Origin of the sequence: Shewanella sp. AC91-MNA-CIBAN-0169, from assembly GCF_040310165.1 — a bacterium.
Classification (GTDB): Bacteria; Pseudomonadota; Gammaproteobacteria; order Enterobacterales; family Shewanellaceae; genus Shewanella.
This window is the reverse complement of sequence record NZ_JBEOPM010000024.1, coordinates 1-57,671: the sequence shown is the minus strand read 5'-3', so window position 1 is coordinate 57,671 and position 57,671 is coordinate 1. Positions and strand designations below refer to the sequence as shown.

Annotated in this window: 41 protein-coding genes and 1 tRNA gene (1 of these 42 running past the window's edge); 26 read left to right on the top strand and 16 right to left on the bottom strand. The window is 41.1% G+C overall.

The annotated features are described in order from the left end of the window. The 4 genes from glgX to AAEY98_RS17760 all read left to right on the top strand — a co-directional run. A protein-coding gene (glgX, locus tag AAEY98_RS17775) for a glycogen debranching protein GlgX (protein ID WP_351018544.1) crosses the window boundary here: on the top strand, positions 1-1,135 show its 3' portion. 965 nt of this gene lie to the left of the window's left edge; only the last 1,135 of its 2,100 coding nucleotides appear in the window; its start codon lies off the left edge, out of view; the stop codon is at positions 1,133-1,135. After that, a complete protein-coding gene (locus tag AAEY98_RS17770; protein WP_351018541.1) occupies positions 1,135-3,693 on the top strand; it encodes a glycogen/starch/alpha-glucan phosphorylase in 2,559 nt (852 codons plus the stop codon). Before glgX ends, AAEY98_RS17770 begins: the two co-directional genes overlap by 1 nt. 99 nt (positions 3,694-3,792) lie before the next feature. Further along, the gene (gene glgC / locus AAEY98_RS17765; protein ID WP_101087050.1) at positions 3,793-5,055 is read left to right on the top strand and encodes a glucose-1-phosphate adenylyltransferase; all 1,263 of its coding nucleotides are present in this window, start codon (positions 3,793-3,795) and stop codon (positions 5,053-5,055) included. A 9-nt stretch (positions 5,056-5,064) separates the two neighbouring features. Beyond that, the gene (locus tag AAEY98_RS17760; protein ID WP_351018538.1) at positions 5,065-6,792 is read left to right on the top strand and encodes a glycogen synthase; all 1,728 of its coding nucleotides are present in this window, start codon (positions 5,065-5,067) and stop codon (positions 6,790-6,792) included. Positions 6,793-6,972: 180 nt separating this feature from the next. Here AAEY98_RS17760 and AAEY98_RS17755 read toward each other — a convergent pair whose 3' ends face one another. From AAEY98_RS17755 to pabB, 4 genes are all read right to left on the bottom strand, one after another. Next, positions 6,973-9,366: a TonB-dependent receptor plug domain-containing protein gene (locus tag AAEY98_RS17755; RefSeq protein ID WP_335692010.1), complete on the bottom strand. Its 2,394-nt coding sequence runs from the start codon at positions 9,364-9,366 to the stop codon at positions 6,973-6,975. A gap of 267 nt (positions 9,367-9,633) precedes the next feature. Next, positions 9,634-11,355, bottom strand: a complete 1,722-nt coding sequence (locus tag AAEY98_RS17750; RefSeq protein WP_351018535.1) for a phospho-sugar mutase — start codon at positions 11,353-11,355, stop codon at positions 9,634-9,636. A 388-nt stretch (positions 11,356-11,743) separates the two neighbouring features. Next, the gene (locus tag AAEY98_RS17745) at positions 11,744-12,418 is read right to left on the bottom strand and encodes a glutathione S-transferase family protein (protein ID WP_335692008.1); all 675 of its coding nucleotides are present in this window, start codon (positions 12,416-12,418) and stop codon (positions 11,744-11,746) included. Positions 12,419-12,897: 479 nt separating this feature from the next. Next, positions 12,898-14,343, bottom strand: a complete 1,446-nt coding sequence (gene pabB, locus AAEY98_RS17740) for an aminodeoxychorismate synthase component I (protein WP_351018531.1) — start codon at positions 14,341-14,343, stop codon at positions 12,898-12,900. Positions 14,344-14,481: 138 nt separating this feature from the next. Here pabB and AAEY98_RS17735 point away from each other — a divergent pair, with 138 nt between their 5' ends. From AAEY98_RS17735 to AAEY98_RS17715, 5 genes are all read left to right on the top strand, one after another. After that, on the top strand, positions 14,482-16,059 hold the full coding sequence (locus AAEY98_RS17735) for a fumarate hydratase (protein ID WP_101087056.1): 1,578 nt from the start codon (positions 14,482-14,484) through the stop codon (positions 16,057-16,059). Between the two features lie 197 nt (positions 16,060-16,256). Further along, entirely contained in the window at positions 16,257-18,317 is a 2,061-nt protein-coding gene (locus tag AAEY98_RS17730; protein ID WP_502959653.1) for a dipeptidyl-peptidase 5, read from the top strand. An 860-nt stretch (positions 18,318-19,177) separates the two neighbouring features. Then, positions 19,178-19,801 (top strand): YchE family NAAT transporter, encoded by a 624-nt coding sequence (locus AAEY98_RS17725; protein ID WP_194956085.1) that lies wholly within the window; start codon positions 19,178-19,180, stop codon positions 19,799-19,801. 231 nt (positions 19,802-20,032) lie between these two features. Beyond that, positions 20,033-20,122, top strand: a tRNA-Ser gene (locus tag AAEY98_RS17720). A gap of 183 nt (positions 20,123-20,305) precedes the next feature. Continuing rightward, entirely contained in the window at positions 20,306-21,625 is a 1,320-nt protein-coding gene (locus tag AAEY98_RS17715) for a DEAD/DEAH box helicase (protein ID WP_335692005.1), read from the top strand. Positions 21,626-21,678: 53 nt separating this feature from the next. On the opposite strand, the gene yegS is transcribed toward AAEY98_RS17715, so the two are convergent. Beyond that, on the bottom strand, positions 21,679-22,608 hold the full coding sequence (yegS, locus tag AAEY98_RS17710; RefSeq protein ID WP_351018524.1) for a lipid kinase YegS: 930 nt from the start codon (positions 22,606-22,608) through the stop codon (positions 21,679-21,681). 351 nt (positions 22,609-22,959) lie between these two features. On the opposite strand from yegS, the gene AAEY98_RS17705 reads away from it, so the two are divergent. The 5 genes from AAEY98_RS17705 (at position 22,960) to AAEY98_RS17685 (ending at position 27,453) form a co-directional block, all read left to right on the top strand. Beyond that, positions 22,960-24,750: a DUF885 domain-containing protein gene (locus tag AAEY98_RS17705; RefSeq protein WP_192115001.1), complete on the top strand. Its 1,791-nt coding sequence runs from the start codon at positions 22,960-22,962 to the stop codon at positions 24,748-24,750. Positions 24,751-24,907: 157 nt separating this feature from the next. Continuing rightward, on the top strand, positions 24,908-25,570 hold the full coding sequence (locus tag AAEY98_RS17700; protein ID WP_162023232.1) for a response regulator transcription factor: 663 nt from the start codon (positions 24,908-24,910) through the stop codon (positions 25,568-25,570). Between the two features lie 106 nt (positions 25,571-25,676). After that, positions 25,677-26,801 carry a M14 family metallopeptidase gene (locus AAEY98_RS17695; RefSeq protein WP_162023231.1) on the top strand — a complete coding sequence of 375 codons (1,125 nt, stop codon included), beginning with the start codon at positions 25,677-25,679 and terminating at the stop codon, positions 26,799-26,801. A 56-nt stretch (positions 26,802-26,857) separates the two neighbouring features. After that, complete coding sequence (locus AAEY98_RS17690) at positions 26,858-27,175, top strand: zinc ribbon domain-containing protein (protein ID WP_101087064.1); 318 nt, start codon at positions 26,858-26,860, stop codon at positions 27,173-27,175. Further along, complete coding sequence (locus AAEY98_RS17685; RefSeq protein WP_101087065.1) at positions 27,172-27,453, top strand: YeaC family protein; 282 nt, start codon at positions 27,172-27,174, stop codon at positions 27,451-27,453. Before AAEY98_RS17690 ends, AAEY98_RS17685 begins: the two co-directional genes overlap by 4 nt. A gap of 136 nt (positions 27,454-27,589) precedes the next feature. On the opposite strand, the gene ansA is transcribed toward AAEY98_RS17685, so the two are convergent. Then, positions 27,590-28,603 carry an asparaginase gene (gene ansA, locus AAEY98_RS17680; RefSeq protein WP_101087066.1) on the bottom strand — a complete coding sequence of 338 codons (1,014 nt, stop codon included), beginning with the start codon at positions 28,601-28,603 and terminating at the stop codon, positions 27,590-27,592. A gap of 131 nt (positions 28,604-28,734) precedes the next feature. Beyond that, positions 28,735-30,579, bottom strand: coding sequence for a signal peptide peptidase SppA (sppA, locus tag AAEY98_RS17675; RefSeq protein ID WP_101087067.1), 1,845 nt, complete (start codon positions 30,577-30,579; stop codon positions 28,735-28,737). A gap of 163 nt (positions 30,580-30,742) precedes the next feature. Between sppA and AAEY98_RS17670 the strand changes: the two genes are divergently transcribed. Next, the gene (locus AAEY98_RS17670) at positions 30,743-32,758 is read left to right on the top strand and encodes an oxidoreductase (RefSeq protein WP_101087068.1); all 2,016 of its coding nucleotides are present in this window, start codon (positions 30,743-30,745) and stop codon (positions 32,756-32,758) included. Positions 32,759-32,912: 154 nt separating this feature from the next. Here AAEY98_RS17670 and yghU read toward each other — a convergent pair whose 3' ends face one another. Together yghU and AAEY98_RS17660 are read right to left on the bottom strand one after the other, a co-directional pair. Further along, a complete protein-coding gene (yghU, locus tag AAEY98_RS17665; protein ID WP_101087069.1) occupies positions 32,913-33,782 on the bottom strand; it encodes a glutathione-dependent disulfide-bond oxidoreductase in 870 nt (289 codons plus the stop codon). A 152-nt stretch (positions 33,783-33,934) separates the two neighbouring features. Continuing rightward, positions 33,935-34,609 (bottom strand): haloacid dehalogenase type II, encoded by a 675-nt coding sequence (locus tag AAEY98_RS17660; RefSeq protein WP_242445141.1) that lies wholly within the window; start codon positions 34,607-34,609, stop codon positions 33,935-33,937. Between the two features lie 288 nt (positions 34,610-34,897). Between AAEY98_RS17660 and AAEY98_RS17655 the strand changes: the two genes are divergently transcribed. Beyond that, positions 34,898-35,191 carry a hypothetical protein gene (locus tag AAEY98_RS17655; RefSeq protein WP_101087071.1) on the top strand — a complete coding sequence of 98 codons (294 nt, stop codon included), beginning with the start codon at positions 34,898-34,900 and terminating at the stop codon, positions 35,189-35,191. 188 nt (positions 35,192-35,379) lie between these two features. Here the strand turns inward: AAEY98_RS17655 and AAEY98_RS17650 are convergent, their stop codons facing one another. Next, positions 35,380-35,706, bottom strand: coding sequence for an EF-hand domain-containing protein (locus AAEY98_RS17650; RefSeq protein WP_101087072.1), 327 nt, complete (start codon positions 35,704-35,706; stop codon positions 35,380-35,382). Between the two features lie 466 nt (positions 35,707-36,172). After that, positions 36,173-37,036 (bottom strand): PA4780 family RIO1-like protein kinase, encoded by an 864-nt coding sequence (locus AAEY98_RS17645; protein ID WP_101087073.1) that lies wholly within the window; start codon positions 37,034-37,036, stop codon positions 36,173-36,175. Between the two features lie 585 nt (positions 37,037-37,621). Between AAEY98_RS17645 and AAEY98_RS17640 the strand changes: the two genes are divergently transcribed. The 3 genes from AAEY98_RS17640 (at position 37,622) to AAEY98_RS17630 (ending at position 40,372) form a co-directional block, all read left to right on the top strand. After that, the gene (locus tag AAEY98_RS17640; RefSeq protein ID WP_192115000.1) at positions 37,622-38,770 is read left to right on the top strand and encodes a BamA/TamA family outer membrane protein; all 1,149 of its coding nucleotides are present in this window, start codon (positions 37,622-37,624) and stop codon (positions 38,768-38,770) included. Positions 38,771-38,786: 16 nt separating this feature from the next. Next, positions 38,787-39,599, top strand: a complete 813-nt coding sequence (locus tag AAEY98_RS17635; RefSeq protein WP_502959504.1) for a hypothetical protein — start codon at positions 38,787-38,789, stop codon at positions 39,597-39,599. A gap of 476 nt (positions 39,600-40,075) precedes the next feature. After that, entirely contained in the window at positions 40,076-40,372 is a 297-nt protein-coding gene (locus tag AAEY98_RS17630) for a hypothetical protein (protein ID WP_101087075.1), read from the top strand. Positions 40,373-40,395: 23 nt separating this feature from the next. Here AAEY98_RS17630 and yfaE read toward each other — a convergent pair whose 3' ends face one another. The 3 genes from yfaE to AAEY98_RS17615 form a co-directional block, all read right to left on the bottom strand. Next, positions 40,396-40,794, bottom strand: coding sequence for a class I ribonucleotide reductase maintenance protein YfaE (gene yfaE, locus AAEY98_RS17625; RefSeq protein WP_101087076.1), 399 nt, complete (start codon positions 40,792-40,794; stop codon positions 40,396-40,398). Continuing rightward, positions 40,784-41,914, bottom strand: a complete 1,131-nt coding sequence (gene nrdB, locus AAEY98_RS17620; protein ID WP_101087077.1) for a class Ia ribonucleoside-diphosphate reductase subunit beta — start codon at positions 41,912-41,914, stop codon at positions 40,784-40,786. The genes yfaE and nrdB overlap by 11 nt, the downstream gene beginning before the upstream one ends. A gap of 665 nt (positions 41,915-42,579) precedes the next feature. Next, the gene (locus AAEY98_RS17615) at positions 42,580-43,326 is read right to left on the bottom strand and encodes a DUF8608 domain-containing protein (protein ID WP_351018517.1); all 747 of its coding nucleotides are present in this window, start codon (positions 43,324-43,326) and stop codon (positions 42,580-42,582) included. A gap of 494 nt (positions 43,327-43,820) precedes the next feature. On the opposite strand from AAEY98_RS17615, the gene AAEY98_RS17610 reads away from it, so the two are divergent. The 5 genes from AAEY98_RS17610 (at position 43,821) to AAEY98_RS17590 (ending at position 53,696) form a co-directional block, all read left to right on the top strand. Beyond that, positions 43,821-46,037 carry an ATP-dependent nuclease gene (locus tag AAEY98_RS17610; protein ID WP_351018514.1) on the top strand — a complete coding sequence of 739 codons (2,217 nt, stop codon included), beginning with the start codon at positions 43,821-43,823 and terminating at the stop codon, positions 46,035-46,037. Between the two features lie 2 nt (positions 46,038-46,039). Beyond that, positions 46,040-47,836 (top strand): UvrD-helicase domain-containing protein, encoded by a 1,797-nt coding sequence (locus AAEY98_RS17605; RefSeq protein ID WP_351018511.1) that lies wholly within the window; start codon positions 46,040-46,042, stop codon positions 47,834-47,836. Between the two features lie 228 nt (positions 47,837-48,064). Then, positions 48,065-48,340: a transcriptional regulator gene (locus AAEY98_RS17600; protein ID WP_351018551.1), complete on the top strand. Its 276-nt coding sequence runs from the start codon at positions 48,065-48,067 to the stop codon at positions 48,338-48,340. 619 nt (positions 48,341-48,959) lie between these two features. After that, positions 48,960-51,770 (top strand): TrlF family AAA-like ATPase, encoded by a 2,811-nt coding sequence (locus tag AAEY98_RS17595; RefSeq protein ID WP_351018508.1) that lies wholly within the window; start codon positions 48,960-48,962, stop codon positions 51,768-51,770. A gap of 567 nt (positions 51,771-52,337) precedes the next feature. Continuing rightward, entirely contained in the window at positions 52,338-53,696 is a 1,359-nt protein-coding gene (locus AAEY98_RS17590; protein ID WP_351018505.1) for a hypothetical protein, read from the top strand. A gap of 803 nt (positions 53,697-54,499) precedes the next feature. Here AAEY98_RS17590 and AAEY98_RS17585 read toward each other — a convergent pair. Then, positions 54,500-54,751, bottom strand: coding sequence for a hypothetical protein (locus AAEY98_RS17585; protein WP_351018502.1), 252 nt, complete (start codon positions 54,749-54,751; stop codon positions 54,500-54,502). Positions 54,752-55,339: 588 nt separating this feature from the next. Beyond that, the gene (locus AAEY98_RS17580; RefSeq protein ID WP_351018499.1) at positions 55,340-55,606 is read right to left on the bottom strand and encodes a hypothetical protein; all 267 of its coding nucleotides are present in this window, start codon (positions 55,604-55,606) and stop codon (positions 55,340-55,342) included. 186 nt (positions 55,607-55,792) lie between these two features. Between AAEY98_RS17580 and AAEY98_RS17575 the strand changes: the two genes are divergently transcribed. Together AAEY98_RS17575 and AAEY98_RS17570 are read left to right on the top strand one after the other, a co-directional pair. Beyond that, a complete protein-coding gene (locus AAEY98_RS17575; protein ID WP_351018496.1) occupies positions 55,793-56,200 on the top strand; it encodes a LexA family protein in 408 nt (135 codons plus the stop codon). Next, positions 56,201-57,457: a Y-family DNA polymerase gene (locus AAEY98_RS17570; RefSeq protein WP_351018493.1), complete on the top strand. Its 1,257-nt coding sequence runs from the start codon at positions 56,201-56,203 to the stop codon at positions 57,455-57,457. It begins immediately after the preceding gene. The last annotated feature ends 214 nt before the right edge of the window (positions 57,458-57,671 follow it).

The following is a 57,671-nucleotide window of genomic DNA, read 5'->3' as shown; positions in this document are numbered from 1 at the left end:
AGTACTGATGCTGGTAATGGATTCGCTGCGCTATTGGGTTGAAGTGATGGGCGTGGATGGATTTAGATTTGATTTAGCCAGTTGCCTTGGACGAGAAGCCTATGGCTTTGACCCAGGAAGTGGATTTTTTGACGCCATCACTCAAGATCCTGTGCTGTGTAAAGTGAAATTGATTGCTGAGCCATGGGACATTGGACCTGGTGGTTATCAGTTAGGCAATTACCCCGTGGCATTCAGTGAATGGAATGACCGTTACCGTGATGCTATGCGCAAATTCTGGCGCGGTGACAGTGGTTTGTTACCTGAATTTGCTAAACGATTTCATGGTTCGAGTGACTTTTTTGAACATAACGGTCGCGGGCCAGCAGCCAGTATCAATTTTATCACCAGTCATGATGGTTTCAGTTTGCATGATGTAGTCAGTTATGACGATCGTCATAACTTGGCCAACGGTGAAGACAACCGCGATGGACATCAAGAAAACTGTAGCAGTAATTATGGCATAGAAGGCGAGTGCGACGATGTCGCCATCAATGCCATTCGCAACCGACAAAAGCGCAATTTATTAACGTGCTTGTTGCTATCTCAGGGGGTGCCGATGCTATTGGCTGGCGATGAATCTAGCCAAACTCAACAAGGTAATAACAATGCCTACTGCCAAGACAATCCGATTGGTTGGTTCGACTGGCAGCAAATAGATTGGTCGTTGGTGAATTTTACCGCTCAGTTGATCACCTTACGTAAACGCTTTCCGATGTTGTGTCATCAAGCATTTATTCATAAACCAGAAGCATTATTCGATAACGGTTTAGCGTGGTTTAACCGCCAAGGTGAAGCGATGACGAAATCACATTGGTGTGAACATCATACCCGCACCTTAAGCGTTATTTTAACCGGTAATTTAGGTGATGCCGATGTTGGCGCCGTTGCTGAAAGTACTGAAGCCTTATTGTTGATGATCAATGTCGATGAGTCCCCACATACCTTTACATTACCGCAATTGCCTCACTTTCGTTATTGGCATTGTTTATTGCATACCCAAGAAAGTGAGCCAGTGGTGGATGCCAGTCAGCAAGTCAATTTAATCAGCCGTAGTTTAATGTTATTTCATACCGAGTTTACAAGGAGCAATTGATGACCACAGCGAAAACTAACGCCAGTGCGACTAAACCGACTGCCCGTGCCAGTCGAGCTAAAACTAACAGTAAGACCAGTAGTAAAACCAAAGTCGCAACACAAACCGCAGCAGATAATCAGCTCAGTTCCCATGCAGAGCCTTGTGAACCTTGCGACAGTTTAGCAGCCTCGTTAGCCAGACATATTCGTTATGGTTTATGTCGCGATGAACATGAGAAACATGAATTGTTTAATGCCGTGGCGCAAAGTGTTAAAGAGCAAATGCTGGATAACTGGCGTCAAACACGGATAAAAGATAATCAATACCAACAAAAACAAGTGGCTTACTTGTCGTTAGAGTTTTTGATGGGCCGAGCATTAGGTAATGCATTACTGAGTTTAGACATTACCGCCGATGCGCAACAAGTCATGACTGAATACGCGACTAGTTTAGAAGAGCTTGAGCAAGTTGAGCAAGATGCGGGCTTAGGCAATGGCGGGCTTGGACGACTTGCGGCGTGCTTCCTCGACAGTTGTGCCAGTTTAGATTTGTCGGTTACTGGTTACGGTATTCGTTATCAATATGGCATGTTTGTGCAAAAAATTGTCGATGGTTACCAAGTTGAGCGTCCGGACCGTTGGTTACGACACGGTAATCCATGGGAAGTCCGTATTGCCAATCGTATTGTGACCGTTCCCTTTTTTGGCCATACCGAAACCTATGTCGATAAACAAGGGCATCGACACCATGTGTGGGCGGAAACTCAAAATGTACTGGCCGTGCCTTATGACGTGCCGATCCCAGGATTTAAAAATGGCCGAATTAATACGCTGCGCTTGTGGAAGGCAGAAGCCAATGACGAGTTTGATTTAGCAGAGTTTAACGAAGGTGATTATGCTGAAGCCGTCGCGACGAAAAACCTAGCCGAACAAATCACCATGGTGTTGTACCCCAATGATTCGAGTGTTAACGGCAAAGAATTGCGGTTAAGACAACAGTACTTTTTGTCGTCTGCCAGCTTACAAGACTTGCTGGCCCGTTACGTTGGTCAATTTGGTGAAGACTTTAGCCAGTTTAGTACTCATAACGTGTTGCAACTTAATGATACTCACCCGAGCATTGCAGTACCTGAGTTAATGCGGTTGTTACTTGATCAATATGGCTTGAGTTGGGATACCGCTTGGGCGATCACCAGTGAATCTATGGCGTATACCAATCATACTTTATTGCCAGAAGCACTAGAGCGTTGGTCTGTGCCGATGATGAAAAATATGTTGCCGCGAATTGTCGAAATTATTTTCGAAATCAATGCACGTTATCTTGAACAAGTGGCTCATCATTGGCCCGCAGATATTCAAAAATTGGCCAACATGTCGATTATTGAAGAAGGCCCAGAGCAGCAAATACGGATGGCATATTTAGCGATTGTTGCCAGTTTCTCGGTTAATGGTGTGGCGGGGTTACATACTCAGTTGCTTAAAGAAGGGTTATTCAATGACTTCTATCAACTGTGGCCCCACAAATTTAATAACAAAACCAACGGTGTCACCCCTAGGCGTTGGCTCGCGTATTGTAATCCTAAGTTATCTGAGTTGATTTGCCGACGCTTAGGCGATGAGTGGATTAACGATTTATCACGCCTTACCGCGTTAAATGCTTTTACCAGTGACAAAGCATTTGTTAAGGAATGGGCGCAAATAAAACTCGAGAATAAACAAGTGTTAACCACTTTTGTACATCAGCAATGTGGGGTTGAATTTGACCCTCTGATGATGTTCGATGTGCAAGTAAAACGTATCCATGAATACAAGCGCCAATTATTGAATATTTTGCATGTTATTCATTTATATCGTCGAATTTTAAATGGCGATACTCAAGATATGGTCCCCCGTTGCGTATTAATTGGTGGCAAAGCTGCGCCAGGGTATGCCATGGCAAAACAAATCATTAAGTTAGCAAGCAATGTCGCCCATATGGTCAATTCTGATCCACTGGTGACGCCGTATTTACGTATGGCTTTTCTGCCTAACTATAACGTTAGTGCGATGGAAAAAATTTGTCCGGGTACCGACTTATCTGAGCAAATATCAACAGCAGGTAAAGAAGCTTCAGGTACAGGCAACATGAAATTCATGATGAATGGGGCTTTGACTATCGGCACATTAGATGGTGCCAATATTGAAATGCTTGAAGAAGTGGGTGATGAGAACTTTTTCTTATTTGGCTTAGATGCTAATCAAGTAAGCCAAGCCCGAATGAATTATCAACCTCAGCACATCGTTGAACATTCTAAAGCCCTTCATGGGGTGATGGACATGCTCAAAAGCGCTCATTTCAATTTGGTCGAACCGGGTATTTTCGACAACATTATTGCCTCGATTGTCGACCCTAACGACCAATGGATGACCGCTGCCGATTTTGACAGTTATTGCTTGGCACAAGAACAGGTGGCAAAAACCTATCTTGATCAAGATAGTTGGCAAAAAATGAGTATTAGAAACACCGCCGCAAGCGGGCGTTTTTCAAGCGACAACACTATAGCGGGTTACCGCGACGAAATCTGGATGAAAAAGTAATACAGGGATGGCGGTGTTATGCCGCTTAGTTAACAAGTAAGTCGTAGATCAATGCTTATTTATTGATGGCTATCTTTGATAGTCAAATGGAGTCTGCTTATGAGTAATGTTCGTTATATTAGTAATTTAACTCGTGATACCTATGCGCTTATTTTGGCGGGTGGTCGTGGTTCTCGGTTGTACGAATTAACCGACTGGCGCGCTAAACCGGCGTTATATTTTGGTGGTAAATTCAGGATTATTGATTTCCCATTATCGAATTGTATTAACTCTGGAATTCGTCGCGTGGGAGTGGTGACACAATATAAATCACACTCACTTATTCGGCATGTTACTCGTGGTTGGGGCCACTTTAAGAAGGAATTGGGTGAATCGGTTGAGATATTACCGGCGTCGCAACAAACATCAGGTAATTGGTATCAAGGTACCGCAGACGCCGTGTTTCAAAATATCGATATTATTCGCCATGAAATACCTAAATACGTGATGATTCTATCTGGCGATCATGTGTACCGCATGGATTATGCCGGCTTGTTAGCCGCCCATGCAGAATCTGGTGCCGACATGACCGTGTGTTGTTTAGAAACGCCGATAGCCGAAGCTGCGGGGGCATTTGGGGTAATGGAAGTCGATAGCACTAATCGGGTGATTGGCTTTGAAGAAAAACCGGCTGAGCCTAAACCGACACCAAACGATCCGGAAATGTGTTTAGCCTCGATGGGCAATTATGTGTTTAATACCAAGTTTTTGTTCGATCAATTGAAAAAAGATTCGAACAACGAAAACTCAGATCGTGACTTTGGTAAAGACATCATTCCGGCAATCATAGAAAAGCATAATGTGTTCGCGTTTCCTTTTACTAGTGCAGTTCCAGACGAACCTGCTTATTGGCGCGATGTGGGTACCTTAGATTCATTTTTTCAAGCCAATATGGAGCTATTATCACCTACGCCGGCATTGAATTTGTATGATGCCAAATGGCCTATTTGGACCTATCAAGAACAATTACCTCCGGCTAAATTTGTGTTCGATGATGAAGATAGACGCGGTATGGCGGTTGATTCTATTGTGTCCGGTGGTTGTATTATCTCCGGCGCAAAAGTTAAACGTAGCGTGTTGTTTGATGAAGTGCGGGTATGTTCTTATTCGTCGGTAAAAGACTCGGTATTATTACCCGATGTGGTGGTATTAAAGAACTGTAAAATCCAAAATGCCATTTTAGATCGGGGTTGTATCATCCCAGAAGGCATGGTGATTGGTTATAATCAAGATCACGACAGGGCAAGAGGTTTTAGGGTATCCGAAAAAGGTATTACCTTAGTAACTCGTAAAATGTTGGGTTTACCTGTTGGTTACGAATAAGGACCGTAAATGACTCTTGTGAGTGTAAAGCGAGTACTGCTGGTGGCAGCAGAAAACGATGCACTGCACGGCGCTAAAGTAGGTGGCATGGCGGATGTTATCCGCGACTTGCCACCCGCATTAGGCCAATGCAGCGTGATAGCCGATGTCGCTATGCCTAATTATGGTTTTTTATCTCAACAATATTGTGCCGCACATATGGCTGATGTTGAAGTTGATTTTGCGGGTGAGCGTCATGTGGTATCTGTGTATCGGATGCCTAGGCCGCAAAACAAAGACGAAATGGTCGATATTGGTGAGCAAGATAATACTGGCGCCCAAATTTATCTATTCGATCATCCGCTGTTTAACCATCAAGGTCAGGTTTACTGTAATGGTTCAGCCGACAGACCGTTTGCCGAAGATGCGACCAAGTTTGCTTTGTTTTCATTGAGTGTTGCCACATGCCTTGTCAACAGGCTATTACCTTGTTTCGATGTGTTGCATCTGCATGACTGGCACACCGCAATGGTGGCGATGCTTCGCGGCTGCGTGGCGGAGTTCTCGGCATTGCAGGCGATGCCTTGTGTGTTCACTATCCATAATTTGGCTTTGCAGGGGATCCGCCCCTTCAGCGGTGATGATTCATCGTTTGCCCATTGGTTTCCACAGTACATGGATAAATTGAATACAGTTGCAGATGTAAGTTTATTTGATCCACGTTACAACAATTGCATTAATCCAATGCGAATGGGCATAGTACTGAGTGATAAAGTGCACTTGGTGTCGCCCAGTTATGCCCGCGAAGTGTTAATGCCATCGGATTATCATAAAGGCTTTTTTGGCGGTGAAGGATTAGAGCTAGATTTAGCCACTAAAGCGCTGCAAGGTAATGTCGTTGGGATCATTAATGGTTGCGTTTATGATGATAAGCCCCTAAATGATGTTGATCATCAAACAGGATATGCAGGGTTATTGCACCAAGCAGAAAACGCGATTATCAAATGGCAAGCAAAGGCCAATAATGTCAGTGTATTAGACACCATTGCGCTCACGCGAATGAGTCAGTATAAGCATGCTGTATTGGCGGAGCATCTGCGATCGTTAGAGGTAAATAGCCAAACGTTTGATGATGACAAGCAACGGTTTTTACTGACATCAGTAGGTCGGTTAACTGAGCAAAAAGTGTTGATTTTGTTGCAACCGTATAGTGCAACGCAAATAGATAAAAGCCTTTCCTCAGCAAAAACAGTACTAGAAGCGGTACTTGAATCATTAAAGCGACAACAACCCAACGGGGTGTTTATGTTGCTTGGTAGTGGTGATCTGCATATTGCTAAGGTTCTGCAAGCTACAGCTGCGCGTTATGATAACTTTTTATTTTTACACGGTTATGATGAAGCATTGTCTGAGCAACTTTATCAATCGGGCAGTTTATTTTTAATGCCAAGCTCATTTGAGCCATGCGGAATAAGTCAAATGCTGGCAATGCGGGCAGGGCAACCTTGTTTGGTTCATGGCGTGGGTGGACTGAACGACACGATTACAGATAATGTCAGCGGCTGGGTGTTTAATGGTGAAACGCTAGCTGCACAAGGACAAGCCCTGGTTGAACGTGTTAATCAAGTTCTTGCGTTATATGGCAGCGATACTTGGCAACAGGTGAAGCATAATGCCGCCAAACAGCGATTTAGCTGGGACGATGTCGCGAAGCAATATCTAACAAAGCTCTATGTAGCGAATGATAATGATCAGTAAACAACGTCAGTAAATACAGTCAGTAAGCATTAGTCCGTTAGCAAGACAACTTAAACTAATGTTATTAGTCAATCGTTTTATGTTCAGCTTGATGTAATGAAAAATGCCAATCAAATATGATTGGCATTTTTGCGTTTCAGCGTGGTTATCGGCTGAAAATACTCACTAATAACTAATCTTTTAGTAGGTATAACGTAGATCTAAGTAATAGTAACCACCGTTAAATCCAAACGGAGTATTGGTCAGTGGGTATACAAATATGCCGTTAAAATTATTATCCTCTGGGCGTTTCTCTGGATAAGTATCAAATAGGTTTTGTACCCCTAACGTTACTGAAAGGTTATCGGTTGCACGGTAACGAGTACTTAAATCAGTGGTCCATCTCGCACCATATTCTACTTCACTAGATGAATAACCCACGGTATATTCACCGAAATAGCTGAAACGTAAGTTAGTGGTGAAGTCATCATATTGATGAGTAAAACCGATGTTAGCGGTATTTTTCGGATTGGCTTCCGTCATGCGAACGACTTCAATATTATCAAATAGCTCGTCTTCTAATCCATTGAGGATCGAAGGCAAAGAAATTGACTCAATTTCAGTTTCTTTGTATGAGTAAGCAAGGTTTGCTTTTAGATCGCCGTATTCACCAAGGTCAAAACCTTGAGTGATAACTAAGTCTACACCTTGAGTTTTAGTATCAACCGCATTCATAAAGAAACGCGCCGAGTCGGCATTGGTGCCTTCAAGAATGGCTGCAATGGCGGGTGAGCTTTCTTTGTCGATAGAACCTGACAAAATGATTCTGTCATCAACATTGATTTCATAAGCATCTAATGTCACTGCAAAACCATTGTCGCCAGTGTAAACAATACCTGCACTATAAGAGTGTGATACTTCCGCTTTAAGATCGGGAATACCTAGCTCAGCTCTAACCGGTGATAACTGGTTAAAGGTACCTGACTCTCTAGGAATAAATTCACCAGTGACCGGATCAGGGTCAAAGAAAGTGGATACGTTGGTAAAATAAAGCTGTTGTACACTTGGCGCGCGAAAACCTGTATCAGTGGTTAAACGAAGTGCCACTCGGTCTGTTAGCTCATAACGACCAGACAATTTCCAGCTGGTATTGCCACCGAAATCTGAATAGTCTTCATATCGAACCGCTGCCGCCCAATAAAAGTCATCGGTAAGTTGGTTTTCAAGTTCGATGTACAAACCAAGGTTTGTACGGTCTTCATCTACTTCAGATTCTTTAGTGAAACCACCAAAGCCCTGGCTACCACCCGATTTATCTTGGTAATCGCCTTGGATATACGATTCTTCTTGGCCAGCTTCAATTTGATAGCCACTTTCGCGCCATGTGATACCCATTGCCACGAGTAAGTCAGAGTCATTGGCAAAATCGTAGTAGGTTGAAGCATCTAAGTTTAGATTCAGCTCACTGGTTGACAATGTACCAGCATCAAAGCTTGTTGGACTGTTAGGGCCAAGCGAAGCGTTAATGCTGTTTTCAACATTGTATTCAAAGCTGTTGCTACCAAAACCAACTGATGAATCAATTTCCCATTGGCCCAACTCAAACTCATAACCAGTGACTAAAGAGTAATCGATAATCTCTGGGCTTATTTGCGGTAAAAAGCCGTCTGGATACACTTCAATAACGTTACGAGAATCTAACGCACGACGATAAAAAGCGCCTGAAGTTGAGCTGCGTTTGCTAATACCACCAAAGGCATAAAGCTTACCCTTGGTATCTAACCCTTGCTCAGCATTTACAAATAAACCGTAGTTGTCATAATCACTGTCGCCAACATGATGATTTTTACGATCGAATGTGGCTTCACGTGGATCAAGGCTACCATCTGCTAGGGTCGGGTATTGCTGACGTGAATCAAAACCGGCACGATTGGTTGAATTTTTCTGATGTGCTTCTAAAGACACATTCACAAAGCCGTCTTGGCTAAAACTAAAGCCTTGATTAATGCCTAAGCGAACTTGTTCGCCGTCGCCTTCATAGGTTTGGCCAACCTGGGCGGCAATGCTGCCACCTTCGTCGCTGTCTTTCAGCACGACGTTGATGACGCCAGCAATCGCATCAGAGCCGTATAGCGCTGATGCACCGTCGCGTAAAATTTCAATCCGCTTAATTGAAGTCATTGGAATGGCGTTAAGGTCAACGTTTGATGAACCTTTGCCTAACGTGCCGGCTAAGTGAACCAATGCTGAACCGTGGCGACGCTTACCATTTACCAACACTAAAGTGTGATCAGGTGACATGCCTCGTAAGCTTGCAGGGCGAACCGCGTCGCTGCCATCGGTAATTGACGAGAATGGAAAGCTGTAGCTGGGCGCAGCAAACTGCAATGCCTTAGCGGTTTCGGTTATACCTGTTGCTTCAAGTTGTTCTGAAGTAATAATATCGACAGGGGTTGCACTGTCTGTGGCGGTACGAAGGGCAATACGCGATCCAATAACCTGAATGCGCTCTAGGTTTTCACCTTCTTCTGCAGCGATTGCTACTGGGGCTGAAATACTGGCAATAACGGCCAAAGAAACGAGACTTTTATACATTAGCAATCCTGCGATAACGTTATGAGTAATTTTGTAACATTATAGGTCATTTTCGCTGGTACATAGGTCGCTTTAATATAGGCTTAGTTAGTTCAATCAGGCATATCTCATGACACTCTGATCTAGTTAAAGGCGATAATTACTCCATTGTGGTCACAACTACCCACAGCCATAAACAAACGCCTGCTACTAGTAACAGGCGTTTAACATTTATTTTGTTAATGAGGCTTAAGTATTGTTAATGAGACTTAATCGCTTTATGAGCCGCTAGCTGGGTAAGCTCGTTTGGTGAGATGTAATGAAGGTCGCCATGGCATCCTCTGCACGAGTTTGTGCCGATGCCCAGGTGTCCGAGCTTGTCATGGTTTCAACCACTTCGTAATAACATTTAATTTTTGGCTCAGTACCCGACGGGCGAACAATGACTCTAGCGCCACCTTCTAAGGCATAAATCAACACATCGCTACTAGGTAAATCAATGGCTTGTTTGCTGCCATCAGCGGCAGTGCGCTGTAGACTTTTTAAATCGTCGGTCGAGATCACCGCATACTCACCAATTTTCACGGGTGGATGTTCGCGTAAATATGCACCAATATTTGGCGTGTCAGCATTAAGGGCAATACTCACTTGTTTATTAAGGTGAAATCCATGTTGGCGATAAATCTGCTCGAGTTTATCCCAAATGGTTTGTCCATTATCTGCAAGTTCTGCAGTCAGTTGGGCAAAGGCCACTAATGCCGATAATCCATCTTTATCCCACACTAAGTTACCAATGGTGTAGCCGAGCGCTTCTTCATAAGCGAATAAGAACTGATTGTCAGCTTGGTGCTTGGCAATACCGACATTCATTAACCACTTAAAGCCGGTAAGAGTGGTATAGCTTTGGCTACCAAACTCAGTGGCAATTTTAGACAACAGGCTTGAGGACACGATAGTAGTGCCAGTAAGTTGCTGATTTTTAGGTGCATGGCTGAGTAAGTATTGACCAAATAACACTCCAACTTGGTCGCCTGTCAACATTTGGTAGTCGCCATTTTCAGTGCGAGCGGCAACAGCAAAGCGGTCAGCATCAGGGTCGTTGGCACAAGCGAGTGTAGCATGGTGCTTTTTGGCTTCTGCAATCACCAAATCCATTGCGCCTTTTTCTTCAGGATTTGGAAAGTTTACCGTAGGAAAGTCGCCATCAGGTTCACGTTGAGCCGCCACTGAATACACTTGGGTAAAACCAGCATCATTTAATACCGTTTCAGCCATGTCGGCACCAACACCGTGCATTGCGGTGTAAGCTAAACTGACCTTGTCCTGTCCGCTGTGGTATTGCAGCTCTTTAGCTTCACGTATTCCTTGGCGATAGGCTTGATAGAAATCGTCTTGTAACCAAGTAAGCTTATCTTGTGATATTGCGTCATCTAAGGCTAAAAAGGGAATCGCCTGAGTGGCAGCCCGAGTAATTTGGGCGGCTATGCCTGTGTCGTGAGGAGGAATAATTTGTGCGCCATTTTCCCAATAGACTTTATAGCCATTGTATTGTGGTGGGTTATGACTTGCAGTAACCACAATGCCAGCCGCAGCGTTAAGATGTTTTACCCCAAAAGCGACTAACGGCGTGGCGGCAACCTTATAGGTTAAATGCACGTTAATGCCCATAGCGGTTAATACACTTGCGGCATCATGGGCAAAGGTAAAGGAATCATGACGACCATCGTAACCTATCACGACACCACGCTCGGCAGCATTGTCGATTTGCGCGAGTAAGTAAGCCCCCAGACCGGCAGTAGTTTGGCGGATAACCAAACGGTTCATCGCCATAGGGCCAACACCCACTTCGCCTCTTAGCCCTGCAGTGCCAAATGCTAAACGACCCGCAAAGCGTGCCGCTAGTTCTGTTTCATTGCCGTTATCGATTAACGTTTGCAGTTGTGAGCGGGTGTGTGGGTCGGGATCGTTATTGAGCCATTGGTTGATTTGATGTTGAAGATGGGTATTCATGAGTAACCTCATTGATAATCATTTTCAATAACAGTAGGAAAATACCGCCGCAAGAACAAGTAAATTCGTGTCAAAGTGGATAAAAATAACAAATTGTATTCATGATTTATACGCTTAATCTACATGCATAAACGCGATCATTAGCTTATAAACAACCAGTTGCAGCTAAATATCAAACCTAAAAACCGTGTAAATCAACTTTAAAGCTGTATATATAAACTTAAAAACATTGTATAGATAGAAACCTATAGTGTGCACAGTGGCGTTACAGCAAGAGTGGCGTTACAGCAAGATTGGGGCCAAGTAGGCAATACAAAAAAGGCTTATGGATATCATCCACAAGCCTTTTATAACGCGATTAAAATAACGCGATTAAAATCTATTTTGCTTAGATAACATAATTTTGTGGGAAAAACGCACGTTTTGCGTCTTCATCAAATTCTGCTTTAAATTGAATGTCTTTACCCATGTTTCTGGCGCGTTCAACTGCAGGACGGTTGTTGATGCTGTTAAACCAGCGTTGAACATTCGGGTAAGTGGCAAGGGCATCTTGGCCTAATACATAGCCGATTTTATCAACCCAACCCCATGCAGCAATATCGACAATGCTCAATTCATCACCGACGATAAACTCACGGTTATCAAGATGTGCGTCAAGTACTTGGTAATGGCGCTGAGTTTCACGTTGATAACGGTTTGTTGCGTAATCTATTTTCTCTGGTGCATGGTGAGTGAAATGGACACATTGACCAGAATAAGGGCCTAAACCAGTGGCGACGAACATTAACCACGACAGAAGCTCACCACGATTTTCCGGGGTTGCAGCTAATTGACCGGTTTTGTCAGCAAGGTATAAAAGAATGGCATTAGAATCGAATACACGCACGCCGTTATCTTCAATGGCGGGTGTTTTACTGTTTGGGTTAATTGCTTTAAATTCAGCGCTATGTTGCTCACCTTTTAAGGTATCCACTGGCACGAGTTCAAACTCAAGGCCTGTTTCTTCGAGGAACAGGGCAATTTTCATTGGGTTAGGGCCTGGATGGAAATAAAATTTAATCATGTGAACTCCTTAATAAGTAAGAAGTGTATTTAAGCAGGTTTTGAACGAATGCTCAATATGTTTTTGAGCGATCGTTCATGCTTGGAGGTAATTTGAGTGAATATTATAAATAATGGTTTAAAAACACGGATTAAAAAACAGATTCAAGCATAAGGTAATGCTATTAAAATCGATGATGTCTAGAAAATATTAAGGTTGCTGACCTTTGATAACAAAAGATAATCTGAGCCTAGAATTCATTAACTGAAGTTAACAAGCGTACTCAATATGGGCGCTGTGAGTAAGATAAACCTAGCTTGAGTACTTTCATGGCTTATCCACTTAGATAAGCAACTATTCACTTTTAACTCGTCTAAGCGCTTGCACCATTGAATTAATGCTATTACCGCCATTCTGCTGGTGACAATCTTACTAACGACTATTCTTTACACGCAATCATCTACTCGCAATCATCCACTCCAGTGGGAAGCGTCAGTATATTAATGATTGTCGACCGTTGTTTGTTGCTGATTTAGATTCGCCAACAAAGGTAATATTTTACTGACTTTATCAAAGCTTTCTTGATACTCCGCAGCGCCATTGGAGTCGGCAACAATACCACCACCTGCCCAGCAATAAATGTGATTATTTTCAGTGACCAAAGTACGAATAGTAATACTGGTGTCCATGTTTCCATTTTGGCTTATATAGCCGATGCTGCCGCAATAAAGGTTGCGTCTGGACGGTTCTAATTCTTCAATGATTTCCATTGCGCGGATTTTTGGCGCACCGGTAATTGACCCTCCAGGAAAGGCGGCGTTAAGTAAATCGAATGTTGTTTTGTGTGGTGCAAGTGTGGCAGTCACCGTACTGACTAAATGATGCACCGCAGGAAAGCTTTCAATGGCGAATAACGTCGGCACTTTAACCGAGCCTGGGGCGGCGACTTTACCGATATCGTTTCTGAGTAGGTCTACAATCATCACATTTTCGGCACGATCTTTCTCGGAAGTGATTAATGCGCTAGCGGCTTGTTGATCCAAAATGGGATCATGATGGCGCGGCATGGTACCTTTAATGGGTTTAGTTTCGATATATTGATCGTTAAGTTTAATAAAACGTTCTGGTGAGATAGATAACATGCAGTGGTTATCAACTCGCATAAATGCCGAAAAAGGCGCTTGGTTTGCAAGGGATAAAGCACAATAAGCTTGCCATTCATCTCCTTGATATTGAGCTTCAAATCGTTGGGTTAAATTGATTTGATAACAATCACCACTCAATAAATACTGCTGCACTTGAGCAAATTTATGTTGATACTGCTGACTGTCTATCTGATTACTCCAAGCCGTAGTTAATCTGAAAGGCCTTGATATTATCGCGTTACTGGCTGATTTTTGTATTTTAGATTCAATTAAATTCAACTCAACTTTTAACGCTTCAGATCCATCATAATGGTAAGCATACCAAGATTTATCAACGTAACTGTAGACGAATGAAAAATCATAAAAACCAATATTCATATCATCAAGATGAATATCTTTAATGGCAATTTGTGGCAGCTTTTCAATATTTCGGCCCAGGTCATAGCCAAATGCGCCCAGGGCTCCGACACTAAATGGATGTTGGCTGTCTTGCGCTGAAGGATATAACCGCGCTTGCAGTTCAGCTAATGTGTTAAAGGGGTTGGCGTGGCTATCTATTTTAATATTGAGTGCTTTGATGGCCGAGTCTTTGGCACTAAATTGACTGATGCCATCGCTGCTGGTTAACGTTGCAATAGGATTAAAGCCGATGATGTCGAATTTGGCATCTTGGTGCGGAGCATTGGCTGAGTCGAGTAATATCGCCCATGGCTGGTGGCTTACCAGTGAAAATAGTTGCTTTGTGTCTATTTTCCAGTCCAGTTTTTGCATGAAGAGTGCGTTTTTTGCCCGCGCAGACATCGATAACCCTTATCTAAAATGTGATGTAGCCCAAAAAGGATGGAAAGAGTATCATATTGGTCTTAATAGTTAATATTAAATCGATTCTAATAAAAACGATAACCATGTTAGGCCGCAATGGCTGCTGGAGCACCCCATATGTCGACGAATACCACATCTCACTCTACAACTCATTCACCTATATCTAGTCAAGCTGTCGTGATTAAACAAGCTGACTTTATTGAAAGTATTGCTGATTCTCTGCAATACATCTCGTATTACCACCCCAAAGACTTTGTTGATGCAATGACCAAAGCTTACGAGCGTGAAGAAAGCGCTGCAGCGAAAGACGCCATTGCCCAAATTCTGATTAACTCCCGTATGTCAGCCGAAGGCAAACGCCCTTTATGCCAAGACACTGGAATTGTCACCACCTTTGTTAAAATTGGTATGTCTGTTCAGTGGGATAAAACTGACATGACAGTTCAAGAAATGGTCGATGAAGGTGTACGTCGTGCTTATACCAATCCAGATAATCCATTACGTGCATCAATAGTGTCAGACCCTGCCGGTGCGCGTAAAAATACCAAAGACAACACACCATCAGTGGTTCATATTGACATGGTTGCTGGTAATCAAATAGAAGTGATGATTGCCGCTAAAGGTGGTGGGTCGGAAAACAAATCAAAAATGGCCATGCTTAATCCGTCAGACGATATCGCAGCTTGGGTAGAAAAAACATTACCGACAATGGGCGCGGGCTGGTGCCCACCGGGGATGTTAGGCATAGGTATTGGTGGTACTGCTGAGAAAGCGGCCGTTCTGGCCAAAGAATCATTAATGGACCCTGTTGATATTCATGAGTTGATGGCTCGTGGTGCAGAGACCACAGAAGAAAAGCTTCGTTTAGACATTTTTGAACGCGCAAATAATTTAGGCATAGGCGCTCAAGGTTTGGGCGGATTAACCACAGTATTAGACGTTAAAATTAAATCGGTACCGACTCATGCAGCGTCTAAACCGGTAGTGATGATCCCTAACTGTGCGGCTACGCGTCATGTGCATTTCCATCTAGATGGCACCGGCCCAGTCGATTTAGTACCACCATCGTTATCTGATTGGCCTGAAATTACTCGTGAAGCGGGTGAAAACACTCACCGTGTCAATTTAGATACTGTCACCCAAGCTGAAATCGAAACTTGGAAGAGTGGTGATACCTTATTACTCAACGGTAAAATGCTGACCGGCCGTGACGCTGCTCATAAGCGGATTCAAATGTTGCTTGAATCTGGTGAAGGTTTACCAGCAGGTGTCGATTTTACCGGTAAGTTTATTTATTACGTTGGCCCAGTAGACCCAGTCGGTGATGAAGTGGTTGGCCCTGCAGGCCCAACAACGGCAACCCGTATGGATAAGTTCACTGACATGATGTTAGACCAAACAGGCCTAATGGGCATGATTGGTAAGTCTGAGCGTGGTCCTGAAACGGTTGCTTCAATTAAAAAGCACAAAGCAGTGTATTTAATGGCTGTTGGCGGCGCGGCATACCTAGTGTCGAAAGCGATTAAGAAATCACGTGTTGTCGCATTTGAAGATTTAGGCATGGAAGCGATTTACGAATTTGATGTGCAAGACATGCCAGTGACCGTGGCGGTTGATACCAATGGTGTTAATGCGCACGAAACTGGCCCAGCGATTTGGAAAATTAACATCGCTAACAGTAAAGCTAATAAGTAAGCCATCGATAACATTGTGCTTAGACATAAGCGATAAGTGTCAATGTGATTAAACGCTCGGGTTTACAGCTTTTTACAAAAGGCTTGTTGCCTGAGCGTTTTGCTTTGGTTAGTCTGCAATATACATTTTATGATTACGTTTGATATTGGCTGTATTTGTGGCCTAAACGTAATACGTTTTATTTAAACAACTGAGACATGATAACAATGAAAAAGTCTTCTGTATTATTCGCACTGGTTGCTGCTGGCATGGCAACATCAGTGTCTGCGGCAGAGCCCGCAGCTTTTAATGTTCAGCAACTGGTTAACTTAAATAAGTTGCATTCAGCGGCCGTATCAAATGATGGTAAAACCATGGTGTACGGCGTAAAAGTGGTTGATGATAAAGGCGAGGGCAACTCAGATCTTTATCTTCTCGATTTGAACGATAAAAATGCTAAGCCAAAGCAACTTACCTCGGCAGCCGGTACTGAACACGACGTCAGCTTCTCGCCCGATGGAAAATCGATTTATTTTCTCGCCACGCGCACCGGCACCAGTCAATTGTACCAATTGGCCCTTGATGGCGGAGAAGCTATCGCGGTTACTGATTTACCGTTAGATATCAATGGCTACAAATTGTCTAACGATGGTAAGCAAGTTGTTATGACGCTGCGGGTATTTCCAGAGTGTAAAGACTTAGCGTGTTCAAAAGACAAGTTTACTGCCGAAGCTGAACGTAAAAGCACTGGCCGCGAATACAAGCAGTTGATGGTACGCCATTGGGACACGTGGGAAGATCATGCACGTAATCATTTGTTTGTTGCCTCGCTTAATGGCAACAAAATTACCACAGCAACAAACGTTACAGCGGGCCGTGACACTGAAACACCGCCTAAGCCATTTTCTGGTATGGAAGAGGTTACCTTTACTGCAGACGGTAAGTACGTTGTTTATAGCGCGAAAGCGCCGAGCCGTGATCAAGCTTGGACAACTAATTACGATTTATGGCAAGTGCCTGTAGCTGGCGGTGAAACGGTTAACTTAACCCCAGATAACCAAGCATGGGATGCCCAGCCAACTTTCTCTGCCGATGGTCGTTATCTTGCTTATTTAGCCATGACCAAGGCGGGTTACGAAGCTGATCGCTCCCGCATTATGTTACGTGACAATGCTACAGGTCAGGAAAAAGAAGTCGCACCATTGTGGGATCGCAGCGCGAGTTCATTAAATTTTAGTGCCGATGGTCGTACTTTGTATGTGACAGCACAAGATCTTGGGCAAGTGACCATTTTTGAAGTGAACACTCAGTTTGGTGATGTGCGTCCTATTTACAACCAAGGCAGTAACAGCCTGGTGGCTGTGACCAGTAATCGTCTCATTTTCCAGAAGTCATCATTAGTTGAACCTGGCGATTTATTCAGTGTGTCACTAGAAGGTGAACAACTTAAACAGCTAACCAACGTCAACAGTGAAAAATTAGCAGATATTAAGTTTGGTGATTTTGAACAGTTCAACTTTAAAGGTTGGAATGACGAAACCGTTCATGGTTATTGGATCAAACCTGTTAACTATGAAGAAGGTAAAAAATACCCAATAGCTTACCTGGTACACGGCGGCCCACAAGGCTCATTTGGTAACAGTTTCAGCAGCCGCTGGAATGCTCAGTTATGGGCGGGTGCAGGCTATGGCGTAGTGATGGTCGACTTCCATGGTTCTACTGGATATGGTCAAGCGTTTACCGACTCTATTGGCAAGGATTGGGGCGGAAAACCGCTTGAAGATCTTAAAAAAGGCATGGCAGCAGTTACCGCGCAGCAACCTTGGTTAGATGCTAACAATGCATGTGCACTGGGCGGTTCTTACGGTGGCTATATGATGAACTGGTTCCAAGGTAAATGGAACGATGGCTTCAAGTGTTTAGTCGACCATGCTGGTTTGTTTGATATGCGTTCTATGTATTACGTTACAGAAGAATTATGGTTCCCTGAATATGAATTCGGTGGCCCATACGATCAAAACAAAGAGCTATATGAAAAGTTTAACCCAGTAAACTATGTTGAAAACTGGAAAACGCCGATGCTCGTCATCCATGGTGAAAAAGACTACCGTGTACCTTATGGCCAAGGTCTTGCTGCATTTACCTTTATGCAGCGTAAAGGTATTCCTTCAGAGCTATTGGTATTTCCAGATGAGAATCACTGGATCTTAAATCAAGATAACCTACAGCTATGGTACAAGAATGTACTAGGCTGGATGGATCGTTGGACAGCTAAATAACCTGAAATTGGGATAACAAATGTCTCTCAAACAGCTCTTTGCCTTGCTAACGTTGTTGAATTAACTTGCAATAGACCCGCTATTGACGCGTCAATTCGCCTTGTTCGTAAAACAAATGACAAGTTTGAGAGTTGTTAACGTATAAGACTATGATCTTTATAATCATATATTTGTCTCTTATCCCGAGTTCAGGTTAAATAGTGTGTAGTTTCTCTGTAGAGGGTTTACGCAGGTCAGTATTGAAATAATGGCCTAATCTTCACAGCAGAGTTACTTTCAGAGTTAATTAAAAGAGATGTTGCCACTGGCAACATCTCTTTTTTGTGCCTAAGCTATTGTAGCTTCGGATATTGTGGGTCAAGCCAATCGCAGTTTTACCAGAGGTAATGAGTTATTCATTAGTCAAGGTGATGCTGGAATCGATATATACTGTTTACCTAAAAAATACACTTACATACTGTCAAAATAAACTGACCGGCTAAATGTATACTTTTAGGAGAAATAAAAACTCCGCTATCGTTAGTATTTTTCATCATAAGGCTATTCTTATTTTGTTGAATAATATGTAGGTTAACCACAGACAAACAAGATTTTAAGTTATGTTGTAGGTTAAATCATCATATTGATGCTAATTAGAACTGTATAGTGAAATAAAATAACTAAAAGTGCGTGTTTACGTTAACTGTCATTATGATGTAAAAACACAAATAATAGACGTTGCATTAGTTTTTGTATTGTAAAACGGTCTATCAAATATAAAAAATTTCATTTGGGGAATGGCAATGTTTCAGCTACATTAGCGCCCTCAGAATCGAGCTTCAATACAGGTAATATCAAGAGGGTTATACCAAGTGGATTTCATGCTTTATATCAAGTTCTTTCTAGGACTATTAGCCATTATTAACCCAGTAGGGTTATTACCTGTTTTTGTTAGCTTAACCAGCCATCAAACTGAAGTTGAGCGTAGACATACCAACCGGGTGGCAAACTTTGCCGTAGTGGTCATTTTATTGGTGACGGCAATAGCAGGGCATTACATTCTTAGTATGTTCAGTATTTCATTATCGGCTTTTCGTATTGCCGGTGGTAGCTTGATTTGTATTATTGCCATGTCGATGCTGCAAGGTAAAATCAGTGAAGTGAAACGCAACCAAGAAGAAGACCGTGAGTCTTCAGGTATGGAGTCTGTTGCGGTTGTCCCTTTAGCTTTGCCATTAATGGCTGGTCCTGGTGCCATTAGTGCGGTGATTGTGTTTGCGGCGGAGCATCACCAAATAACCAACTACATTGGTATGTTTTTAACCATTATTATCTTAGGTCTTGTTAGTTGGGGTTTATTTCGTATGGCGCCAATGCTGTTTAAACTATTAGGTAAAACTGGCATTAACGTTATTACTCGTCTAATGGGTCTACTGATGTTGTCTTTAGGCATTGAAGTGATCGCCGCGGGTGTTAAAGGACTTTTCCCTACCTTAATAGGTTAGTTAGCTTGCTAGTTGCTGTGCATTTGTGCAAACGCTTGATAGTGGGGATTTTTAGCTTGACCCGCTATCATCATTTGCGTAAAGTACGCCTCGATTAGCACTGCCGCGGTTAGTATTAAGTGGTTTTGTATTGTTGAGAGGTAATTATCCCACTCAATAGAATCAAGTATTAAGTACTGCCTTTTTATCTGATGTCTTTTAATGGTATGGATAAAAAGTCAGTCACAAATTGGTGAGCTGGCTGAGTGGCTGAAGGCGCACGCCTGGAAAGTGTGTTTAGGTTTATCCCTAACGAGAGTTCGAATCTCTCGCTCACCGCCATATTATGAAAAAAGACGTCTTCGGACGTCTTTTTTCATTTGTGTTTTAATACAATACTGACAATTTGGCTGATGCTTCGTCTCGCCGTTGTCTAGTATGACTTTATATTAACGAGGTGTTAGCGCTTGTTATGCGTAGCCTCTATAATGCTTTATTCTTGTTTTACTACTGAGACCCACTTTCATGCCTTTTTCGACACTTGGATTACGCGACACGATTGTCAATGCCCTACATGAAGTGGGATACAGTCAGCCGACACCGATTCAACAACAGACTATTCCGGTTATTTTAAAGGGTAAGAACCTGCTTGCCGCGGCGCAAACGGGCACCGGTAAAACCGCAAGCTTTGTATTACCAATATTAGAACGCTTAGCCGACACTGAAACCCAGCGTGCAAAACGTATTCGAGCGTTGATTTTAACCCCAACTCGCGAACTCGCAGTGCAAGTTCACGCCAACGTAGTTCAGTACGCCAAGCATTTATCGTTAACCTCTATCGCCATTTATGGTGGGGTTGATGAGAAGCCGCAAAAACAAGCCTTAATTGATGGTGTGGATATTTTGGTGGCGACACCAGGACGTTTACTTGACTTATATACCCAACGTGCTGTGCACTTTGATGAAGTTGAAGTGTTGGTGCTTGATGAAGCCGATAGAATGCTCGACATGGGCTTTATCGAAGATATTAATAAAATCATCGATAAATTACCTTCTGAACGTCAGAGTTTATTGTTTTCCGCGACATTATCAAACCAAGTGCGTGCGTTAGCGAAAACGGCCATTAAGCGTCCTGTGGAAATTTCGGTGATTGCTGATCGCGATTCAGCACCGAAAATCGAGCAGTGGTTAACGACGGTTGATAAAGATAAAAAATCAGCTTTATTAAGTCATTTAATTAAAACCGAAGAGTGGAATCAAGCGCTAATCTTTATCGAAACTAAGCAAGGTGCCGCTAAATTAGTCAGTCAGCTTGAAAAGCGTGATATTGCTGCTGAGTGTATTCACAGTGGCCGCAGCCAGCCGGTGCGTGAACAAATTTTAGCTGATTTTAAATCGGGTAACATTAAATACCTAGTAGCTACCGGTATTGCGGCGCGTGGTATTGATATTGACGATTTATCTCGTGTAATCAATTATGACTTGCCTTATCCGGCCGATGACTACATTCATCGTATTGGTCGAACCGGTCGTGCGGGTGCTGCTGGTGTCGCTATTTCTTTTGTGTCCAATGATGACTTTAAAAACCTGTGTATGATTGAAAGTCGTTTGGGGCATTTAATTGAACGCAAAGAAATAGTCGGTTTTGAACCATCTAAGCCTATTCCTATTTCGGTGTTGAATTTTATCCCAAAAAATCGTCAGCATAAATCAACCTCAGCGACAGACCGACCTACGCTGAGTTTAGGCAAATCGAAAACGGCTTCAGCTGACTTTAGAAAAACCAAAACAGCTAAAGCGCCAGCCTCGCCGAAAGGTAATAAACCTAATCCCTGGAATATCTAAACTGATTAGATAAACGATTAACTTAGTTGTTGTATCGGCGATTAAAGCGGAATTTACTTTCCGCTTTTTTGTGTTGATTTCTCAAGGCATGGACAGTCTGGCGGTAACACAAACTGAATGGCTTTTGGGAGTACTTCAAAACGCATTTGCTCTGTTGGATAGGGTTCGCCATCTAAATTAAGCGGTAACTTGATAGGGAAATCAATTTCTAGCCAACGGGTTTGAAAATGATAACAAAACCTGGCTTCATGACTCATGGCTTGTATTTCTTCTATCACCACCGGGATATCAAAGGTTGAAAATGACTTCAGCAGGGTGATATCCATCAAGCCATCATCAATTAACGCATTGGGCGCCAGCATTTGTCCGCCGCCAGCTTGCTTATTATTGCAAATGGCGCCTACCAGAATATCGCCATCGAACGTGCCTTTATCGGTGGTAATACTGCCTTGATAAGGCTTAAAGCCTAATGCTTTTGCCAATCCTATTAAGGTATAAGCCCCGCCACCCAGAAAATCTTTTAACTCTGTTGGGGTTTCTGCAGTCACTTGCGCGCCAAAACCGGCGACTGCCGCATTAATAAAATAATTATTGTTGGCTCGGATGATATCAATAGGGTAGCTGTCACCATGAATCGCCAGTTCCAAAGTGGAATGAATATTATTGCTAATGCCACACGCAGTGGCGAAATCATTTGCCGTGCCTAATGGCAGCACGGCTATTTCGAGCATATGATCCTGTTGTGACAGTTGCATCAGGGCATTAACAGCCTCATTAAGTGAGCCATCACCGCCACCAATAACCACTCTGCCGACATTATCGGCTATTGCTTCCGTCATAAAACGCAACATATCGGCACTTTCCCAAGAGACCCGCACATCAACAGTATGGCCTTTTTCACGTAAAGCGATAACCGATTGTCTGATGTCGACATTGGCGGCTTTTTTACCATTAAGCAGTAGTCGGATATGTGTTGAAGGCATCGTTAAGACCTCTGTTGATTATTATGGACACGGCTATGTAACTAAAAATCGGTTTCTAGGCTACAAGCAGTTGATCGATTCACTATTTTTATGTCACAAAAGGTGTCTGCATGCTGCAAAACCGTGACGAACATGATTAACTAATTATAATTGTCTAAGGATGATTTTTACTCATCACTATGTAGAAAAAGTATACGTTCCAAAAACCGTTAAGTTCCCAAAATAGTTAAGTTCCAAAAATTATTTAAGCACAAAATATATAGGCAGCCAAAATCTATACTCGCGAAAGCGATACCGAGAAAAAATAAGTGTAAACACACTAAAAAATAATAACAATGTAAGGGATAACTCATGAAAAAATCTTTACTTGCTTTGGCGGTTACTTTTGCCATAGTCGGCTGTGGCGATGACTCGGTTAAGCCAAGTCCACAAACCAAGACCGTTACTGCAGAGGCTAGCACAACTACAACCGTGGCAGAATTAACCTTTAACAAATATTCACAACAGTTTATTGATGAGCTGTGGGCATTATCACCAACCTGGGCTCTGTACAGTGGCAAACATGTTAATGATGGCTATTTAGATATCCCTAATCAAGCTAGCCGCGACAAAACGCTGCAATTTGTTAAGCAACAGCAAGCGGCACTAGCCCAATTCGATCCGCAGTCATTATCTGCTAACGAGTTAATTGATTATAAATTACTGAGTAATTTAGTTGAGTCAATGCAATGGGAAATTACACGCTTTAAAGGTTGGCAATGGGATCCATCTAATTACAATGTTGCCGGTGGTTTTGCGCAAATCATCAATGAAGACTTTGCCCCGTTAGATGAGCGCTTAGGCTCTGTTATTGCACGTCTTGAAAATGTGCCCGCTTATTATGAAGCCGCGCGACAAAATATTAGTGAGCCGACACTTGAGCATACCCAATTAGCGATTATGCAAAATCAAGGCGCATTTTCGGTATTGTCTGCCGAGTTAGCCCAGCAAGTCACTGATTCAGGCTTAAGCGCAGAGCAGAAAGCGTTATTTACTCAACGTTTTGATGCAGCAACTGCAGCGATTAAACAGCACATTGAGTGGTTAACCGCGCTTGAAACGAAGCTAACCGAAAATGGAGGCCGTGATTTCCGTATTGGTGAAACCTTATACGAAGAAAAATTCGCCTTCGATATTCAGTCTGGTATGACCGCTAAACAGTTATATGACAAAGCTGTGGCAGATAAAAATCATGTTCAGCAAGAAATGGCTAAGATCACCGATACCATTTGGTCAAAGTATATCGATACCCCAAAACCAGACGATGAGAGACAAGCAATTCGGCAGTTAATTGATGTGTTATCAACCAAACATGTTAAACGAGAAAACTTTGTTGCTGAAGTGCGTAAGCAAATTCCAGAACTGATTAAATTTGTCAATGACAAACAACTGGTGACGCTTGATCCTAACAAACCGTTAATTGTGCGTGAAACCCCTGAATACATGCGCGGTTTTGCGGGTGCTTCTATCAGTGCACCAGGGCCTTATGACAAAGGCGGTAATACTTACTACAACGTTTCGCCCCTCGATGACATGAGTGATGAGTCAGCCGAAAGCTATTTACGTGAATACAATCACTGGATTTTACAGGTACTGAATATTCATGAGGCTATCCCAGGGCATTACACACAATTAGTCTTTTCTAACCAATCTCCTAGTTTAGTGAAAAGCTTATTTGGTAACGGTGCCATGATTGAAGGTTGGGCAGTGTATACCGAGCGTATGATGCTGGAAGAAGGTTATGGTAATTTTGAACCTGAAATGTGGTTGATGTATTACAAATGGAATTTACGGGTCATTTGTAACACTATTTTAGACTACAGCATTCAGGTTAACGGAATGGGTGAGCAAGAGGTGATTGACTTGCTCGAGAATGAAGCATTCCAACAACGCGCTGAAGCTGAAGGAAAGTGGCGTCGAGCGACCTTAAGTCAAGTGCAACTGACTAGTTATTACGCTGGCTATCGTGAGATCTATGATTTCCGCGAACAACTTAAAGCTAAGCAAGGTGAAAACTTTGATTTAAAGCAGTTTCATGAACAGTTTTTAAGTTACGGTAGTGCGCCGGTTAAATTTATTAAACAGTTGATGACAGATAAATAGACCAATGATGTCTCATTCATTATTGTGACAAATGTCTCAAGGCCTGAAGTTTCAGGCCTTTTTGTTAATGAAAAGGGCTACAGGGTCGATTAAATCTGGTTTTGGCTAAATCAGTATGATAATCTTAATGGTAATCGTTATCATTAAGTAGCTGAGCATGAAGAATATCCTATTCATTGAACATACCCTTTCCGATAAAAGTGACGTAACTCGACAGCTAAATGAGCAGGGCTACAGTGTTCATCGGGTTAATAATGCCTTTGATGCGTTGATCCAAATGGAAACTGAGCAGCTTGAAGCCATATTATTAGATTTTTCGGTTCCCAAAATGGAGTCATTTTGGCTGCTCGTTGCACGACAAACCCGAACGCCTATTATTGTATTAGCAGAGAGTAACAGCGAACTGGAGCGCATTAATGCGCTAGAGTTAGGCGCCGACGATTATCTCACTCGACCGATTAATATCCGCGAATTGCAGTTACGTCTTAATGTACTCCATCGACGCACCCAAGCACCAATTAATGACGCGGTTAATGACTATATTGGCTTTGATGATACCTGCTATACCATTAGTTTTGCAGAAAAGTCGCTAGTGTTGACCCAAACGGAATATCGGTTATTTAAATATTTGTTTGATAGACAAGGTGAAGTGGTCACCAAAGAAGAGCTGCAACTACGGGTATTACACAAAGAACTTGGACGTTTTGACCGTAATTTAGACATGCATATCAGTAATACACGCCGTAAATTAGTTAAACGCAATTTACCACGCGAATTGATTAATACCGTTCGCGGTCAAGGTTACAGCTTTAGCTTTTAATGGTTCACACCTATTGCCGCATTTGATAAGCTATGGCGCATAAAATAAGGCTGATACCAATCGTTATTAAGCCCAAAATAAGCGCAAGCACATAAAGGATAATCTAATGCGGATTACAGCAAACTTTGACGGCGGCAATATTGACGTCATTAACCTAGACAAACATGACGATATACAGCTCGCCATTCGTCCCGATTTTGGTGGTGAGTTTTATCAATGGTTTAACTTCCGTTTAGAAGGGGAAGTCGGCCAGACATATACCCTTAACATCCTCAATGCAGGTAGTGCCTCTTATCCAGCTGGCTGGGACGATTATCAAGCAGTGGCCAGTTATGACCGCCAATCGTGGTTCAGATTACCAACTCAGTATGTCGACGGAAAATTAACCATCCAGGCTGAGCTAGATTGTGAAGCCATTCAAATAGCTTATTTTGCACCGTACAGCTACGAACGTCATTTAGATTTGATCAGTGAAGTGCAATTACATCCTGCTGTGAGTCTTGAGCACCTTGGGTTAACCCTTGATGGTCGCGACATGACCTTGCTAAAAATTGGTGATGCTAACCCAGATAAAAAGAATATTTGGATTACTGCGCGTCAACATCCGGGTGAAACGATGGCTGAATGGCTAGTTGAAGGTTTGTTAAATCAATTGCTTGATAGTGATTGTCCAACATCTAAAGCCTTATTAGACAAAGCCAATTTTTATATTGTGCCAAACATGAATCCTGATGGCAGCGCACGCGGCCATTTACGGACTAATGCTGTTGGTACTAACTTAAATCGCGAATGGCAAACACCGAGCTTAGAGAAAAGCCCTGAAGTGTATTATGTCGTTAATAAAATGCATCAAACTGGTGTTGATTTATTTTACGATGTGCACGGCGATGAAGGCCTGCCTTATGTGTTCCTTGCCGGTTGTGAAGGGGTGCCAAGCTACAACGATAAGATGGCTCAATTACAGCAGCAATTTCTCAGTGCATTGACCATTGCCAGTGCGGATTTCCAAACAGAGTTTGGTTACGATAAAGATGAGCCAGGCAAAGCTAATTTAACGGTAGGTTCTAATTGGGTTGCTAATACGTTCAGTTGTTTATCGAACACCTTAGAAATGCCATTTAAAGACAATGCCAATTTAGCCGATCCATTTGTGGGCTGGTCTCCAGAGCGTTGCGTATATTTAGGTGAAGCGTCTTTAGTTGCGATGTTAGCTGTGGTTGATAATTTATAATCGCGACAGTACGCGGTAATTTTTATCTTCAGATAATCAAGCAGGTAGAATGAATTATGGCCTTAGTTGCATGTCCTAAATGTCAAAAGCGAATTTCAAGTTTGGCTAAGCAATGTGAGCATTGTAAAACCGATTTGAGTGGTAATACTGAGTCATTAATGATTATCAGTCACATTGAGCGTTCAAATAGCTTAATGACTCAAAGCTTTATTTTTTTGACATTATTTATCGCAGGAGTTGTGGTGTGGTTTTGGGGAGGAGAGCCTGCACAGGGGTTAACTTCTTATATCGCGATCGCAAGTTTTGTTATTGGTTTTACGGGTTATCTTGTTACCCGAGTCAGAATAGTGTTACATAAACGGAAATCAGTATGAACGATATCAATAAAGTCATTGATGAAATGCCTGAAGAAGTATACCTGCGTTTATTGTCTGCGTCTGAGTTAGGTAAGTGGGATGATGGTACAGTATTAACTCAGCCACAGCGTGAATCGACTTTGCAAGTAGTGATGTTGTATCAAGCACGTAAGCTGCAGCAAACTGAACATTTTACCATCGCAGCCGGTGGTAACATTAATGAGCTGTCTAAATCAGAGCTGAAAAAACAGTTTAAAGGTGAGCCCATCGCCGAGTTTAAAGAAGCTGATTTGTAATTATCTGATAATAAATAATATTTGTTATCAATAATGGATATTATAACATCAAAAAATGCGAGCTCATTAGCTCGCATTTTTATTTAGCTGTTATCTGATTAGTACAATAACCCCGTAACAGTATCAATAACCTAAACTAGTCCGTTGTCAGTTCACCAACAAGGTTTTGCTGCATACGTTGCTTAATTTGCGCCGACGTTAATCCAATAGACAACAAATAATGCAATTTAGCTAACGCCGCTTCAATGGTCATATCAGCACCACTTATTACCCCAGCTTGTGCTAAAGCATTACCTGTAGCATAACCGCGCATATTGACCTTACCCTGGAAACACTGGGTCAAATTAACCAATATAATACCGCGTTCATCGGCTTGTTTAAGTGTATCAAGTAGCTTCTTATCTTGTGGTGCATTCCCCACGCCAAAGGTCAATAAAATCAGTGCTTTTACCGGTTGTTGTAAAATATTATTAAAAATGTCAGTGGAGATCCCTGGATAAAGTGTCACCACACCAACAGGTTGTGGACTAATTGTCACCACTTCTAAAGGCTCACCTGTTGGTTTGGTTATTTTCCCTGCTTTAAGGTTTATTTTAATGCCTGCCTCGAGCAACATAGGAAAATTAGGCGATGCAAACGCATCGAATCCGTCAGCATGGGCTTTGGTTGAGCGGTTACCACGAAACAGTTTGTTATTAAAAAATAAACAGACTTCTGCAACGGGGTAGTTGGCTGCAATATAAAGCGAATTGAGCAAGTTGGTTTGACCGTCTGAACGTAATTGAGCTAACGGAATTTGTGAACCAGTAACAATGACAGGTTTTGATAGACCTTGCAGCATAAATGACAATGCAGATGCGGTATAAGCCATGGTGTCTGTACCATGCAAAATAACGAAACCGTCATACTTTTCATAGTTGGCTTGAATATCATTAGCAATCAATTGCCAATCCGGCGGTGCCATATTGGATGAGTCAATTAATGGGCTGTATTCATGAATAACGAATTCAGGCATTTCTTCATGATAAAACTCAGGCATTGACTGCACACAATCGGTTAAGAACCCAGATACTGGCACAAAACCATTATCGGTCTTTTGCATCCCGATGGTACCGCCAGTATAGGCAACGTAAATGGAACGTTTTGTCATGTATGTAGGCTCTTCTTTAACAGCGATTGCAGATTGTGGAAATTATACGAGTTTATTTGTCGATCCCCAATAAAAAAGCCTGCTAAGCAGGCTTTTTTTGAATAATCTTCATATTGCGGTCATTTGAGTGATTAGTAATTACAGTTTTCGCAATACATATAGACATGATTAGGGTCATCAAACATCGACAATGTTTCAAATGCGCCAGCCCACTGCTTGGCAAAGCGCTCAATGAAACTGGTTTGACGAACACTGTCTGGAACATAAGCGGCAGTCGCACCCATGATTTGCTGCATCAGTTGTTGTTCAGCGCTAAGCTCTTGTTCAATCAATTTAACGTCGAACTTGTCCATTTTCGCTAAATCAGCAGCTTTGGCTAATGCCACATCCATATCACCTAGTTCATCAACTAGGCCTAAGGTGAGTGCGCGTTTACCAGTCCATACTCGGCCTTGAGCAATGTTGTCAACTTGCTCTAGTGTCATATGACGTTCTTTTGCTACCAGAGAAATAAACTCATGATAACCACGTTCAATATGGCGTTGTACAACAGCAGCCACTTGCGGATTTAATTCGCGTGCAGGCGATAATCCGGCCCAATCAGATGTTGCGACACCATCAGAGGTCACACCAAAATGATTCAGTGCTTGCTCAAACGTAGCAAACATACCGAAAATACCGATAGAACCCGTTAGGGTTGTTGGTGTTGCAACAATATAGTCGGCACTGGCTGATATCCAATATCCGCCAGATGCAGCAAGACTACCCATGCTAACAACCACAGGCTTACCTGCTGCTTTTAGGGCTAACACTTCTTGACGAATTTGTTCTGACGCAAATGCACTACCACCAGGGCTATCAACGCGAAGCACGACGGCTTTCACCTTATCGTCAAAGCGTGCTTTCATTAGCAATGCAGAGGTACTTTCACCGCCAATTTGTCCAGCAGGTTGTTTACCGTTAAGAATCGTGCCTTTAGCAACGATAACGGCAACTGCGTCTTTTTCAACAAAGCTAGGCATAGGTGCGGTTAACGCTCGGTAATCATTAAAGCTAATTTGCTTAAAGTTTTTACCTTCTTTATCACTGCCAACACGTTCAATCATCGCGACACGGAACGCATCAGCCGAAACCAGTTCGTCAACCCATTTCATGTTGACAGCCATTTGAGCACTGTCACCTTCAGCTTTATCAAGCTGAGCAAGGAATTCATCTGGAGTTAACACTAATTGATCTGGGGCTATTTGACGGTTACTGGCCACAATAGTTGAATAACTTTGCCAAATATCGTTTAACAATACTTTACTGGCGACTTTATCGGCATCAGACATATCGTCACGAATAAAGGGCTCTACAGCTGATTTAAAGGTTCCCACTCGAAATACGTGAGTGGTAATTTTGAGTTTTTCGAGTGCAGCCTTGTAATATAAGCGATAACGGCTTAAGCCATCAAGCGCTACCATACCTTGGTTGTTAAGGTATATTTTGTCTGCAAAGCTGGCTAAAAAATATTGGTTTTGATCATAACCATTGGCCATAGCGATAACTGACTTATTGGCGGCTTTAAACTGGGTTAATGCTTCACCTATAGCGGTCATTTTACTAATACCGGCATCACGAAGATCCGCTAAGTCCAGTACTATACTGTTAATGCGGGCGTCTTGAGTCGCATTATTAATAGTATAAAGTACATCGGCTAATAGAATTTCACCTTCTGGATCATTCGCTTGCCCTTGGCTAAATGCCATTTCTATTGGGTCTACATAATGTTTTTGGTCCACTATGCTCCCAGACAAGTTCAGCACTAATGCTGATTGATCTTCGACGACAATTTCATCTTCGCTGTTGAGAAGTACTACAGCGATGACAGCCAACAAACCAAAAAATATAACGTTGATGATGAACTTACGGATACCGTTTACTGTATTCCATAACAGTAAAAACATCCTTTTTAAAAACGAGGGTTTAGCGGACATTTGCCACTCCTTTATCAGTCTAATGTAGTCATCCTAACTGAAAATCAATAAAAATGTGAAATTCAATTGTAAAGGTTTTTAACAAACGAGCGTTTAAATGATTGAGCAAACTTTACTGTCGGGGTATGCTGGTTTAAATCACTTGTTTAAAAAGGATGTTTGAATGTCGTTTCCACACTTATTAGAACCTTTAGATCTCGGCTTTACACAGCTGAAAAACCGCGTGTTGATGGGCTCAATGCACACGGGGTTAGAAGAAGAAAAAGGCGGATTTGAGAAACTGGCAGCTTTTTATAAAGAGCGTGCTCAAGGTGGCGTCGGGTTAATCGTTACTGGCGGTATCGCACCTAATTTACGTGGCCGTTTAGCGCCACATGCCTGCCAATTAAGCTTTTCTTGGCAAGTGGGTAAACATAAAATAGTTACCGATGCTGTGCATGAAGCGGGCGGTAAAATCTGTATGCAAATCTTGCATGCGGGTCGTTATAGCTATCATCCTTTTAGCTTAGCGCCGAGCAAAGTAAAATCGCCCATTACCCCGTTCACTCCCTCTGCGATGTCTGCTCGTCAAGTACGCTCGACGATTAAAGACTACGCTACCAGCGCGGCATTGGCGAAAAGAGCTGGTTATGATGGCGTTGAAGTCATGGGCTCTGAAGGCTATTTGATCAATCAATTTATCAGTTCGCGCACCAATAAACGTACCGATGAATGGGGCGGCAGTTATGACAATCGGGTTAAGTTTCCGATTGAAATCGTTAACGCTATTCGTCAGAAAGTAGGCAGTGACTTTATTATTGTGTTCCGTTTGTCGATGCTCGACTTAGTCGACAATGGCTCAACGTGGGATGAAGTGGTTCAGCTGGCAAAATCGCTTGAACAAGCCGGTGTGAGTATTATTAATACCGGTATTGGTTGGCATGAAGCACGTGTACCGACGATTTCGACCAGTGTACCGCGTGGTGCTTTTTCTTGGGTAACAGAAAAGCTCAAAAAAGAAGTCAAGATTCCGTTAATTGCCACCAACCGAATTAATACCCCAGAAATTGGCGAGGCGATTATTGCATCAGGTCAAGCTGATATGGTATCGATGGCCCGGCCATTTTTAGCAGATGCAGAGTTTGTGAATAAAGCGGCAGCTAATACCCCAGAGTTGATTAATACCTGCATTGGTTGTAACCAAGCTTGTTTGGACCATACTTTTGCGATGAAGCGGGCAACCTGTTTGGTTAATCCCCGTGCTTGTTATGAAACCGAAATTAATTTTACCCCAACAACCAGTAAAAAACGTATCGCTGTTATGGGCGCCGGTCCTGCGGGAATGGCGTTCTCGGTATACGCAGCGTCGCGTGGACATGAAGTGGTATTGTTTGAAGCCAAGTCTGAAGTCGGTGGTCAGTTTAATTTAGCGCGTAAAATCCCGGGTAAAGAAGAGTTTAGTGAAACTATTCGATATTTCATTAACCAAATTAAACTGCATAACGTTGAACTGCGTCTAAACACTAAATTGGATGCGGCAGTGCTGGCCAATGAGAAATTTGATGAAGTGGTCATCGCCGCTGGTGTGGTACCACGAGCGTTGGATTTACCGGGTTTTGATAATCCTAAAGTGGTCGATTACCAACAAGTATTAACGGGCCAAGTTGAAATGGGTAAAACGGTAGCATTAATTGGTGCTGGCGGTATTGGTTTTGATATGGCGCATTTCTTATGCGAATTAGAATCGAGCACTTTGCAACCGGATAAATGGTTAAAACAGTGGGGCATTGATAAAACCTATCAGAATGCTGGCGGGTTAACTGAAGAAGCCGAACATATTCCTGGTCGTGAAGTGTATTTATTGCAACGTAAAACTACCAAAATGGGCAAAGGTTTAGGTAAAACTACTGGCTGGATCCATCGCAGCGTGTTGAAGCAACATCAAGTGCATATGAAAACCGGCGTAATCTACGAAAAGTTTGATGAACAAGGCCTTCACATTAAAATAGGTGAACAATCTGAAATTCTTGCTGTAGATAATGTGGTGTTGTGTGCCGGACAAATGTCGAATCGCAGTTTGGTTGATGAAATGAAAGCCACTGGATTACCTGTACATTTAATTGGTGGAGTCGATGTGGCGGCTGAATTAGATGCCAAACGCGCTATTCGCCAAGGTGCAGAACTTGCGATGAGTATTTAATTGTCACAGACGTCTGGCTTGAAATAACGTTCACAATTTGCGTTGTTTCGGCCTCTGATGCGTCAATATAAAAAGCCTTCTGTAATGCAGAAGGCTTTTTAGTATCCCAATAAAATAAGTCAGGATACAATCGCGCCAAACTTTAGCGGCTGACTTATTTTACTGTGCTAGGACGCAGTTTTAGAACCTTATCAATATCTTCAGCGCAATGACGCTCAGGAACTTGTTCCCATTCTTCGCCCCAAGAGCGATTGATGATACGACCACGTTGGACCCCTTCACGAGTTTCAAGCAATTTAGCCCAACGAACAACATTGGTATAAGTCTCTACTTCTAGGAATTCGGCAGCCTCATATAAATTGCCTAATACTAAGTTGCCATACCAAGGCCAAATAGCAATATCTGCAATGCTATATTCTTCACCAGCAATAAAGGTGTTTTTTGCCAGTTGTTTATCTAGCACATCTAACTGGCGTTTAACTTCCATAGCAAAGCGATTAATTGGATATTCCTGCTTTTCATCGGCATAAGCATAGAAGTGACCGAAGCCGCCACCGAGGAATGGCGCTGAACCTTGGGCCCAGAACAACCAGTTAAATGTTTGCGTTCTGGCTTTGCCATCTTTAGGGAGGAATTGGTTAAACTTCTCTGCTAGATGAACCAAAATTGAAGCAGATTCAAACACGTTTTCGTCTTCATTAGCTGATTTATCCAATAAAGCAGGAATTTTTGAGTTTGGATTAACGGCAACGAACCCTGACGAGAATTGATCCTTTTCCCCGATGTTAATCAGATAAGCATCATATTCAGCTTCTTTAATGCCTAAGGCCAGTAGCTCTTCTAACATGATAGTTACTTTTTGCCCGTTTGGTGTGCCAAGAGAGTAGAGTTGCAAAGCATGCTCTCCGACAGGCAGCACTTTATCAAATCTTGCACCTGACTCAGGGCTATTAATGTTCGCCCACTTATTAGCGCCATTGTTATTATTTTGCCACACTTTAGGCGGGGTATATTGGTTAGTCATAAAATATCCTTGTACAACCTGTTAGCAGGTTAAGTAAATTGATAATGCGCTTAGCACAATGTTGTTAGTGTAGCGTGTAAAGCTTTAATGTATTAGCATCAACGCGTATGAGTTATGCTTATATTGTTTAAATACAGCATGTGAGTTATTTATTACAGGGCATCCAGTTGTTCACTTAATTCGATTAAACTACTGGCGGTTATGTCTGGTTCAATGCCCCACGGGTCAAATATTTTTTTACTGTCTCTTTTGATCCAAGCCGTATTCAGTCCGGCGGCTTTTGCACCAATAACATCCCATGGATTACTCGACACCATCCAACAATGATTGAGGTCAGATTGGGTGCGAGTCATTAAATAATGGTAAACGGCGGGGTTAGGTTTAAACGTCTTTAGGTCATCAACACTGATAACGTCATGGAGCTGCGGTAAAACGCCTGAATTTTGCATAAGCGTACGAACCGCAACTTCAGGTCCATTTGAAAAAGCGGCGAGGGTATGACCTTGATTGCGCAGTAACGCTAGCCCAGGAATGACATCATCAAAAGCCGTGAGTTGACTAAATTTCGCCAGTAAATCTTGTTGTTCGCTGTTTGACAGTGTGACGTTGAAAACAGACAAACAATATTGTAAAGCTTGCTGGGTACACACACCAAAATCTTCATATTGCTGCATTAAGCCACGACGAAACGCATATTCGACTTTTTTATCGTGCCATAATTGACCAAATGCTTGTGCCTTGTCGCCAATCAATTGCTGCAGATGCTGGCCCATATCCACTGGATCCACTAATGTGCCGTAAACATCAAATCCAATCATTTTATGCATGTTCATTGTTCCATTTGGGTTATGAGCCAAGTGCTTAAGCTCTTTATCATTTGATATACTTGCCAATAAGTTCTATTTGTAGCGAGTTAGCGTGCTCATAATGTGAGCCATGAGTTACTATAAACTAACTATATCATTCGTTCAATTACTATTTTGAACGAACGTTCCAAATGGTGTGAGTTATTAAATGATATTAGCTTGCTCTGCAATATTGGCTCTCAAGGAAAACTTTGATGTAGAGTTAATTCATTGTATTATATTGATAAAATTTATTGAAGGTAATGTTAAATGGAGTGTCCTCGTTGTAAGGGTATCTTTGCCCGTAAAGCGCTTAAACAAGTCCGTAAAGGTAAACATGGGGTTGAAACACAGTGCCCTAAATGTGATCAATGGTTGATGTTCGAGCCTAAAATGATGATGACCAAAAATATTGGCTTATTCATTTTGTTGGTATTCAGTGTGGCTAACTTCTTCATCGACAACACTGATTATCGCTTAATATGCTCGTTTTTAGGTTTTGCTGGTGCTTGTATTGCTTTTTATGGCGTATTTAAAAGTAAGCTTATTGCAGCGCAGGAGTAATGGGTAATGAGTAATGAGTAATTTTAGCGATGGTGTGGAAAAATAGCGCTATATCTTGCAGGTGTAGATACAACTAAGTCGTTTGCTATGCTATAGCGTATTTAAAAGAGAGGTGATGCTGATTACCTCTCTAAAGCGATGTTGATTATTATCCCGAGCTGAGATTATGTAGATATCCCAAACTGTGATTATTTAGAATTTCTCATCATTTCGTGATGAGATTGAAACTCTTCAGTATCAATAAACTTATTGTGGTCCAAATCGATACGCTCAAACATTTCATCACAATCCGATGCGTTTTTTAATAGTCGCCCTTCAGATTGATGCAATGCTTGCCTGGCTTTTTGAAAGCGTTCAAATTCCTCTTCAGATATCAATTTGTCTTGATTAGTATCAAAATCGGAAAATGCAGGCATCTGAGACATTCTCATCATTCCATTTTCATTTCCAATAACATTAGCTGACATAAAAATAGTCAGACAAACGAGTAATACTGATAGAACATAGCTACTCATAATATTCTCCTTGTTAACTTTCCAATATTATTATACGCCTATTTACCCATGTAAAAAACAAGGTTATATAAAGTGTGCAAATTGATCATATTACTTTTTAGCAAACATAACGATTCACTCATGACTATGTGGGAAAAAGCAATTGATTGAGGTTTAGCCAGTAATGAGACCATTGTGTTTGCTGACAAGAGGGTTAACTATCGCCTCAGAAATGTGCAGCGTTTAGGCAACCAGCGGTTATGGTTAACCCACTTGCTGCTTAATTAAAAAAAGCGGTTTAATTCGGTATTAACTCGGGGGGAATTCGCTGTCAACTTGAGTTAGCTTGGCGTTAATTAAAGGAGAAGGGCTAATTAAATAGGGAGACATTAACCTGACAATTTATTCGATAGCGTATTCGATCACTTATTCGATAATTTGTCGGAATGTCTCCCTAGGTGTTCACATGAGTGAATAAACGATCGATTTAATACTCGTCGCTGTTTGCATCACTCATGCGCTCGCGTCTTTCTTGGGCTTCTTCAAATGCAGCGTTAATTTCTTCTAATACAGAATCGACGTCAGCCGCTGTTGTGTCTTCTTCAAATAAACCGGTCAATTGTGTTTCCGGCGTTAATTCACCTTGTTCATACAAGGCCCACATTTCTTTAGCATATTTTGTTGCGGCTAATTCTGGGGCAAATTGAGAATAATAGTCTGTCATATTATTCACATCACGAAATAACATCGCTTTGGCATTATTGTTTGCTGATGCATCAACAGCTTGGGGCAGGTCAATGATAACCGGCCCATTCTGATCTACGAGCACGTTAAACTCTGATAAATCGCCATGAACAATACCTGCACATAACATTCGTACGACATAACCCATCATAACGTAATGCTGCGTTTGCGCTTGTTCAGCACTCATCTGAGTAACATCATTTAATCGAGGTGCAACATCACCATGAATATTGGTGATCAACTCCATCAATAGCACTCCATCAAAGCAGCCATAAGGCACTGGTACTCTAATTTTAGCGGCGGCGCATTTATATAACGCGTCGACCTCGGCATTCTGCCAAGCTTTTTCTTGTTCTTCACGACCGTATTTAGAACCTTTTTCCATGGCTCTACCACGACGACTGTTTTTGGTTTTTCGACCTTCTTGATATTGTGCTGCTTTTTTAAAACTGCGCTTAGTGGCTTCCTTATACACTTTGGCGCAGCGAATCGCATCGCCACATCTGATCATATAGACCGTAGCTTCTTTGCCACTCATGAGTTGGCTTATCACTTCATCGACGAGACCATCGTCAACCAGTGGTTGTAATCGTATAGGCGTTTTCATAGCGTCGTTATACCTTACTTGCGCGCTGGATGATATATCTAAGGAAATAATTTTTACTTGCTGATGGGCTACTGATTAAATGAGGCTCAATAGTACTGAATTTGTGCTTTGTAGACTCTTGTTTATTGGATAGAAATGCTGTAGCCGTTCAGCTAAATATAGTCGATTTTGATCCTTTTACCGAATGATATCGATGGGGTGAATGTTGAGTTATCACTAAAAAGAGCAGCCAAACGTGTTATATTAGCGGCCGTCATTTAGCGTAATGATATCAGTTACGCCTATAGATAAAAAGATTGCTGATGATACGCCTAAACTAACGTTAGGTATAAAGGCCATCATTTAACGCAGTATAATATCTTGTATTTAATGATGGAGAACTTCAGCAAGGCTTAAGTTCTTCTTCAGCCAGTATTGAGTGATGAGTAGGATAATCTTTTTTGATTTAGTTATTATTTGATTCTTATCTGAATCGGCTATTATTTGAAGCGATTATTGTCGATAACTCATTGAACAGTGATTCCAAAATTTGGCATGGAAGTCATCATGCGCGCCTATTTTTTTTAACATTTTAATAGAGTTTTTATGAAACGGACCTTACTTTTAACACTATTTGTTTTTTCTCACGCCGCAACCGCAGTTGAACCTTTATTTGAAACCCCCAAAGATATGCAACCAACATGGATTGATGACATTTTGTCGGTTTTTGGCGCGGATGGTGAATTCGATGACACTAAAGCTATTGATATGAGTTATTTACCTACGGCTTATTACACCCCAGAGAAAAAGTTTGGTGTGGGTTTACTTATGGTGGGGTTATACAAAACCGATAACGCATCAAGTGAGCAACAGCCTTCATCATTGGTGTTGAATTCATTTGCTTCTGTGAACAATTCTTATGGCGTCACGGTAGAAAATATGACGTTTTTAAATCAAGGTAAACAACGTTTGTTGCTTGACTTAGAACTGCATAATGAAGCTGCTGTTTATTATGGAATAGGGATTGAACAAGGCGACCAAGACCTTAATCATCATGAGTTCAAAGAACAACTGTATAGTTTTAAGCCGCGTTGGATGACCGAAGTCGCCAGTAACTATTTTATTGGTGTGGGTGCTGACTTTATTTATACCACGGCCGACAGCTTAGAATTAGTCGCAACAGAAGCTCCTGTGGATTCAAGTACGCTTCTGCCAGACAACTTTAGCTCAGGTGTTGTAGTAACCAGTATTTATGATTCAAGAGATTACCGTTTAAACGCAACAAAAGGCTGGTTATTTCAGGTTGATGCTGGATTATACCAAAATGACCAGTTCGATTCGTTTTCTACTTATAATATTGAATTAGCGAACTATATTGATTTAGGCTCGACACCGGGGTTAATCGCATGGCAAGTGCAAGGTCATCTAACCAGTGGCGATGTACCTTGGAATCTATTACCTGATCTTGGTGGCTCCGACGCGATGCGAGGTTACATTAGAGGCCGATATCGTGACGAGCAAATGATGATGGGGCAAGTTGAATATCGCTTACCAGTGTTCCAACGATATGGCATGGTATTTTGGGGCGCTGTTGGTAGTGTGGCACCTAAAGTGAGTGAGCTAACCGATACGCTATTAACGGCCTATGGCACAGGATTTCGATTCAAAATTAAAGACAATATTAATTTACGATTTGATGTAGGGGTCGGTGAAAATGAAACTAACTTCTACCTAAATGTGAATGAAGTCTTTTAAGGCGATACTATTGATGATGACAGTAATGTCGCGAGTGAAGCTTATGCTTATGATGACCGGGTGTCGTAACATCCGGATATCTGCGACAGCTTATGCTGTCGACTCGAGAATGATGATCATTGTGTGTTTGGTTAGTGGCTTATTGCAGAGTAATAGTGCCTTGGCCAGTGACATTCCACACAGTTGCCAGCGAAGCTTTAATTACGCTATTTATCTCAGTGGTCTACACACTGGTAAGATGAACCGTACTGAGAACTGGCAGGGTAAATCTGCTGTTATAACCTCAAAGAGTGAAGCCAGTATTTTAGGAATTGGCACTCAATATCAACAACGTACTGAGTTATCGTGGTCAAATAACCGCAATGAATGGCTAACCGATAGTTTTCATCAGCAGGTAACCGGTTTTCGCTCACGAGACATGCAAGCCACTTTTTACAATAATGGCCTTGAGTCACGAGTGGATGTTGATGGCGATATTGAGAATTATACCTCAAGCCAAATACCATTAAGGGATGTAGACACCTTAGCCATTCAAATACGCGAAAACTTGCTCGGTGGCCGACGTCAATTTGCGTTAATTAGGCAAGCTTCAGATGCAATTGAACCTTATCAATTTTATGTAAAGGACGAATTAACCGCTACCATCGCGTCTTTGGGGGAGATACAACTTATTCCGGTGGAGCAAACCGGGGCCGAAGAGGTGACGTACTACTTTGCACCAAGTATGAATTATCAACTGGTGAAAGCCCATTATCATGGGATGATTTTGCAAGGTGTTATTGAGCTAGAACATTATGTTTCATCTTGCGATACCATAACGGAGAGCTAACCTTACCTCGTGATAAGCAGCAAGTTCAGTACCGTTTACTTCATTAGGCTTATTGACGCGTCAATGAGCCTAATTTTCACGGTATTATTGCCATAAATGGACACTATAGAGAATTGATTTACTCGTTATGGGCGGTGGCTGACTCATCACTATTTATGCTAGTTATTTTAGCATTAGCCATTATCTACTCTAGCCATAGCCATTATCTACACTAGCATTAGTCATTATTAGCACGAGTCAATAATGATTAAAGGATTAATCTCGATACCTTAATATTAGCCCCGCAAGATCATCAATAGACTTTTTCGTACAAGCTATCAAGTAACAATATCCCTGCGATAAGCTCGATGGCGTTAGTTGCTGACTAACATGATGAAATCGTGTCGTCTATGTTATATGATTTTGGCTGGTGAATATGACCCAAAATTTTTATCGAATAGGTATAATCTGCTGCTGATGTTCCCATTGGAGATACCATGGCCAAGGTGATCAATAAAGCCATTTTTAGCAGTCGAATATTATCGATAAATCTGGTGACCTACCATACTCATCATCGTGTGATGACACATATCGATCCGGTACAACAAGGCCGCTATTACAAACTCAACTTTGTTCTTGTACAACCTAAAGTGGGCGGGGTGTTTCGTTGTGCCAAATGCATCATGAACTTATGGGGACGAGTATATTTATTTCGTCCAGATAAATATGAACACAGCGTGACTAAGATTGAGACTGGTAAACGTGTGTTGCTAAGTGTTGCTTTGAACATCTAGAAGGGTGTTAACGGGACGATAAGTTAACGTTCGTGGACAAGTTTAGGGTTAGCCTGTAATTGTTGGGTTAACGCAGTTGTTGGCTTATGAGTGTCATTGGTTGAAACATATTGACGTTTAGCCACCACTTGTACACCTTCAGTTGATAGTTTGAGGTTTAAATCACCCTCAGGTACACAACAACAGGGCAGACATTCATCTGATTTCAGTTCTGCTAGTGGCTCGGAGAAGTATTTGACTTCTCCTGATATCACTGTGGTTTTACACGCGCCGCAAAATCCATTACGACACTCTGAAAACACTTTTACTTTTTTCGACTCAAGCGCTTCTAATAAGCTTGAATGTTGGCCGTCAAATAAAATAACCGGCTGTCCTTTCAAGCTCACGATAGGGGCTTTTTTGAAAAAATTTTTATAGGTCAAAATCTAAAAACTCATCGCCATCAACAGAAGAATCAATTTGACCAACAAGATAAGATGACACTTCTACTTCTTGTGGGGCAACCTGTACTGCATCACTTTCTAACCAGTTTTTCATCCACGGTAGTGGGTTTGACTGTTCATCATAAGGTTGAGGTAAGTGAACTGACTTCATCCGTTGGTTAGTAATAAACTCAACGTACTGGCATAAAATCTGTTCATTTAAGCCAATCATCGAACCGTCTTTGAATAAGTACTTGGCCCATTCTTTTTCTTGTTCCGCCGCTTTAACAAATAAGTCATACGCTTCTTGCTTACACTCAGCAGCAATTTCTCCCATTTCTGGGTCGTCTTTACCACCCTGCATCAGGGCTAAAATGTGTTGTGTGCTATTGAGGTGTAATGCTTCATCACGGGCAATTAAGCGAATAATTTTAGCATTACCTTCCATTACACGGCGCTCTGCAAAGGCAAACGAACAGGCAAAACTGACATAGAAGCGAATCGCTTCTAAGGCATTAACTGACATCATGCACAAATATAATGACTTTTTAAGAATACGTGAATTAACGGTGATTTCTTTACCGTTAATAATGTGCGTTCCTTCACCTAACAAGTTATTAATCTGGGTGAGGTTAATTAAGTCATCGTAATAAGCGGCAATATCACCGGCACGCTTTAAGATTTCGTCATTTTGTACAATATCGTCAAATACCACAGACGGGTTATTAACAATATTACGAATAATGTGGGTGTACGAACGCGAGTGAATGGTTTCAGAAAACGACCATGTTTCAATCCACGTTTCTAATTCTGGTAGCGATACCAAAGGCAAAAATGCCACATTCGGTGAACGGCCTTGAATTGAGTCGAGTAATGTTTGGTATTTTAGATTTGATAGGAAAATATGCTGTTCATGTTCAGGTAAATTACCGAAATCAATTTTGTCACGGCTGACATCAACTTCTTCTGGACGCCAGAAAAACGATAATTGCTTTTCAATTAGCTTTTCAAAGACTTCATATTTCTGTTGATCGTAGCGTGCCACATTAACCGATTGACCGAAAAACATAGGTTCTTTGGTAGAATCGTTAGGTGTTTGACAAAATGTTGAGTAAGCCATTATTTAGGTGTCCTGAAAACGCATTTTTCAAAAAGCGGGGAAGGCCCCCGCTAAATATACATAAAGTGATGATTAGATTTTATTATGTCCCGAGATTAAGTGTAACACTGAGTGGGTGGGTCGGTTGAAGTGCCCGCGCTATATAGTGTTTACAATAATTTGGTATTCGACATAACCATCTACAATTTCACACAGGCAAATTGTAACACCTTTCGTAGTGTTTTAAAGTGTTAATAAACACAATATATAGCATTTTATCGTCTAGCTGAAGCATTCAGTTGTTACATATTTATAGTTACTTTTATATTTAGTAAGTCCACAAAATTTTAAGTCTAAGATACTAATAAAGGTGTTCCAGGAATTTTTATTGTGTTTAAGAAAGTTGGCTTTCGTTGCATTGAGTAAGACAATGGTTTGGGTTATAGGTCTTGTCTTCCAGTTGCTCTTTGCGCCCAGGCAACATAAAAGTTGAACATGTCTTCAGATGAGAATTCGTTTGTAGATAATAATCCATCGATACGGTGTGTGAACACCGCTCACTTAAATTGTCTAACTCCCTACCAAGCCGTATAGTCACTAGTACTAAATGTGGAAAAATCTATCCTCGTAACCTTCCTTGAACCAACGCTGGCATATGGGTTACGAAACGTAGCGACTGGTTATACCTAGCGGCCTAAACCTTTTGCTTCATTTATACGAGCAACTAAAGCATCAACGGATGCTCTCTTTTCTGGATATAATTCAATAAGAATATGTTCAAATATCCTATAACCATCAAGCACATCACTTTTACGCACTCGAAAGCCACCTTCATGTGTTCCATCATTTCCAAGCCATCGTATTGCATTAGCTGGTTCAATAATTTTCCGACTAGCTTCCGGTAGTAAATTAATACGTCTTGCAAGAGATAAAAATTTTCCATTAGCATCAACTGATGCAACTTCCATTTCACCAAGAAGTACTTCTAGCGCAGAGCGCAAAGCACTCAGGCTTAAGCTTGGTGATGAAAAGAAAGTCGAGAAAGAGGTTTTTAGAGCTTTTTTCACCCAGTCGGGGGTATCTTTAGGAGGAACAAAAATTTTGAGTGATGGTTCGAAAAATTTAACCTGAAAATTATCGATCCATTCCCAATCTCCAGAACCATCATGGAGGTACTCTTGAGACACATCACCAGTTCCAACGCAAACTACTCGACATCCACATGATGAGTTTGAACACTTTAGGTGCATTGTGAAAATGTATTCAATCCATTCTGGTCCAAACTCGGGATGATCTGTATCTATCGGTTCTTTAAATTGTTTATTGAATTTTTCCTCTTCACAAGAAAGAGATTGAACTCCGCATTTAGGACACGGCCATACTGGAATATTTTCGCTATAAAAATGCGAAGTGAACAAATTATCGTCTAACACTAAAATTTCCTCAATGAAGGGCACAACCGCTTATTGAACGGTTCTCCAAATAAAGTCGGCCGCTTACGTTATTTTTCAATATAATCCTACATTTACTATGGGGCAACCTCTTTCCAACTCTCATGCCATTTGGCTGCAGCGTATTAACCACTAAAGATCGTCCTCTCACGATTTAGATCCCGATTAGTCCATGACCAATCTTAGTTACATTGTTAGGTTCGCTGCTTTATTCAGAGCCCTAGGTTCATCTGGTGATACAGATGGTTCACTCGTTAAGCGGTGAACAGCGCTTCATACGACTTCACGTCGCACGCCCCAAAACAAGTATGCTCATTGAGTGATTGACACTACAGTTGAGTAGAGTGCGATGAGTCTAGTCTATCTCCAAATATCAATTAGTTACTGTTTTGCGCTCTTGCAAATAATTGCCTTTTGAACAGCAGTGGAAGTGGGATAGTATCCCCATATAGGATATTAATTTTAGGGATAAGAAAGTGCACATTACCAAATTAGATCTAGTCAACTACCGTAATTTTAAGAACGTTAAGCTTCATTTTAACAAAGGTATAAACACTGTAATTGGTGAGAATGCATCAGGTAAGACTAACTTATTTCGGGCAATCAGATTGCTGCTTGATAACTCCATGCCTCGTTCGTCGACAAAACTGTATGAGGGTGATTTTTGTAGGTCGTTAGGTCCTTGGCAAGGTCACTGGATTATTATAAGTTGTGAATTTAATGATATTTCTAATGATGAAGCTAGTCAGTCCCTGTTTCTTCATGGTAACGGGAATATCGAGGGTACAGAAGAAGTAGTAACCAAAGCAACTTATAACCTTATATTCAGACCGAAAGCCCATATACGCCAAGCTCTTTCGATACTTCCTGTTGGTGATGGTACAGCACTACAAGAGTATTTAAGCGACGTTTCGATAGAAGACTATGAAACTGTATTGACAGGGAAAAGCACAGCCAACTTTTCTGACCCAGAAGTATACAAAGCTATTGTTGGTGACTTTGATGCTGTCGTTTTTCCAAGTGAATTAAACAACCCAGATGTTGGTGTACGTTTACCATATATCCTCAATATGCCTAATGAAGTTTCATTTACTTTCATTAAAGCATTGAGAGATGTTGTTTCAGACTTCCACAACAATAAAGCCAACCCACTGTTAACACTACTAAAAAATAAGTCAGGAAAAATTTCCCAAGAGGATTTTCAACCGATAGCTGAGTTGATTGGTACTTTAAATGACAATATTGAAGGTTTGTCTGACGTTTGTGATGTTAGAGATGACATCATATCGACAGTAGGAGATACAGTTGGAGATACTTACTCACCAAAATCTATTTCTATTCGTTCAAGCTTAACTGATGATTCTGACCAACTATTCCAATCCTTAAAGCTTTTTGTCGCTGAATCAAATGATGATCATGAAGGTGCTATTCATGAAATGAGCTTAGGTGGTGCGAATCTTTTATACCTCACGTTGAAGCTTTTAGAGTTCAAGTATCAAAAATCCAATCAATCAATCGCAAATTTTTTGTTAATCGAGGAACCAGAAGCTCATATTCATACACATATTCAAAAGTCATTATTCGACAATATCAACTACGAAAACACTCAGATAATATACTCGACTCACTCGTCACACATTTCCGAAGTTAGTAATATCAAAAACATGAACATTATTGGTCTTGTCGACGGGAGTATTGAGGTTTTCCAACCATCTACAGGACTTAGTGATCAACAATGTGGATTTGTTCAACGTTATCTAGATGCAATTCGTAGCAATCTATTATTTGCGCGAAGTGTAATTTTGGTTGAAGGGGATGCAGAAGAAATCCTTATTCCAGTTCTATTCAAAAAGGTAACAGGTCTAAGCTTAGATGAAATGGGAATTAGCCTTGTTAATATAAGAAGTACTGGATTCCAAAATATTGCGTTACTCTTTAGTGATGAACGTATTAATAAGCGTTGCAGTATTATAACTGATCTTGACTCCGCATTTTTTGATACTGAAATCCTAGAAGCAGATAGTGGTACCCAGAAGAATAAAAAGAAAAAAGCTCAAGGCTCTGAAGAGTCGGGAGCAAACCGTAAACTTCTCCTTGATGAGCTGTGTGCGAATAACTCTTGGTTAAGCCCTTTCTATGCAGAGCATACGTTTGAAGTAGATTTTATTAAGTCTGCAAATAGTTTATATCTTAAAAATATTGTTGAAGACGTTTACGTCGATCCTACCACAAGAGTTACAGCTAAAGATGAACTATCTAATGCAAACATCTCTATATCTGGGGTGAGAGCATTAACAATGGCAAATCACCAAGGTAAGGGCTGGTTTGCAATTACTCTTGGAAAGGCTGTTAACTTTAAAGTAGTAATTCCAGAGTACATTTTTGAAGCAATCAAATTTGCGCATGGCGAGTTTAAGCCCGAACTTGTTTTTAAGATAATATCCCATCGATATGAAACAATAGTTGCTCATGTTGCTGAAGGCACCGCGAAGATGAGAGCTGCTGAAGCTACGGGTAATTCAATTCTCAAAACCAAATGTGAAACATATTTAGCTCCTTTTGAAGCGGGAATTTCAGTCTTTGCATCTAAGTGGGAGGCATTTGATTTGTTTACATGTGATATAAATGACATTAAGGCTTCATTTATCGCTGATTTCCCAACATTAGATAATCATTTCTTAACAAGGATTTAGTGATGTTTGTATGGGATAAAGATGATCTTAATGAGGAGCAGGTCGACGCTATTCAACAACTAGGGAATGTATTCCTGGAAGCATGTCCTGGTAGTGGTAAAACGCGTACATTAACGTACAAAATCGCTCTTGAATTATCAGGTTTGACCGATGCGAAAAAATGGATTGTAGCAATTACATATACAAATCGAGCGGCTGATGAAATTCGTGAAAGAATAGAGTTACTAGGTGTTGAAACATCTCAATTATGGATAGGGACAATTCACGCTTTTTGTTTAGAGTGGATTATAAAGCCTTATGGTATATACCATGACAAACTTAAAAATGGCTTCAAGGTAATTAACTCATATGACAGTGAAGAACTGATAACTGATATTTGTACTGGATTACGACCTCAACAAAAGATTACCTACTATCAATGTTCGCATTTCTACACGCCAAGAGGTATCAATATTACGGGAGGCGGTGGTAGTTTAGCTAACAGTGTTTTGAATGCTTACCATCAACACTTAGATGATAATCACCAAATAGATTTTGAACAGATATTGTACTTCTCTTATGAACTTTTGAGTAATAAGGTGGCTATATCAAAGATATTATCTAACCTTTTTGCTTACTTCTTTATAGACGAGTATCAAGATACGAAAGAGATTCAGTACTCAATTTTGGCAAGTATAATAAGAGCTAATCCGAGTAAGATGAACACATTTATAGTTGGTGATCCAAATCAAGCTATATATACGTCATTAGGTGGCTATGCTATACCTCATGCAGAACTGGAATCTTTAACTGAAGTTCCGTTTACCAAAATGTCTTTGAGTAAGAACTATAGAAGCTCCCGAAGGATTATAGATTATTACCGAAATTATAATGTTAGCTCAAGTGCAACTAGTGCAGAAGGTAGTGAGAGAGAGTATCAGAGTACAATAACCTATGATCAAGTCACTCACAAAGATGATTTAGTTGAGCAGGTAAGTCGATATATTGAGCACAACATTGAAAATTGTAATATTCCAGAGAATGATATTTGCGTCATTGCTCCTTGGTGGACACATTTGGCGGCGCTAACTCGAAACCTAGTGCATCGATTGCCTCAATATAGTTTTGATGGACCCGGTTTAGTACCGTTCTCTAGAGACCTTGAGAACTTCTGGTACAAGCTTACAAGAATTATTCTCACTGAGCCTTCCCCTAGCATGTACGTTAAACGTCTAAGGTGGGCATCTGAAATTTTATATGATTTAGAAATAGCAATGGTGGACATATCCCCTTTCACTTCGAAAGAACTCCTAAAATCAATTAACTCGATTTCAATTGATGAGGAGGATGGAATTGCCTATCTTCGTTACTTTTTCCAAGAACTATTCGAAAATTTAGGGGTTGATTATTCGCTTTACCCTATGATGAAAGAACACTACGATTCCTTTTTTAGTAGTACCGAAGATCGCATAAGTAGGCTCCGCAGAGAGAGTGAGGAGTTTTCAACTAATGTTGAATCATTTCGTCGAGCATTTAAGCCTAAAAGTGGAATAAAAGTTTCGACAATACATGGGGTTAAAGGTGGTGAGTACGATGCCGTTATATCGTTTGGTCTTCTTGAAGGGTTAGTGCCTAACTTTAATGACTCTTCTGACGAAAGTGCCAAGAAGCTTTTATATGTTATAGGCTCAAGAGCTAGGAAAAATCTACACTTGATCTCTGAAAGAGGGAGAATGACAGGCTTTAGTCCAAATCAAACTGAACGCACTTCTACAAAGGTTCTCCGATGTGTTCAATTTCCCTATAATGATTTTGTGTAGTAGTCAAAAACACTAAGTATTAATGTTTTGTTTTGGTATTTTGATTTATTGTAACAAATTCAACTCTAGAAACTTAGCACACAGAGTCTAACTCGTTTTTGTCCAAAAGTGTGACAGGATAGCTTAGCAATAAGAAACTAAGCACAAATCAGTAGACCAAATTTTAGTAATACCACAGGGTCGGGAGTTGCTACTCTAATAGTGACGATTCAAAGAGAAGAATTGATGATGAAAAATACTAAACTCAGTATATTGCTCTCAAAATGTGACGTAACGGCACCAATACCTGATGACTTAGCTGAATGGCTTGATTCTCCTTCTGTTGGAAATGAGATTATCACGGATTGCGAAGATACGCCTCTGAGTTCTGATGATGAGTATCGTGCAGCATTAAAGAAAATTGAAGAATTTTTTGATGCAATACCTAATACCGCTGAAGGTTCTGAGCTCGAAAAATGTATTTCATTAGTTGAAACATATGAAAATGAACACTTCCCAATGTAACTCACAGTTGCCCCAAAGTTTGTTTAAGATATGGCCTGCGGCCACTAACGTCGTGGCGCTTCGCCCACACCAGACCAAAAGGAAACCAAAGGCTGTTCCCTCTTGGATAACCCAGCCGCCCCGCAACATTTTCTGAAAAGCGAAAAGGTCGCCATGGGGTTAAATTTAACTTTGACCTGCATTTGCAGACTGCTTCGGCCTTATTCGAAAATACTAACGCTTCCGATGGTACATCCTGTACCGCGAAAGCTAAGCTCACATCTGATAGGCAGGATGCCTGAATGCCTTGTAGCACATGGATGTGCGAGAAAGGCCATGTGAGCTTCACGCTATTTTCTTCAACGTTCTCAAGTTCAGAGTTGAATGACGCCAATTGCAAGCAAGGTATGCAAATCATTCATGCCCCAAAGCTTGTTACGCTTATAAATACGTTACTGTAATGGTCAGCTAGTTTTGATATACAAAAAGTAATGTGTAGCAAAACGCAAGACCTGACCCCATCAATTTTTCATAGCCAGTCTCGTTAATAGCCTCTCAATCAATGCGTGACCAAAATTAAGTTAAATATTGCATTTTATGTGATAAGTTTTATAAAATTTAATAGTTTAGTGGAAATTGAATGCGCTTGTACGAACACGGTTCAGAATGGAGGCGGTGGGACCTCCATGTTCACACCCCAGATTCAGTATTAGAAACACAATTTAAAGGCGACTGGGACGGTTATATTTCAGCTATTGAGCAATCAGATTCCTGTATTGCTGTAATTGGTATCACGGATTATTGCTCTATATCTGGCTATGAAAAGGTTGTTGGGTATCGCCAAAATGGTCGAATGAAAAACATCGAGACAATTATCCCAAATATTGAGTTTAGGATTACCCCTAATACCGAAAAATATAAAGGGATAAACATCCACATTCTCGTTAATCCTGAATCCACTCATCATATAACTGAAATCAAGAATGCTCTCAGTCGTTTGGTCATTGACCATCACGCCCAAAACTATGCCTGTACTGAAGACCAACTAATGAGTTATGGACGGACATTGCACCCAGAGTCAGCCCACAGCGATAGAACTTCATTAAGAGAAGGTATTAATAACTTCAAACCGTCCTACGATGTACTCAAGAAATGGTACAACGGGGAAAAGTGGTTAAAAGAAAACTCCATAGTTGTCGCGGCTAATGGCTCTAAAGATGGGATATCAGGTCTTAAAGACGGTGGTTTTTCGGGCTTAAAGAAAGACATCTACCAGTTTATCGACATGGTATTTTCAGCCACACCAAGCGACATAAGCCACTTTACTGGTCAAGGAGCAAAGAGCAGAGCCGATATTATAGCTGATCTTGGTCGTCTTGTTCCTTGTGTCCATGGTTCAGATGCGCATGGTATCGATAAGCTATTTGAACCAGACCATAAGAGATACTGCTGGATTAAAGCTGACCCTACATTTAATGGTTTAAAGCAGGTTGTCTTTGAACCTGACCGTGCATTCATTGGTGAACTTTCTCCCGAAACGAAAACTGAATATCAGACCATCAAACAGGTAAGATACATTGATAATTCAGGTACGAATAAGTTTTCGAAGAAGTGGATACCGCTTAACAAAGACCTGAACACCATCATTGGTGGTAAGTCTTCCGGTAAATCAATGCTTCTGTACCACATTGCGAAGACTATAAACCCTAGCGAAGTATCCGCCAGAGTAGAGCTATCGAAGTCATCAACCTACAGCGATATACCTAACTTAGATTTCGAGGTTGAATGGTCGAATAATGAAGTGTCTAAGCTGTCAGATTCCGACGACCAAGCAAAGGCTATCACCTATATACCTCAACTTTACATCAACCAGCTGGCTGATAAAGATGGTAGAGAAGATTTAAATGAGTTGATATCTAAAACTCTGCTTCAAAATGAACAATACAAAGACTTCGTTAATGGCCTTGAGAATAGAGTACGTGCAGTCAACTCATCCATTAATGACAAGATTAATACTCGATTCCTACTGATTAGTGAATACCAAAAGCTGATAAACGAGCTTAACGAAATTGGTAACGACAAGTCTGTTAAGAATGAGATTGTAGCACTTGAAGGTAGAGCAAAAGAAATTCGAGAAAAGTCTAAATGGACAGAAGATCAAGAAAAGCATTATGCCTACCTAGTTCATAGAAGACAGTGCGTTATCAGGGCAAAAGATAGGCTCACATATATTCAGTTGGGCTTACAAAGATTCACTGAGAATATTGATAACCGACAAGACCAATGGATTGATACGATTAGAGGTCAACTACATCAAGACTCAGGGCTAATTGCACAATCAACTGTCCTCAAGGGACTGCTAGATTCAATGCAACAAGACTTGGTAGCTAGCTTTACTTCAACCAAGGGTAAAGCGAATCAAAAGCTAGAGTCGATCCCTGATAGATTGACTGCATTAAACGATAAACTAGAGGGAATAGAGCGTGAGCTTAAACCTCTTGAAGAAGATGTGAAAGACAAAGCTGCCCTTGAACAACTGAATAAGCAACTCAAGGTTGAGCGAGAGAAGCTTGCAAGAATCAATGTCAAACTAAAAGAGCTTGTGGCAATCACCAAGAAAGGTGAAGAGTGTATCAAGAAACTAAATGAGCAGTTCAGTTCGTTGATAAATCTATACAAATCTCACTGTACCAAAGTCAGTGAGCACCAAATGGATGACGACATAAAAATTGAGGCAAAGGTTGTTGTCGATGCTAGCAAGTTTGACTCGTTCGTTAGTTGCTACCACAAGGCAGGGCCAATTCGCGCGGTCGTTAATGATGTTCAGGATGAAAACGGTGACTACCATTTTGACATTGATACTCACGCAGCCTTTGTAGAGAAGACCGCCAATACAATTAAGAGCAGTCAATCACCTACCTTGCGCAAGAACCAAAGCCTTAAAGATGCTTATAAGTTCCTTTACGCTGACTACCTCGGGATCGACTTCCTTGTTACCTATAAGAACGACAGCATTGTGCATATGTCGCCGGGCAAACGTGGTTTGGTCTTACTTAGTTTGATGCTTGAACTAAGTAACTCAACGCACCCAATATTGATTGACCAACCAGAAGATAACTTGGATAACAGAACGATTTACTCAGAGCTTAAAGACTTCGTTCGTAAGTGTAAAAGTAAGCGACAAATTATTATGGTGACACACAACGCAAACCTAGTGGTTGCAGCAGATGCAGAGTGTGTTGTAGTAGCTGATCAGCGAGGGCAGTCAGGTACAGCTGGGACGTATCAGTTTGAATATCTTGGAGGTAGCCTAGAGCACAGTTTGAAGTCTGATGACAACTACGACTACCAATCACTTGATGAGCTAGGCATTCGACAGCATGTTTGTCATATCCTTGAAGGTGGCATCAGTGCCTTCAAAGAGCGGGAGAAGAAATATAACTTTCTTTGATTCTAGTCTTTAACTTGGCTAGAACATGTTAGAAGTGAAAAGTCACTGCTTGGGCAGAGTCTTCTATGGTCAGGTTTTGCCCAAATTCAACTTATCCGAAGTTAATGGTTTAGAGTTTCAATTCTAAGTCGTTACCGTCCAGAAATATACCTAGGACGTAAACTATTTATGCCCCCTTTCCTTGCCAGTAACGCTCAACGTCACAAATCACAGTGAGCTGGTTTGACCTACTTTTTCTTATCTGTGAAATGTCTTTGGGGACTTAGCAATAGGATAGCTATAGCCAATGAAAGAACGCAATATATTTAAGAGCGTTAATGAGCGTGATATTGATCTGTTAGTGCTAGAGGAGCCTAATGTTTCTGACTCATTTGCACTGTGGTTTGTTTGTCGTGTTCGGGAAGAATTGATCCTAGTTAAACCCTCATTGCTTGGCACTCTGTCGTAGACACTAACCTCGCAGAGTCAGATCATAGACTTCTATCTCTAGGGTGGGCTTAAACTCAGTTACTTAGCTCTCGAAACTAGTTAGAATACTAATACCTTATCAATACGGATTCAAAAGTCATGGGAAGCTACGCATACGACTACTTAAATGATTCATTGCTACTTGACAGTACACTCGTTGCTAGACTTTACAGTGGCCTGTCAGATGCAGTACTCGAACAGGAACTTATTAAGTACCGTGAATACTGCTTAAAGGTACTGCCTGAAATACGTGATGTGGTCAAATCGCAGGGCGTAGTTAGTTGCTTAGCAACTGATACCCTGTCTCATACTTCTCATCTAAAACAGGCTGCACTATATCTAGAAGAAGTTGTAGTTGCAGATCCAGTCTTTGAACTAACTGACTTTAGAACCCAAGCTACAGAAGCCCTGACGTCATTTATCGGCATGGCATCAACCCCAAAGGTAGACCGCCAGAAACTAACCAAAGCAGCGGTTCGACTGATTGAATTACGTCCGTTAGTAGCAGGTGGTTACGTTAAGCTGTACCCCGTTACTTTTGAACTTGAAAAGGGTACTGAAGTACCATTACTCTTCTCAGATGTTGGATTTGAAGATTGCTTACCTCCAAACATCTTAGAACAGTACAAAGCTAGTGCTGATGTGCGAAGTGTTCAGAACGATAATGGACGAATGCTCGTAATGCGTGATCTATATCCATGTAGAAACATTAGCATTCATTTCCAAGGCATGGAAAGCGGCTTCGTTATGGGTTATCTATTAACCCCAACAGAATTTGAACCGACTGATAAAGAAAACGTATTCACCTTCATTCAAAAGAAGTCTTCTGTGCCACCCAGTAAAGCTGATTTTGATGCTTGGGTATATCAATCTGTAAATCAAACTGCACGAAATCACTACATTGACCTCAGTAAGCGTATAGCGTTATCAGAATACCTCGACTGCATGTTTGGTACGGAACACCCGTTTGAAAGCAATCTACTTAACATGAATGTCGGTAGTACTGATATTCAAGCCAATACATTAAATTGTGCGCTACAGATGGACGTGCCATTTATGGAACAAGTATCCTCTGCTGATTTGATGTCTATTCGAAACAACGACGGTGAAGCATTCCAGTCGTTCCGTGCTGAATTAGAAAAAGGGCTACGTGAAGCAAGGTATGAAACTGACCCTAGTCGTGTGAAAGCAATTATCGAAGATACTCAGCATGAACTATTCGAAGTACAGATGAGCCAGATAGCCCCACAAGTGAAGCATTTAAAACGAACACATTTTGCTGAAGCTAGTATTGCCGTTGCAGGCTTAGGGCTTAGTATTGTGACTGGCGGGACTAGTTTGCTTGCTACTGGCATTGCGGGGTTGAATGCGCTGAAGTCACACCACGACTACAAATCAAAAGTCACTGCTAATCCAAGTCATTTCTTGTGGAATGTAAAACAGAAAGCAAAGAAGTAGTTCTATTAGTTCGTAATTAAACAGAAAGCCCGCTGTCTGCGGGTTATTTGTTGTGAGATTGTTTTCTGGTACTTGTAGGATCGGCTTCGTTCTCTCTATTGCTATCGAACCTGACAGTGGCTTTTTTCCCTTTTCCATACCTGTTGTAATTCATTATTTACTAATTTAGCAAAGGCGCTGACGCACTTTTGTCCAATAATGAGATTGAAGAATACTCATATCGGGACGATTACTTGTTAGCGTAATAAAAGTGCAATTCTCATCAAAAGATTACAGCCATGCATAAATATTTGCCTAAATCTTCCTAATTTAACAGCATGTTGTAGATGTAAGGCTATCCATCATCATTAAAATTATCGAGAAACTTGATTTTGTAACATATTCAAGGTGGGCTTGATACTGTAACAAAATCAAACTTGGAGTTTACGTGTATGAAGAAAAAGTTGAATACAAGGTAACGCATGGCGGATTTAGAACCGGGGTAGGTAGGAAAACTAAATACGAAACAACTGTCGTGATGAGAGTTCCTAAAAAAATACAACGTCGCAATAAAAATGTTAATTTAGCATTTAGATGATTGCGAAATGATAGATAAAAGCTGCTCCATATATCGTCAATTGTCTGTTAATGATTTTATATTATCAATTATTAGATCCATGACAAAACTGAAAACATACATTCAAAAACCATAAATCAATAACTTACAACATGTTTTCAGTTTTACATGGATCTAATATCGAGTGTTTCTAAAATTCATCAAACTTTGTAGCCATTTAAAGAATAGTATTTACAGGCTCAAGTCTTCAAGTATATCCACCCAATTCAGCAGAATGAATGTACTCGATGAATAGTTTTTGATTACCATTCTCACATATAAACTTTGCTGTTTGACCGCCAAATGCAGGTATCCTTTGATGGTTAAACCAAAACATAGCTTTATCTGCATTTCCCGACCAGCTCAGTAAAAGAGGGATTAGATACATTTGTTCTTCAACCGTAAAAAAATACTTGAGGTCATTTTTTAACTCTTGATAGTCGGTATGAGCTGTATTCATCGATCCACCTTTAAAGGTTATATAGTTTTAAATAAGCTCTATTCTAATTAAAAACACACCTGTATTTGTTACAAATTTAATTGAGTTTCACAGAAGTTTTTTGGCGTAAACAATCATGCTAAGTGCATACTGCAAACGTAACCCATGTTGTGACTGAATCTGTACTGGTTTATTGATGTAGTATGCTCGATGGTTTTTGGTTTTTATTGATCATTTTTTCTTCTATGGTACTCGAAATAGTCATTTTTATACGAATGGCAGCGATATTATTAATCGCTGAAAGGGACACTTTATTGGTACATTTTTAACTGGCGGCGTTGGGGGGTATAACCCTTTTTTGTTTGTTTTAGGGATACTTTGGTTCATATTGCCTTTTGCGATCTTTGGAACAAAAAATAAACTTGAAAAGCTGATCGGACAAACTAGATAAACTAACACTTTACTCACGTCACTCAGTGGCGAGCAATCTCTATTACGGATGATTATGGGGTCTTTAAAGCATCCAAAAACAAATAAATTAGTCATCGAGTATTGGGACTTCGGTCCGATACATAGACTGTTCTGAATATTTTTGATTTTGTAACGATATCAAGTTGATTTTACTGAACTCACCGTAAAAGTAACTTGTTGAGGCTTGCCCTGCAACGACCGTGTAAAGATTGGTTTAGAAACGACAGGAGAGTAATGATGGTCAACTTTTTCGCATTCATCTATGTGCTGGATTAATGCTTTGATCGCATTTTTATATTGTTCAGGTACTCTCATCACTATTGTTTTTTCATATCTAGTCTTACGGCCAGCACCTTTACGTACACCACCATGCGCCCCTTTATGCTCTTCACTTTTATCTGACATACTTAGAACCTCTTGATTGCGTAACAATATCAAGATAGCTTGATTTAGTTACATAATCAAATAAAGCTTTATAAGTTTGTTGCTCCACAAGTCAAACAGCAATGCATTATTCGATTGTAAAAATAGACTTGCACCTTGATGGTTTACTGTTAATATAACTGTAATTATATACAGTGGTTTTATGTTATGCGCGTTATACCTATACCTGCCCATGCGGGCATTACTGGCTTTGAAAGCCCTGCTGCTGAATACTCCCAGTTAGGTATTAGTCTGGATGATTTGTTAGTAGAGCATCCAAGCTCGACATTTATTGGCATTGCTCAGGGGGAGTCGATGCAAGATGTTGGCATCTTTGATAGAGATATGATCATTGTTGATCGTCATGAAACTGCACGAAACGGTGATGTGATCGTAGCGAACTTTAATGGTGAGTTTGTGTGTAAAATCTTGGATGCCAAGCGTCGTATTCTTCTCTCATCCAATCAGCAATATCAGCCAGTCATTATTCATGAATATGATGATTTTAGTATTGAAGGCGTGGTTACTCGCTCTATTCGTTGCCATCGTCAAAGTCCGCTATTGTGTGCAAAGTAAATGTTTGCCCTTGTTGATGCTAATAGCTTCTATTGCAGTGCCGAACAAGTTTTTCGTCCAGATTGGCGCGGTAAGCCAGTTATTGTTCTGAGTAATAATGACGGTTGTATTGTTGCCGCTAATAGGCAAGCTAAAGAAGCCGGTATTCAGAAGTTTTTACCTTATTTTCAAGTCAAAGAGTTATGCACTAGGCGCGGTGTTATTGTTTGTTCTTCTAACTATGAACTCTATGCTGACCTTTCTAGTAAAATGATGAATATCATTGGCCGTTTTGCTCCAGAACAACATATTTATTCTATTGATGAAAGTTTCCTTTCTTTTAAGAACACTTACCCCGCTATTAAGTGTTTACAGACCCAAGGTCAGTTAATCCGTCGTGCAGTATGGAAAGAAGCGAGATTAGCGGTTTGTGTGGGGATAGCAGAAACTCTCACGTTGGCTAAAATTGCTAATCACGCTGCGAAGAAAATTAGGGATTACCAAGGCGTCTGCTTCATGAGTAATGAACAAGAACGTATTTCAATCTTAAAGCAGCTAAGTGCAGGTGATGTTTGGGGAATTGGACGTCGAATAAGTAAAAAACTTGAGTTAATGAATATCCACACAGCTTATCACTTGGCTTGTATGCCACCTATGTTGGCGAGAAAGTTGTTTAGTATTGAAATCGAGCGTACGGTTCGTGAGCTCAACGGACAAGCGTGTAAAGCGTGGGATGAAGCAAGAGCGGATAAAAAACAGATTTTCTCTACCAGGAGCGTTGGAGAGCGTATAACAGACTATGAATCGCTATTGCAGGCATTAAGCAAACATGTCGGCATTGCAGCCGCTAAAGCCCGCAAACAAGGCTCAACCTGTAAAACCATGATGATTTTTGCTAGTAGCTCACCACATGATGAACATCCAGTCAGCTACAAAGCGATAGTCCATTTTCCTTGCTCAACTAATTGTAGTGTAGAGCTAACTCAGGGGATGAGTGGTGCCGCTTCCCAGCTTTTTCGTGAAGGAACACGATATTATAAGATTGGTATCGGGCTCATCGAGCTCGTTAGTGAAACCTATAATCAGCTCGACTTATTTAATCCTCAAAGAGCGAATCCAGCGTTAATGAACACACTTGATAGTATCAACCATCGCTATGGCAGTGATACTGTCTTTTTAGCTGCACAAGGTATAGAACATAAATGGGCTATGCGACGTGACTTACTAACACCTCAATACACCACTAATTGGGCTTGTGTACCTCATATAAAGTGCTGAAAATGATATTTCGGAACACTGAATATAATTATTGATACCAGGCCCACTCAAATGGATAACAACTAAAAGCGTTATATGTAACAGTTTCTCGTGAAGCAAAATTTGATGAGGAAAAAGTGTTTATTGGATGAGCGTATCGGCGTTTTTCAAGACAGTTGTCGCCTAAATTGTTAAGCAGCTTCTTTATGTTGCTCTGGATTTAACGCCACAGCGC

Excerpts from the sequence above, each read along its gene's own strand:
- AAEY98_RS17640 (WP_192115000.1), top strand. The coding sequence starts at position 37,622 with ATGAAACGGACCTTACTTTTAACACTATTTGTTTTTTCTCACGCCGCA.
- nrdB (WP_101087077.1), bottom strand. The coding sequence starts at position 41,914 with ATGGCTTACTCAACATTTTGTCAAACACCTAACGATTCTACCAAAGAA.
- AAEY98_RS17590 (WP_351018505.1), top strand. The coding sequence starts at position 52,338 with ATGGGAAGCTACGCATACGACTACTTAAATGATTCATTGCTACTTGAC.
- AAEY98_RS17570 (WP_351018493.1), top strand. The coding sequence starts at position 56,201 with ATGTTTGCCCTTGTTGATGCTAATAGCTTCTATTGCAGTGCCGAACAA.
- AAEY98_RS17670 (WP_101087068.1), top strand. The coding sequence starts at position 30,743 with ATGTCGTTTCCACACTTATTAGAACCTTTAGATCTCGGCTTTACACAG.
- AAEY98_RS17655 (WP_101087071.1), top strand. The coding sequence starts at position 34,898 with ATGGAGTGTCCTCGTTGTAAGGGTATCTTTGCCCGTAAAGCGCTTAAA.
- AAEY98_RS17580 (WP_351018499.1), bottom strand. The coding sequence starts at position 55,606 with ATGTCAGATAAAAGTGAAGAGCATAAAGGGGCGCATGGTGGTGTACGT.
- sppA (WP_101087067.1), bottom strand. The coding sequence starts at position 30,579 with ATGTCCGCTAAACCCTCGTTTTTAAAAAGGATGTTTTTACTGTTATGG.
- AAEY98_RS17685 (WP_101087065.1), top strand. The coding sequence starts at position 27,172 with ATGAACGATATCAATAAAGTCATTGATGAAATGCCTGAAGAAGTATAC.
- AAEY98_RS17690 (WP_101087064.1), top strand. The coding sequence starts at position 26,858 with ATGGCCTTAGTTGCATGTCCTAAATGTCAAAAGCGAATTTCAAGTTTG.
- AAEY98_RS17760 (WP_351018538.1), top strand. The coding sequence starts at position 5,065 with ATGACTCTTGTGAGTGTAAAGCGAGTACTGCTGGTGGCAGCAGAAAAC.
- AAEY98_RS17575 (WP_351018496.1), top strand. The coding sequence starts at position 55,793 with ATGCGCGTTATACCTATACCTGCCCATGCGGGCATTACTGGCTTTGAA.
- AAEY98_RS17745 (WP_335692008.1), bottom strand. The coding sequence starts at position 12,418 with ATGATTAAATTTTATTTCCATCCAGGCCCTAACCCAATGAAAATTGCC.
- AAEY98_RS17700 (WP_162023232.1), top strand. The coding sequence starts at position 24,908 with ATGAAGAATATCCTATTCATTGAACATACCCTTTCCGATAAAAGTGAC.
- AAEY98_RS17750 (WP_351018535.1), bottom strand. The coding sequence starts at position 11,355 with ATGAATACCCATCTTCAACATCAAATCAACCAATGGCTCAATAACGAT.
- AAEY98_RS17735 (WP_101087056.1), top strand. The coding sequence starts at position 14,482 with ATGTCGACGAATACCACATCTCACTCTACAACTCATTCACCTATATCT.
- AAEY98_RS17770 (WP_351018541.1), top strand. The coding sequence starts at position 1,135 with ATGACCACAGCGAAAACTAACGCCAGTGCGACTAAACCGACTGCCCGT.
- AAEY98_RS17600 (WP_351018551.1), top strand. The coding sequence starts at position 48,065 with ATGAAAAATACTAAACTCAGTATATTGCTCTCAAAATGTGACGTAACG.
- ansA (WP_101087066.1), bottom strand. The coding sequence starts at position 28,603 with ATGACAAAACGTTCCATTTACGTTGCCTATACTGGCGGTACCATCGGG.
- AAEY98_RS17585 (WP_351018502.1), bottom strand. The coding sequence starts at position 54,751 with ATGAATACAGCTCATACCGACTATCAAGAGTTAAAAAATGACCTCAAG.
- AAEY98_RS17725 (WP_194956085.1), top strand. The coding sequence starts at position 19,178 with ATGCTTTATATCAAGTTCTTTCTAGGACTATTAGCCATTATTAACCCA.
- AAEY98_RS17630 (WP_101087075.1), top strand. The coding sequence starts at position 40,076 with ATGGCCAAGGTGATCAATAAAGCCATTTTTAGCAGTCGAATATTATCG.
- AAEY98_RS17730 (WP_502959653.1), top strand. The coding sequence starts at position 16,257 with ATGATAACAATGAAAAAGTCTTCTGTATTATTCGCACTGGTTGCTGCT.
- yghU (WP_101087069.1), bottom strand. The coding sequence starts at position 33,782 with ATGACTAACCAATATACCCCGCCTAAAGTGTGGCAAAATAATAACAAT.
- AAEY98_RS17650 (WP_101087072.1), bottom strand. The coding sequence starts at position 35,706 with ATGAGTAGCTATGTTCTATCAGTATTACTCGTTTGTCTGACTATTTTT.
- AAEY98_RS17605 (WP_351018511.1), top strand. The coding sequence starts at position 46,040 with ATGTTTGTATGGGATAAAGATGATCTTAATGAGGAGCAGGTCGACGCT.
- AAEY98_RS17695 (WP_162023231.1), top strand. The coding sequence starts at position 25,677 with ATGCGGATTACAGCAAACTTTGACGGCGGCAATATTGACGTCATTAAC.
- pabB (WP_351018531.1), bottom strand. The coding sequence starts at position 14,343 with ATGTCTGCGCGGGCAAAAAACGCACTCTTCATGCAAAAACTGGACTGG.
- AAEY98_RS17715 (WP_335692005.1), top strand. The coding sequence starts at position 20,306 with ATGCCTTTTTCGACACTTGGATTACGCGACACGATTGTCAATGCCCTA.
- glgC (WP_101087050.1), top strand. The coding sequence starts at position 3,793 with ATGAGTAATGTTCGTTATATTAGTAATTTAACTCGTGATACCTATGCG.
- AAEY98_RS17660 (WP_242445141.1), bottom strand. The coding sequence starts at position 34,609 with ATGCATAAAATGATTGGATTTGATGTTTACGGCACATTAGTGGATCCA.
- AAEY98_RS17645 (WP_101087073.1), bottom strand. The coding sequence starts at position 37,036 with ATGAAAACGCCTATACGATTACAACCACTGGTTGACGATGGTCTCGTC.
- yegS (WP_351018524.1), bottom strand. The coding sequence starts at position 22,608 with ATGCCTTCAACACATATCCGACTACTGCTTAATGGTAAAAAAGCCGCC.
- AAEY98_RS17635 (WP_502959504.1), top strand. The coding sequence starts at position 38,787 with ATGACAGTAATGTCGCGAGTGAAGCTTATGCTTATGATGACCGGGTGT.
- AAEY98_RS17705 (WP_192115001.1), top strand. The coding sequence starts at position 22,960 with ATGAAAAAATCTTTACTTGCTTTGGCGGTTACTTTTGCCATAGTCGGC.
- AAEY98_RS17595 (WP_351018508.1), top strand. The coding sequence starts at position 48,960 with ATGCGCTTGTACGAACACGGTTCAGAATGGAGGCGGTGGGACCTCCAT.
- AAEY98_RS17755 (WP_335692010.1), bottom strand. The coding sequence starts at position 9,366 with ATGTATAAAAGTCTCGTTTCTTTGGCCGTTATTGCCAGTATTTCAGCC.